Raw genomic sequence first — 55,549 nt, 5'->3', positions numbered from 1 at the left:
GAAGGAAAGTATGCCATTATAGTTGGAAGATTCAATGAATTTATCGGAGGAAAATTACTAGATGGAGCAATAGATGCATTAAAGAGACATGGTGTAGATGAAAATGATATTTCATTGATTTGGGTGCCTGGAGCATTTGAAATACCACTTGCAGCTAAGAGATTGGCTGTAAGTGGTAATTACGATGCGATAATCTGTTTAGGTGCGGTAATTAGAGGAGCGACACCTCATTTTGATTATGTTGCAAATGAGGTATCTAAGGGAATTGCAAATATTTCGATAGAAACTGGAGTACCTATTAGCTTTGGGGTTCTCACTACAGATACTATAGAACAAGCTATAGAACGAGCTGGAACGAAAGCTGGAAATAAAGGCTTTGATGCTGCTAATACAGCTATAGAAATGGTTAATTTATTCAAAGTTATCTAGTTAAATTTGCTATATAAAGCTATTAAATAAAATGACTAAATAAAGCAGCTAGAAAAAATTTATTAATCAAGAATTTTCTTAAATCTAAATATTGCTAAAGCTAAAAGTATTACACCTAGAAGTCCTAATATCAAAACATCTGAATATAGGTAATGAAGGCTTACTCCTTTTAATATAATGCCCCTTAAAATATTTATAAAATATGTTAGGGGTATTATATTACCCACTTGATTTATAGGAAAAGGCATTGCATCTCTAGGAAATATAAAACCAGACAATAGGACACTTGGAAGCAGTAATAGCAAGCTCATTTGCATAGCTTGAAGCTGATTACTTGCTATACTAGATACTAACATTCCCATTGCAAGAGCACATATTACAAAACCAAAACCAAGTATGATGAGAAGCAGTACATTTCCTTGTATAGGAACACCAAACCAAAAAGTTCCAAAAAACAAAGCTATTAGAAAATCTACAGAACCAATTAATATATATGGAATCATTTTGCCAAGTATTAGTTCACTAGAACGAATTGGAGTTACTTGAAGCTGTTCAAGGGTTCCTCGCTCCTTTTCTCTTACTAATGTGAAGGCTGTAAGTAAAATAGTTATATTTTGCATTATAAGTCCGATAAGAGCTGGAATTGTGAATCTAGTACTTTCAAGAGCAGGATTGAACCATACCTTTGTTCGAAAATCTATTATGGGATTATAATTTGTGCCCTGATATTTAAGAGAATATGCTTTTGATAGCAATATACTGCTTTGGAGAGCAGTTCTTGCTATAGTTGGATCAGAACCATCTATTATAAATTGAGCGGAAGAAGACACGCCTCTTTTGATGTTCTTTGAGAAACCTGATGGAAGTATCAGTGCAGCTTTTATTTTATCTTCCTTTATTAAATTATCAATGTCTTTTAAATTGTCTGTGTAATTAGAGACATTAAAGTAATTAGAAGCAGAAAACTTACCTATAAAATCTCTACTGATTTCAGTTTTATCGTAATCGAATACTGCTAATTTTATATTTTCCACATCGGTATTTACAGCGTATCCGAAAATTAATATAAAGAGAATGGGCATTATTAGAGCCATTATAAGGCTAGCTTTATCCCGTTTTATATGTATAAATTCTTTTCTTACTATTGAAAACAATCTTTGTATACTCATGAGGGCCTCCATTTTAATCATCAGATTTTAAGAAAGATTTTGAAACTACTATTCCAGATTGCATTTCAACGTATTTTATAAATACATCTTCTAGACTAGTGCAATTATGTTCCTTTATGAGCTCAGAAGGAGTACTTTTAACCAATAATTTACCATCAAAAATAAAGCCGACTTCATCGCAGCTCTCAGCTTCATCCATATAGTGGGTTGTTATTAATATGCTAATTCCATCTTTAGCTAATTGCCTTATGGTTTCCCAAAATATTCTGCGGGAGACGGGATCTACACCAGCAGTAGGCTCATCTAAGATAAGTAGTTTAGGATTATGAAGAAGAGCACAGCTAAGAGCTAGACGTTGCTTCCAGCCTCCTGATAAATGTTCTGCTAAAAAATTCTGTCTATCTTCAAGACCAGTTAATTTCAGTAATTCGCTTATTCTATTTTTCTTATCATCTGATTTTAAAGAATAAATATCAGCGTAAAAGCGAAGATTTTCAATCACAGTTAAATCGGTATATAGACTAAATTTTTGAGACATATATCCTATATTTTGTTTTATTGAATCGCTTTGAGTTAAATCGAAGCCTAAAACAGTTCCAAAGCCAGAACTAGGAGAAATTACTCCGCAAAGCATTCTTATTGTTGTTGATTTACCAGCACCGTTAGGGCCCAATAATCCAAATATTTTTCCTGATGGAATTTTTAGAGAAACATCGTTTACGGCTATGTGATCGCCAAAAGATTTTTTTAAATTATTAATTTCTATAATCCAATCCATTTTTACTCCTCCTGAAAAATTACATCTACTAGCATACCAGGTTTTAAATCTCCATTTGAATTATCTATATCTAAATTCACTTCAAACACTGTTTCAGCTCTGTTTTCTTTTGACTCAATATTTTGAGGAGTAAATTCAGCTTTATTAGATATGAAGTTTACTACGCCAGTACCTTTGAGGTTTCCATCAGAACCGTAAAGATTTGCTGTAGAGTCAATTTTGATATTTGATAAGTTTAAATCAGAAATATAGATTTTTACCCAAAGATTGTCAGCATCTATTATACTGATAAGAGATTTTTGAGGAAGTATAAATTCACCCTTGTGAAAGTTAATTGATTGTATCAAACCTCCAATAGGAGCATATAAATTAGATTTGGAAATAAGGAGTTCAAGTCTTTCAATTTCAAGATCTATCCCATCAATTTTTAGCTGACTTTTCCTTATATCAGAATCTCTAGCACCATTTAAAAGTTTAGATAACTCAGCATTGTAAGAATCATATTGCTTTTGTAAGCTATTTTTTCTAGAGGCACTTTGATCTAATTCTGTTTTCTTTAAATCGAGAGTTTGATTAGTTATTGCACCTGATTCAAAGAGAGATTTAGAATCATCGTATACCTTTAGGGCATAGTTGTAAGCTGATACAGCTCCAGATAACTGGGCAGAAATATTTTTAAGATTAGCACGAGCCCTTGCTAATTCTTCATTTCTAGAGCCTTCTAGGAGCTGTGTCATTTCTAAAGAGGCTATTGCTTTTTTATTTTCGAGTTGTTTTAGCTCAAGATCCAAATCTTCATGATTAATAGATAAAAGAAGAGTGTTTGCTTTTACAAAATCTCCTTCATTTATGATTATATTTTCAATAGTGCCACTTACTTCGCTATTTATAATTATTTCATCAGCTTCTACACTACCAGTATATGTCATTGCTGACTCAGATGAAGTAGAAGAACAAGCTGTTAGTAAAAACAAAAATGAAATATATAATGCAAATATTTTATTAAATTTCAATGTAAACTACCTCCAAATATTTATTGGTAAAGCATGTAAAGTATAACACAAAAATGCCCAAATATTACTCGTTCTAATCAAAAAGCACTGGAAAATAATTAAAATAAATTTTGTTTAGGAAAAGTTTGTACAAAAATATTTCTTTTTGTCCCACAATAGTATAATATGTATAGGAGTGATTAAAATTAGAAAATAAGATATAGAAAGGTAGTTGTTATGATAGGAGTTAATGGAGTCTCACTTAGATTTGGAGACAAAAAATTATTTGAAAATGTAAATTTGAAATTTACAAAGGGAAATTGTTATGGTGTAATTGGTGCAAATGGAGCGGGAAAATCTACTTTCCTTAAAGTTTTGTCGGGAGAAGTAGAACCTAATAAAGGAGATATAAATATTACACCAGGAGAGCGCTTGGCAGTATTAAAGCAGGATCACTTTGCATATGATGATGAAAAAGTATTAGAAACTGTAATGCTGGGGCATGAGCGCTTGATGGAAGTTATGAAAGAAAAAGATGCACTTTATGCTAAAGCTGATTTTTCAGAAGAAGATGGAATGAAAGCGGCTGAATTAGAGAGTGAATTTGCAGAAATGGATGGATGGGATGCAGAGACAAATGCAGAGAAGCTACTTATAGGTCTTGGGATAATGAAAGACCAACATGATAAGTATATGAGAGAACTGAAGGGTAGCGAAAAGGTAAAGGTACTTTTAGCACAGGCATTATTTGGTTCGCCAGATATATTACTATTAGATGAGCCTACAAACCATTTAGATTTTGAATCTATTAGCTGGCTTGAAGAATTTTTGATTAATTATCAAAATACAGTAATAGTTGTGTCCCATGACCGTCACTTTTTAAATATGGTTTGTACACATATGGTTGATATTGATTTTGGAAAAATTAAAATGTTTGTTGGAAATTATGATTTCTGGTATGAATCTAGTCAATTAGCGCTTCAGTTGATGAGAGAGCAAAATAAGAAAAAAGAAGAGAAAGTAAAGGAATTGGAGAAGTTTATTGCTAGATTTAGTTCTAATGCATCTAAAGCAAAGCAAGCGACTTCTAGAAAAAAATTACTTGATAAAATTACAATAGATGATATAGAACCATCTACAAGACGTTATCCATTTGTTGGATTTACTCCTGAGAGAGAAGCTGGAAAGGATATATTGTTTGTTGAGAATTTAAGCAAGACTATAGATGGAGTTAAGATTCTTGATAATATATCATTTACAATCAACAAGGGAGATAAAATAGTATTTTTAAGTAGAAACGAACAAGCAATTACAGTTTTATTTAAAATATTAATGGAAGAATTAGAGCCAGATGAAGGATCATTTAAATGGGGTGTAACTACTTCACAGGGCTATTTGCCAAAAGATAATGGAAATTATTTCAATAATAAAGAACTTAATTTAATAGATTGGCTTAGACAATATTCTACTGAAAAGGATGAAACATTTATCAGAGGTTTCTTGGGAAAAATGCTTTTTGCTGGTGAAGAAGCTAAGAAGCAGTCTAATGTATTATCTGGTGGAGAAAAAGTTAGATGTATGTTTTCAAGACTTATGCTATCAGGAGCTAATGTAATGTTGTTAGATGATCCTACAAACCATTTAGATCTAGAATCTATTCAAGCGGTAAATAATGGATTACAATCATTCAAAGGCACATTATTATTTACTTCACATGACCATAAATTTGTTAAAACTATTGCAACTAGAGTTATTGAATTAACGCCAAATGGTGTGTTTGACAAAGAAATAGATTTTGATGAGTTTTTAGAAGATGAGCAGATAAAGAAGCAAATAAACACTATGTATGAAAAATAAAATGGAAGTAACCGTCTAGTTTTAGCTAGATGGTTATTTTTTTATATAGAAAAAACAAAACTAGTTTACAAATGGTTTACAAATTGTGAATAGAAAATGACAATTAATTGAAACAACTGTACATGATGTTTAAAAAGGTTTAAACTAATTTTGATAGAAGCAGATTTTGATATAAAAATAAGGAGGCGTATTCAGTTGAAAAAAATAGCAATATTTTTGGCAATAGTTATAGGAATTACAATAACTGGATGTGGAAACAATACAAATACGAACAGTGAGAAAAAAGAAGTTGAAAATCAAAAGAATACTGAAGTAGTTGCAGTAAAAAAAGATGAAGGAGAAAATGAAAATTTAAGCAAGACACAAAATACACTTTCATGGAATTTAGAAGATGAGCAAGTTAGAATACATATACCGTATGAAATACCAAAGTATAGTCCACAAAAACAGAGCTACAAGTTTGATTTAGATTCTGTAGAAAATAAAATTGAGGGATTTACAGAAAACCAAAAAGAGATGCTAGAGAAGAATGGCTTTGTAGTGATAAAGGGAGAGCATCCGTACTATAAAATGAATTATCCATATGAGTGGTTTGATTATTTAAAAGATCCATACTTTATAACATCAGATGAACTTTTGTACATGTATCATATATTTTACTCAGAAACAATGAAATACATGGAATTGACAGATTGGGGCGATAAATTAGAGCAACTTGTAGGCAGTGTATCAGATAAGAGCTTGAGAGCGTATGAAAGAGCAGAAACTGATATAAAAGAAGATTTAAAATACGTTTGTGCATATATAAATGTAGCTGATAGGCTTATGGGGAAAGAACGAACACTTCCAAAAGATATAGAAGCAATGGTAGCAAAAGAAATTGAAAATATAGAAAATGCACAAGGAGTTAAAAAATCTGATATATTTGGAATAGATGTAGATTATACTCAGTATACAGTTAGAGGACACTACACTAGAGCTGAGGAGCTAAAAAAATATTTTAAGACTATGATGTGGCTTGGTCAATCTGGTTTTCAGATGACTACTATAAATAGTGATAAAGAAACATTTAAACTAGATGAAAGTGTTAGAAGTTTGATGTTTACGACTATATTATTATCCGAGAATAAAGATGATTATCAAAACTATCTAAAACTATACAATATGACATCACTCTTTAGCGGACAATCGGATGATATAGGCGTGGTACAATTAGTAAAACTTATAAAGGACGTGTATGGAACTGCACCTGATTTGGAAGTATTTAGAGATGATAAATATGAATCAAAACTAAAAGAAGCTGTACTAAACCTTGAAAAACCAAAAATAGAGACAAAGATAGCTTCAGAGTTTAGCGAAGTAAATATTCCGAAGGGAAGACAGTTTAGACTTATGGGACAGAGATATACTTTGGATTCAGATATAATATCTCAATTGACAGTTCCAGGATCAAGACCACTGCCAAGTTCTTTAGACGTATTAAGTGTATTTGGACATAAAAGGGCAGAAAAAATTAATAGGGAATACAATGTAACAGATCAAATTTGGTCGGGTTACAATGAAAAGCTTAAATTACTGCAAGAAAAAATTGCATCTCGAAGTGTTGAGGATTGGCAGAAAGATTTGTATACAGGCTGGCTATGGTCTATAGATGCAGCTGCACAGAGTTTTGAAGATGATGAAAACATGCCTCCATTTATGCAAACAGAAGCTTGGAGTGACAAAGCAATTGCAAGCGCATTGGGAAGTTATGCAGAGTTAAAACATGATAATGTACTCTATTCAAAGCAACCAGTAGCAGAATGTGGTGGTGGAGTAGATTATAAAGAATATCACTATGTCGAACCAAATGTAGAGTTGTACACAAGACTTCTATGGCTTAGCAAATATACGAAGGCAAATTTGGAAAATTGCACAGAGTTGGATGAAGGTGTAACTAATATATTAAATTCTATGATTGATATGATAGGACTCATGCAGTCAGCATCTATAAAAGAACTTGAAGGCAAGGAAATAACTCAAAAAGAGTATGCTACAATGGGTGGAATTGGAGGCTTGATTGACTATATATCAGAGGATTATAAATTCAAGATAGCAGATGCTACTAATACGCCAAATGGAATAGATGAAAAAACATCAGCTATTATATCGGATATAGCTACTATATTGCCAAATGAATTTAGCGAGGGCGGTTATCTAGAACTTGGGACAGGACTACCACATCAAATCTATGTTATATGTCCAATAGATGGAAGACTTTACCTAACTAGAGGAGCTGTGTATAGTCCATATGAATTTGTATCAGATGAGCGATTGACGGATGAAAAATGGCACAATATGATAGGGCTTAGAAAACCAGACGACAATTATGGTGATTACACATATGGAGAACCAGAAATAGAATTATTAGACGTAATGCCATGGATGAAATCATATGTTTCTGATGAAAATTCTAATATAGATATAGAAGAACCAGAAATAGAGTGGGAACCATATGAAGAGTAGAATAAAAAAAATAACTGCAATTGCAATAATTTTAATTGTGATTAGTACAATTATGGTGATATTAGAGTCAAACAATGAAAAATTTGTTTTAGAAGAGTACAAATTGTATGAGAAAGATTATTTGGGGAGAAAGACCATTCTCATAGAGAATGTATTGGATTTTAAATATGCTGATTTGAAGGGAATAGGAGAAACATTGCTAGTAATAGAGACTGATAGACCTAATCAAATTTATGAGGGCTTGGAAGTTGGAAACTGGATTAGATTTTACGAATACAAAGAAGGTAAGGTCAAACTGGTGTATGAAAATGATTTTACAAGGGTTAGACCTTGGATGATAGATGTTGGTCATATAGATGATGATGACAGAGATGACGTATTTGTTGGGGTTTATAAAAATACTAAAGTGTATCCACTAGCTAAAAGACCATTTTTTTTCAATTGGGATGGCAAAAAATTGACTAGGAAATGGACAGGTTCGTACTTTAATATCAATGAGTTGATGAATGTTGAATTTGAAGATGAGGATAAAGATGGCATAGATGAAGTGAAGGCAAGAGAACGTTTAAAGAATGGACGAGAAGTAACAAATTTTTACAAATGGGCCCATTTTAATTTCGTTATAAAAGAATAACTTTGAAAGAACGCTGTTTCTAGAGTTTAAGGAGCAGCGTTTTTATCAATATAATAAAAATATATTTCTAAAGCAGAAATTCGAGTTATAATAGATATAAGATAAAAATAAGGGGTGCATAAAGTGAAAAAAGAGCATTTAAAAATAAAACAAATTATGGAAAGAGAATTGTCTTGTTCTGCACACAATATAGACCATGTAATGAGAGTATATGATTTATGCAAGACAATAGCTACTGATGAATTAAATGTTGATATGGATGTGTTAATACCAGCAGTATTATTACATGATATAGCTAGAGTGAAAGAAAGCGAAGATAAAAGTGGGAGTACAGATCATGCACTCTTGGGAAGTGAAATGGCAGAGCAGATATTACAAGATCTTGATTTTGATTCAAACAATATAGAAAAGATAAAGCATTGTATACTGGCACATAGATATAGAACTGGGCATACTCCAGAATCTATTGAGGCAAAAATACTATTTGATGCAGATAAGCTAGATGCCATTGGAGCTATTGGAATAGCTCGATGTTTCATGATATCAGGTAAATCAGGACAGGCTCTAAGAGCTATAGATGATATAGAGGCTTATGGCAGAGAGAATCTTTCGGAGAATGGAAGAATCAAGGATTTATCAAAGCATACTCCATTTATGGAATATGAATTTAAGTTAAAGAAAATACCTCAAAAATTGTACACTGAAAGTGCAAAGCAAATTGGACAAAAGAGAGTTGAGTATATGAATGAATTTTTCACTAGATTAGAAACGGAAATGAATGGCGAAATCTAATGAGGGGGATTTGAAATTATGGAAAAACAATTGGAAATAGAGATACTAGAATCTATTAGAGGCATAGAACAAGAACTCAATAATCTTAAAATTATTGGTATTGACGAATTGGAAATAGATAAAACGGCTATTATAGTAGTTGATGTGGTGAATGGTTTTATAAACGAAGGTAGTTTAGCAGATAAATCTATTTCTAGGATTATACCGAATATAAAAATGTTACTAGATAACCTTGTAGGTGCGAAAAAGTTGTTTTTTTTAGATGAGCATACACCAGAATCAGAAGAATTGAAAACTTACCCAGAGCATTGTATGATTGGAAGTCGTGAGAGTGAGATAGTATCAGAACTTAAGCCATATACTGCTAAAAATGCTTCTGTGATAACCAAAAATTCTACGAATGGATATCATGCAGAAGCTTTTCAAGTCTGGTTAGATGAGAATTTAGATGATTTAGAGAGTATAGTAATAGTAGGAGATTGCACTGATATATGTATTAGTCAATTTGCTCTAACTCTTAAAACGGTATTTAATGAATGGAATATGCCAATTAGAATAATAGTTCCTAAAAATTGTGTTGATACTTACGATGCAAAAGCAATATATCACCATGCAGTTCTCAAAAATTACATGGCACTTTATGACATGAAATCTAATGGTATTGAAGTAGTAGAAGCCATAGCTGACAAATAAAAAAAGATGCCGAATGGCATCTCTTTTTATTATCTATTTTTATAAGCTTTTACTCTGTCTTTTTCATTCAAGATTCTCTTTCTAATTCTTAAAGAATCAGGAGTGATTTCTACAAGTTCATCCCACTCTATGAATTCAAGAGCTTCCTCTAAAGTGAATTCTTTAGCACCATTTAATTTGATAGCATCATCAGATCCAGAAGCACGAACATTTGTAAGTTTCTTATTTTTACAAACATTAACAACCATATCTTCTTTACGACTATTTATACCGACTATCATTCCTTCGTAAACATCTACAGCAGGATTTATAAGCATAGTAGCACGTTCACTTAAGTTATAAAGAGAATAAGCCATTGAAGCACCTGCTTGTTGAGAAATCAATACTCCTCTCAATCTACCTGGTAAATCTCCACAATGTGGTTTGAATGAATCGAATGAACGAACAAGAGTACCTTCACCTCTAGTTTCATTTATAAATTCACTTCTATATCCCAATAATCCACGTGTTGGAACTAAGTAAGTTACTTTAGTATAACCAACATCTGAGCTCAAACCTTCCATTATACCTTTTCTCTGATTAAGTGCAGCTATTATTCCACCTGAATATTCATCTGGCATAGTTGCTATAACTTTTTCATAAGGCTCATGTAGTTTGCCATCAACTTTTTTCATCAATACCTCTGGTTTTGAAACACTGATTTCATAACCTTCACGTCTCATATTTTCAAGCAATATAGATAAATGAAGTTCACCACGACCAGAAACTTTGAAACCTTCATTTCCTGGAAGAATTTCAACTTTTAGACCAACATTTGTTTCAAGCTCACGATCTAAACGATCTAAAATATGTCTAGATGTCAAGAACTTACCACTTTGTCCACAGAATGGTGAATCATTAACGTAGAAGTTCATAGCAAGAGTTGGCTCTTCTATTTCAATCATCTCAAGGGCTTCAACATTTGAAGGATCACAAAGTGTTTCACCAATAGAAATATCGCTAATCCCTGCAATTGTTACAATTTCACCACTTTGAGCTTCATCAACTTCAATTCTATTTAAGCCTTCGTTAACGAATATCTTAAGTATTCTACCAGAAGCAGTGCTACCGTCACGTTTACAAATAGTAACTGTTTGATTTTTCTTCAATACACCACGATTTACACGACCAATTCCCAAACGTCCGATGTAGTCGTCATAACCAAGAGCAGATATCTGTAACTGAGCAGGTTCTGCGTCTCTATTTGGATAAGTTTCAACGTGATCTTTTATTATATCAAATAATGGAGATAAATCTGTACTATCATCGTCCAAACTAACTTTTGCTATACCTTCTTTTGCTATACCATAAACAATAGGGAATTCTAATTGTTCATCTGTAGCATTTAAGTCAACAAATAAATCAAAAACCATATCAACAACTTCTTCAGCTCTTTGATCTTTTTTATCTATCTTATTAATAAATAAAATTGGTTTTAATCCTTTTTCAAGTGATTTCTCCAAAACAAATCTAGTTTGAGGCATTGGTCCTTCACTTGAGTCAACTAACAAAATAGCAGTATCAACAGTTTTCATAATACGCTCAACTTCTGATGAGAAGTCGGCATGTCCTGGAGTATCAACTATATTGATTTTCATACCGTTGTGCTCAATTGCACAGTTTTTTGAGTAAATTGTAATTCCTCTTTCACGCTCTAAATCATTGCTATCCATAATACAATCTACAACAGCTTCATTTTCTCTAAATACTCCACTCTGAGATAGTAAAGCATCTACAAGTGTTGATTTACCGGCATCGACATGGGCGATTACGGCTAAATTAATAATATCTTTACGGTTCATAAACTACCTTCTTTCTAATTATTCACGCTCATCTACATAAAAATCATAACCTCGTTATTATACACATTTTTTGAAAATAAAGCAACGAAAAAATATTAAAGATGGAAAAAAAATAAATTTTTATGTTTGCAATAGAAAATTGTACAAAACTTATTTACAATAGTAATAGGCTAATATTAAGGAGATTTTAAGAATTGCAATATAAAATTAAAGTCTGAAATAAAGTTTAGAGAGGTTGGGTAAATTTATGAAAACGAGACTTGTCATAGATTCATGTAGTGATTTGTCCCAAAAATATTATAAAGAACATCGAAAGCATTTAGAATTAATTGGGATGCCTGTTGAAATTAAATCAATAGAATTTTTAGATGAATTTGGAAAGAACTATTCAAATGATACTTTTTTTGATGATTTAAGAAATGGAGAGTTTCCAAATACAGCTCAAATAAACACTTATAGATTTGAAAAAAAATTTGAAGAATTATTAGAAGATGGAGAAAACGTTATTTATCTAGGATTCTCGTCAGGACTTAGTGGAACATGTCAAAATGCTTTTATGGCCAAGCAAAATATTATGGAGAAAAATCCGAATGCAAAAATAGAAATAGTAGATACAAAAGCGGCGTCAATAGGAGAAGGACTATTAGTACGTGAAGCAGTTAGATTAATTGAATGTGGAGCTTCATTTGAAGAAATAATTGAATGGATGAATAAAAATAAAATGTGCGCACAGCACTGGTTTGCAGTCGATGACCTAATGTATTTGAAAAAAGGTGGAAGAATTTCAGGAACGAAAGCAGCTGTTGGAACTATGTTAAATGTGAAGCCTATACTTACAGTTGATTCTGAGGGAAAGCTCGGAGCTCATTCAAATGTCAGAGGCCGAAAAAAATCAATTATGTTTTTGGCTCAGAAAGCAGGAGAACAATGGATATTGAATGATAGCAGTGAGATTATTGTAGGACATGGTCAGTGTTTAGAAGAGGCTGAAAAATTAAAGGCACATATAGAAAAATTGTGTCCGGATGCAAATATATGGATAACAGAATTATCTGCTACAATAGCGTCTCATGTGGGTCCAAATATGCTAGCAGTAGCTTTTTTGGGAGAAAGACGATAATTAGAAATAGGGACTTTAAATGTCCCTATTTTTAATTTTTTGAAATATTTATTGCTTAGTGTTGACAAAACTGATTATATAAGTGATTCTATAGTTAGAGAAAAGGTTTTCCTGGGAAATTATAGATTTTATAAAGTGAGGGATGAATATGATATTTAGGAACATAGTAGAAAAAGATGTGCCAAAACTTTATGAGGGCTGGACTGAAAAAGACAATTATTCTATTGAAGAGCTGGAAACGTATATAAAGAATCATGGTGAAACAAGTTTCTTGGTTGAAGATGGTGAAAAGACAATAGCTGGAATATTGGCTGGACATGATGGATTAAACGGATACATTCATCACATACAGGTTGAAGAATCTTATAGAAAAAATGGTGTAGGTGAAAAATTACTGGATTGTGCAGTTAAAAGCTTGATGCAAAAAGGTATAAAAAATTGTCACGTATTAATAGATGGTAGTGATACATTAAATAGGCGATATTGGGTGAGAAAAGGTTTTGAGAGGCAAGACAGTGTTTACATGTATTCCAAAAATCTAGATTGATTTTAACCTTAAATTTTGAAAATTTCTTTGTTTACAACTCGAATATGGTATAATAGGGAAGGTATATTGATGAAAAATATTTGTTAAAATATTTTTTCTAGATTGACAGATGAGGGTGATTATTAATGAAGAAGGAATTTATACTGTATCTCGAGGAAATGCAACCGACTCAGCCTTATGTAGATTCAGAATTGATTCATCACCGCGATAAAGAGAACATAGAGAATCAAAGTTCTATTGAGGTAAAAATTATTGATGGTGAACTTGTGCTGATTAAAGGGCATGAAAAGGTTTATTTAGCCATGCTTAAAAATCAAAAGCAAATTGAAGTTTGTTGGTCGCAAGATATTGATGATGTTTCATATTATAAGCATTGTGTTGAATATTGCCAGAGTAAAGGAATTCATACTGTTTTAGACTTAAACAAACATTGCTATGAGAGTGATGTCTGTAAGGAGTTACAATTAGATATGAATGAAAAATATGAGATGAAAAGGTAAATAAAAAACTCCTCTTGACCTATACGGCTTAAGAGGAGTTTTTATTTTTGCTAATTAATCAGATTTTGAATGAGTTTCAATGCTAACTAAACTCATTGTGAAATCTAACAAATTGATACAAATAAAAAAATTTAGTAAACCGAGCGGGAATCCTCGGTAATTCACTGCCGAGGAGTTTACTAAATGTGCTAGAGGTAATGCTCTAGCGTATCTATTAGAAAATCTATATTTTTTGTGCTTAGAGAAATTTTTTCATTATTTTTTAAAGTCAAAGTAACTAAATCGTTTCCATCTACTATAAATAACTTGCTACTTCTTTTTTGACTAAGGTGTATAAAACGAGTTGAAGCTGTAGCACAATTATAAGATTCGATTTCATCGTAACCTATTGTTTGACATTTTGTATTTAAGATTTTGTAATCATAATGTAGTCCAGACTCGTCCAATTTAATCCTAAAGTAGAATTGCTTAGATAAGTAATGCAACAGAAAAGATATTATAGTGAGTCCCAAACAGAAAAGCAAAATAGAATTATTATATATCGAAAATGGATGAAGTAAAAGAGTTACTCCATCAATAAGCAAAAATAGTAAGAATAAGAAGAAGAAAAGAGCACTATATGTTGATTTTAGTCTTTGCTCGTCTATAAAACAAATCATATTACATCACCTCCAATAAAAGTTATATATAATAGTATTTTAAACCTATAGAGAAGTCAATAGCAGATTGTAAGTGTGAATTAAACTTAAAAAAGATTATAGAATACTATTAAAATTTTATACGTAAAACTTATATAATCTAGATTATATGAGTTTTGTGTAAATAAAAATTAATAGATGAGTCACCTTTTGTATAAAAGGTTGACTAATTGGAGATAGTTCTATATAGTATATATAAGATTAATTGATGGGGGTGGAAAATATATGAAATTTGAGTTAAAGTCAATGGTTAGAATGTCTTTATTAGCGGCGCTTATTTGTGTATCAAGTTATATTAGCTTTTCTATTGGAACGGTTCCGATTTCGGCTCAGACTTTAGTTATAATGATTGTGGGATTAATGTTAAATCCCAAAGAAGCTGGAGTAACAGTTGGTATATATATATTGCTCGGTGCTATAGGATTACCTGTTTACTCGAATGGTAGTAGTGGATTAGGGATATTATTTGGACCTACTGGTGGCTACATATGGGGATTTTTAATAGGTGCTGTCGCTATAAGTCACATTAAGAACTTAAATAAGAGTATACTAAATTATGCTATAGCGTGTTTTATAGGTGGAATACTAATAATATATGCTATGGGTGCTGCTGGGCTTATGATTGTTGCTAAGATGTCTCTAGATAAGGCTTTGTTAGTTGGAGTATATCCATTTTTAATTGGTGATATTGCTAAAATAGTTGTGGCAATAATCATAGTAAATAGAATAGAAAAACAGATTGGCTCTATTTAGGAGTCAATCTGTTTTTTTAAACTATCAGAAAATAAGTTCCAAGGAGTAGCTAATGTATCTGGTATAGTCTTGGCACTTATAAAGTCTTTTTTGAATGGATGGTATACAGACAGCGCATGTGAAAAAAGACAAATAGTATTTTGGGTTTTTAAAATAGAATTATATTTATTATCGCCTAAAATTGGAAGATTCACGCTAGATAGCTGAACTCTAATTTGATGATGGCGACCAGTTTTTAAATGGATTTTTAGAAGTGACAATGTGCCATAGGAGCTAGTTGAAATAGTTTCAATAACTTCATAATCTAACATAGCAAGTTTACCTTGTGTGTCTGATTCAGTGGTGATTGTACTCTTATTTTTAGTATTTAATTTTTTAAGGTATTGTTTTATACTGCCCTTAGATTCATCTGGGCACCCACAAACTATACAAAGATAATATTTCCGAATGCTGTGATTTTGTATTTGTTTTGCGATACTCTTATTGACTTCTTTCGTTTTTGTAAATAAAACACAACCGCCAACAGGACGATCAAGTCTATGATGCAGCCCTATGTATTGATTTTTAGAATATTGTTTTTTTAGTGCAGAGAATAAGTCAACATCCCCACTAGGATCAGATTGTGTGGGCATATTTATGGGTTTATTGACGATAACAATATGTTTATCTTCGTAAATAATTGGTATTTGCATTAAAGTGCTCCTTTTCATATAATTAATAACTATTTTGAACTACTTAACACTTAAATTTCTTATGTATTTTAAATTGTAGTGTTATAATATTTCCTAGCTATATTATAACACTTTTTATCCGAATTGTTTTGAAAAACTATCTCTTTATACAATGGTTAGATGATGAATGTTTCTAGGTTTTGATTATTAAAACTAATAAGAATTTGATTCGAAACACGATTAAATAAATTTGAAAAGGGTATATAACCGAGAGGGTTTCAAATCAAATTCTATATTATATTAGACGAAAAGAAATATTTAAAGTTCCAGAAAGAGGTGGTAAAAGTGGATAAATACAAGTGTACTGTGTGTGGATATATCTACAGACCAGAACGAGGAGATAGAATAGGAGATATTCCAGAGGGGACATCGTTTGAAGATTTACCAGATGATTGGAAATGTCCGACTTGCAATCAGCCTAAAATGGCGTTTGTAGAAATGGTTAAAAAGTAGAGTTACAATAATGTAAGTTATAAAGATAGAATTGTTATGTGAAAAGATGGCAGTTAAATAGTTAATTTTATAAAATCTAAGTAGAAAGTGAGGCGAAAGTCATGCGATACAAACTACTTAGATTTTTTATTGTGAGCATACTTGTAGCAATCGTAGCTTGTCCTGATTATTTATTGAATGAGAAAGATGTTTACGATATAAATCAGAATTTAAAATATCAAATAAAAGAAGAAGTAAAAGAATATGCTAGCTATGAAGAACTTCCTGAAAGGTTTGTACAAGCAATCACATCTGCTGAGGATAAGAGATTTTGGTATCATCCAGGATTTGATCCTATAGCTATAGGAAATGCAATTTATGTAGATATAAAAAAGAAGAAATTTGTGCTAGGAGGAAGTACCATCACTCAACAGCTTTCTAAAAATCTATTTTTGAATCCGCAAAAGAAAATAGAAAGAAAATTGAAAGAGGTTCTTATATCAGTGAGGTTAGAACTAAACTATACAAAAGAAGACATATTAGAAATGTATAGTAATGTTATATATTACGGAAATGGAGCGACGGGGATAAAAAATGCAGCAATTAAATACTTCGGAAAAAATCTAAGTGAATTAAATATATCAGAATGTGCAATTTTGGCCGGACTACCTAAAAGTCCTAATAGATATAATCCAATTAAAAATTATAAATTAGCTATCAAAAGAAGGAACAAGGTATTAGAGCTCATGGCGAAAAATGGACATATTACAAATATAGAATTAGACAAACTAAAAAAAGAACCTATAGCAATCAAAACAACTTCATATTGTGAAGTTGTTTTTTTCTTGCAAACATTTGTTCGATATGATAATATAAAAATAAAGAACAAACGTTCGGGGGTGACTATGGATATTTTTGATAAATTAAAAATTTTGGCAAATGCGGCAAAATACGATGTTTCTTGCTCTTCTAGTGGATCAAATAGGAAAAATGATGGAGGTTTGGGAAATGCGGTTTCACATGGCATTTGCCATTCTTTTGCTGCAGATGGTAGATGCATTTCTCTTTTGAAGATTCTTCTCAGTAATAAATGCATATACGATTGCAAGTATTGTGTAAATAGAGCGTCGAATGAAACTGCTAGAGCTAGTTTTGAAGTTGATGAAATAGTTAAATTGACTATGAATTTTTACAAAAGAAACTATATAGAGGGTTTATTTCTGAGTTCTGGTGTGGAGGTATCACCAGATTATACAATGGAGAGAATGGTTTCTGTGGTTGAAAGACTTAGAAAAATTGAAAATTTCAATGGATATATACATATAAAAGCTATACCAGGAGCAAAAGTAGAGTTAATTAGGAGAGCTGGTTTTTTAGCAGATAGAATGAGCTCAAATATAGAATTACCTTCGCAAGAGAGTTTGAATTTGCTGGCACCTCAAAAGGAAATGCGAGAATTAATACAACCTATGCAGTGGATTGGAAAGGCATTGGTTCAAAATGGAATTGAAAGAAAAAAATATAAGTCGACACCTAGGTTTGTACCTGGAGGACAAAGTACACAGATGATAGTAGGAGCAAGTTTAGAATCGGATAGACATATAGTTTCGCTTTCAGAGAATCTTTATAAAACGGAAAATCTCAAAAGAGTGTATTATTCTGCTTATATGCCGATTAATAAAGATCCATTGCTACCAGCTTTAGGAGGCCCACCACTTTTAAGGGAGCATAGATTGTATCAAGCGGATTGGTTACTTAGATTTTATGGATTTAAGGCAAATGAAATATTGACAGAATCCAGTCCAAATTTGGATTTAGAGATTGATCCAAAAGCAAATTGGGCTCTCAATCACTTGGATAAATTTCCTATTGAAATAAATCAAGCATCTTATGAAATTCTTTTAAAGATACCGGGAATAGGTCCGAAATCAGCTCTGAAAATTATAAAATCGAGACGAGTTCATTACTTAGATTATGATGATTTAAAGCGAATGCATGTGGTTTTGAAAAGAGCTAAGTATTTTATAACTTGTAAGGGGAAATTTTTGGGGGATTATAAAATGCAAAGAGAATGGATTCGAATGAACCTTGTGGATAAGCAAACTTATATGAAATTTCAACAATTGAATTTTTTTGATCAAATAGATAGGAGGAGCTAAATGTTATGAAAAGGTATATTTATGATGGAAGTTTTGAAGGTTTGATGACTATTTTATATCAATCATATTATAGAGGAATTCCTGAATGGGTTTGTAAAGAAAATCAGGCTACTCAGGGATTAATATTTGAAGATGAAATTATAAATACAGATTTTGAAATATATGAAAAAGTTTGCATGAAAATTGGTCAGAAGAGTTCTAAACATATATTACAACAAGCATATAGAGCTTATTTGTCGGAAGTAGAAGGTGTAGATCTGTCCATAATAAATTATTTAAGAGAGGCTCTAAAAAGAGGGTATCAGATAGAACATGACCTTAAAAACAAACATATACTAAAAGTGAATCAAGCAGCTAGACGTGTAGCGTTTGAATCAATGAGATTTAAAGGATTTGTAAGATTTAAAGATATAGAGGGATATTTGGTGTCTAAAATAGAGCCCGATTACGATATATTGATATTGATAGCAGAACACTTTAAAGAGAGATTACCAAATGAAAAATGGGTTATAGTTGATTCAAAGCGAAAAAAAGCGTTGGTAGGTTATAAAAAAGAAGTAAAAATAGTTGATGGATTAGATGAAAATTATTTTAAGTATGATGAACAGGATAACGGAACATATGAAAAACTTTGGAAAATGTATTTTAAAGAAATAGCAATAGAGAATAGAAAAAATGAAAAGTGTCAGCAAGGATATATGCCAAAGAAATATTGGAAAAATCTTGTCGAGATGAGATAGTAATGATTATTCTTTGCAATTAGCGTACCGTATGATATACTAAGAACGTCAGAAAATAGAAGGGGGCACTGACGTTGCGAAAAGAATATAGTGTAGCATTATTGGGGAACCCAAATTGCGGAAAGACAACATTATTTAATGAATTAACAGGTTCAAGACACACGGTTGGAAATTGGCCAGGAGTAACAGTTGAAAGAAAAGAGGGTATGGCTAACTATGATAAAAAAGATATAAAAATCATAGATTTGCCTGGAACATATAGTATGGTACCCTATTCACTTGAAGAGACAATAACGAGTAATTTTATAATAGACCACAAAGCAGATATTGTAATCAATATATTGGATGTGTCAAACTTAGAGCGAAGTTTGAATTTAACATTGCAATTGATTGAAATGAATGTGAAAGTTATTTGTGTACTAAACATGATGGATATTGCTGAAAAGAGAGGCCTTAAAGTTGACATTGAAAAAATGAAAACCATTTTGGGTATCGAAGTAATCCCAATATCTGCAAGTAAAGGGCATGGAATTTCAGATGTTTTTGATGAAGTATCGAAAGCACTTGAAACTGAATCAAAGCCAAATATTATTAAATATTCAGATGAAATTGAAAGTATAATACTAGAGTCAGAGAGTTTATTTGAAAAAGAAACTAACAAGAAATATAAACGATGGCTTAGCATAAAGGCATTAGAATCAGATGACGGGACATTAAATCACTTAGGTTATTATAATGTAAAAGTAGAGAAAAATCCTTCGCTTATAAAAAGTGCTAGATTTCAAAAAATAGAAGAACTGAAACAAGACATAGTAATAGAAGCTGGTCTAGAAAGTGATTCTATAGCAGATACAGTAGACAAATATGTAACACATCCGAAAATTGGTCTTTTTATATTTGGGGTAATGATGTATCTGGTTTTTGCCCTTACATTTACATTAGGAGATTGGTTAAAGGGTCCACTTGAGTTAGGGATTGAACAGTTTGGAGATTGGGTTCGAGTTGCTTTAGAAGCTATGCCACCTTGGTTTGTATCGCTAATTGTAGATGGTGTAATAAATGGAGTTGGAGGTATACTTACGTTCTTACCCAACATAATGATTTTATTTTTGGCATTGTCACTATTAGAGGAAAGTGGATATATGACTAGGGCAGCATTTTTAATGGATTATTATATGCAGAAAATAGGTCTTAGTGGTAAGGCGTTTATTCCACTTATAATGGGATTTGGATGTAGTGTGCCGGCAATTATGGCGACTAGGATAATGGAAGATGATGCAGATAGAAAAACAGCTATATTTATAATTCCATTTATGTCTTGTGGAGCAAGAATGCCAATATACGTACTATTTTCATCTATATTTTTTGAAGGATACGAGACATTAGTTACGTTTTCACTGTATATATTTGGAATATTGGTAGCAATTTTGATGGGAATGATACTAAAATTAAGCTTGTTTAAAGGTGACGACATGCCTTATATAATGGAACTACCTGATTACAGAATGCCTACGTTCAAAGGAACGGGTGTTTCGGTGCTAGAAAGAATTAAGGAATACGTAACAAAGGCAGGAACGGTTATTTTTGCAGCATCGGTCATAGTATGGTTTATACTTAATTTCAATATTTCAGGAATGTCTGAAATTACAGAGAGTATCGGATATCACTTAGGAGTGTTTATATCGCCATTTTTTAAGCCACTTGGATTTGGTAATTGGCAGGCTTCACTATCTCTGATTACAGGTCTTGTAGCAAAGGAGATAGTTGTTTCTAACATGAATATTTTTTATGGTGCAGGAGAATCCTTAAGTGCAGCTGCTACGGCTATAGGTGGTGCATTTACACCAGCTAGTGGATACTCATTTATGATATTTGCGCTTTTATACACTCCATGTATCGCCACATTAGGAGTTATAAAAAAAGAGATGAATTCGTGGAAGTGGACTGCAATAATCATGGTATATCAAATTGCTGTTGCTTGGTTTTTTAGTTTTGTAGTTTACAATTTAGCAAATATGTTTGGCATCATGATTTCATATCTGGCTGTTAGTTTTTTAATAATATTGATAGTTTTGATATTGTACTATAGTAAAAAGAAGATACAAAAATATTAAATAAAAAAACTGGCTTAATTTTTAAGCCAGTTTTTTCTAATTAATCTATAATTCAAAATAATCTTCTCTAATCTTGTCTAGATAATCTTCATAATGTTTCTGTTCTACTTCACTTAATTGTAAGGCATATAGATTAACCATAAGATCATGGGCTATGTAGTCTTCACTTATTGCTACAAAGCCAGGATCTTTAGTCCATGTAACTTGGCTATTTTCGCCCCTAGAGACTATTCCAGAAACAACATGAATATCATCTATTATTATAGTCATATAACGTTCGTTTTTTTCTAAAAAGTACCTATCAAGTCGCCTATGAGTTATTACTTCATCATAGGGATTATTTTTACCAAAATAAATACCGCGAAGAACAACTCCTCTAGATTTAGCATCATCAAGAGCTGGGCAAAGTGCTAGAACTTCTTCTTCCCACATTGAGATAGCTATTCGTTTTTTAGAATTCAAAATTAAAGTAGTCAAAAATTCTATTATAGGGGAGCGTCCCTTTATAACAACCAATTTATTATCAGTGACTGTTTTATCATAAACTTTTTGAGTATAAGAATCAACTTGGTTTAATATGGTGTTGAAATCCTGCTTCAATCTATTCACTAATAATTTTGGATCAAGAGGATAATACATTTTGGATTTTTCACCAAGTTCTTCAAATACTATTTGTTTGGTTTTCAAAGATTCCAAAATCTCATAAATCCTAGACCTTGGAATGCCAGATTTCTTACTTAGAGAATATCCATTGACAGGATAGTTTTCTAAAAGATTTAGATAAGCTTTTGCTTCATATTCGCTTAAACCTAGCTGTTTCATATTTTCAATAATTAAATGGGTATTTGGCATGATATCCTCCTTAAAACAAAGTATATCAATTATTATACCATTATCTGATGACCAAAGATAACTAAAAAGCAAACAACTATTGAACCGAGTACAGTTAAAATCAAATTATCTTTTTTCCAGCTACAGAAAATAGCGAAACCTAAACCACAGATTGCGGCAGGTGGAAAGCTAGGTGTAGCAGAAAACACTCCAGGAAAAATTAAAGCACCAAGAGCTGTGTAGGGGATATAATTTAAAAAAGTTTCTAATCTATCAGATAACTTTTGATTTCTTATTATAAAGAAAGGTAAGAGTCTAGGGATATAAGTAACGGCAGTCATACCCAATATTAGAAAAAATAAATTATCATGACTCATATTTTACTACACCTCCTTTAGTAGACCAATAAGTACCAAATAATGATGCTATTAGAACCGATAAAATAATGCTCCAACCTTGTGGTAGATGAAAAGCATATGTACAAACAATATTTATTAGTCCAGATAAAATTGCTAAAACAAATGCTTTAGATGAGCGTTTTACTTCAGGAATCAATATGGCAACGAACATTGCATAAAGAGCTATTCCCATACTATCTTGTAATACTGCGGGAAGAACACTTCCCAAAACAAATCCCAAAAATGTACCAAAAACCCATGCTAAATAACCAACTCCTTCGAGAGTAATCATGTATGCTGCTGATAGTTGTTTCTTTCTAAATGAAGCTACAGAAAAAATTTCATCTGTTATTCCAAATGCAATTAAAGGGCTCCATTTTTTAGTTTGATTTGGTAATTGAGGAGCAAGTGAAGCACTCATTAGAAAGTGACGAAAATTCACAAGCAAAGTTGTTAAAATTATTTCACTAAAACCAGCGTCTAGTAGTAGTAGATTTAGTGCTATGAATTGGCTAGCTCCAGCATATACAAACATTGAAAAACCAAGACAAGTCCATATACTAAAATCAGCATTTTTTGCAAGAATTCCAAAAGTCATAGCGACTGGTATGAATCCGAGAATTAAAGGGACACTACTAATCCAACCATCTTTAATCTCGTTACAAGTATATTTTGACATAATAACCTCCTAGTGACCACATTAGTAACTACTATATAATAGTTATTATAGTAGTCACTAATTAAATGGTCAATACTTTTGGGATTACAAATTCGTAAGAGTTTTATAAGTGATTGAAAGATTATACGATTGATTTCATGTGAAATTCTTATTAAAATGCTATAGAGGCTAGAGTTTTGATTGAAAACTGATATAATGTAATATGGGTTTTTGAATAATAAATTTAGATATGGAGGACATCATGGAGTGGATTGAATTAATTAAGGTAATAATATTGGGGATTGTAGAAGGAATAACAGAGTGGTTACCAATTAGTAGTACTGGTCATATGATTTTAGTAAATGAATTTATGCACATGAATATAACGGATGAGTTTAGAGAGATGTTTTTTGTAGTTATACAATTGGGAGCAATATTAGCAGTTGTAGTGTTGTATTTTGGAAAACTTTTTCCATTTTCATTTAAAAAAGAAGAACAATTTATAAAAAAAGAAACCATGAATTTATGGTTCAAAATAGTTGTGGCATGTTTACCAGCAGCAGTTATAGGTTTAGCCTTTGATGACATTCTTGATGAGCTTTTTTACAACTATCAAACTGTAAGTATTATGCTGATATTTTATGGAATTGTATTCATATGGCTTGAGAAGAGAAATAAAGATATTACTCCTAGAGTCGATAACTTAAATGAGATAAGTTATAAATTAGCTTTAGCAATAGGTGTATTTCAGCTTTTAGCATTGATACCTGGGACATCACGTTCGGGAGCAACTATTATTGGTGCGATGTTACTTGGCTCTAGTAGAGTTATTGCAGCTGAATTTACTTTCTTTTTGGCAATACCAGTTATGTTTGGTGCAAGTTTAGTTAAATTAATTAAATTTGGTTTGATCTTTACAACAAATGAGATAATAATATTGGTATTGGGTATGATAGTAGCATTTATAGTATCTATATTAGCTATTAAGTTTTTAATGGGATATATTAAAAAACATGATTTTAAGGTGTTTGGCTGGTACAGAATTGTATTGGGTGTAATTGTACTTGGATATTTCTTATTAAATTAGGAGGAGAATTTATTGAAAGGACGGAAAATATTTATTGTATTTTTGATAATAGCTACTCTTATTCAAGTTGGATGCAGAAATGATAAAAAAAATTCATGGGACTCATCAGCAACGCTTTATGAAGTGAATTTAAGACAGTATACAGAAGAAGGTACTATAGCTGCATTTTTAGAAAAACTACCAAGAATAAAAGAATTGGGAATCAAAACACTTTGGTTTATGCCAGTGCACCCTGTTTCAGAAACAAAGCGTAAGGGAGAATTAGGTTCGGTGTATGCGGTAAGCAACTATAGGGAGATAAATTCTGAATTTGGAACAATAGATGAGTTTATAAATTTGGTTAATATATGCCACGAAAATGGATTCGATGTAATATTAGATTGGGTGGCTGGTCACACTGGTTGGGATCATCCTTGGATAGAACTACATCCAGATTGGTATTTATCAAAAAATGGTAAGATAATAAGTCCAGAGGGCACAGATTGGACAGATGTAGCGGATTTGGATTTTAGAAATGATGATATGAAAAAAGCTATGATAGAAGATATGAAATATTGGATAGATGAAGTTGGTATTGATGGATTTAGATGCGATGCCGCTTGGAGCGTACCAACTAGCTTTTGGGAAGAATTGAGTGTGGAGATTGAAAATAATGACAGAGATATATTTTTGTTAGCGGAAGATGGTTCAAAACAAGAGTTGTTGGATAAGGCATTTGATTCAAATTATAATTGGGCATTATTAAATGATATGCAAAAAGCTGCTAAAAACACTATAAATTCAAGTCAGATGAGGATGTCTCTTAAAAATAGTGAGTCAAGATATAAAAATGGAGATTTCCCTCTCAATTTTGTTACAAATCATGATGAAAATACTTGGCATGGAAGTGTAGATGAGAGGTTTGGGGATTCGAAGAAGCTTATGATTGCATACACATTTACCATACCGGGGATGCCACTTGTATACTCAGGACAAGAAATAGGTCTAGATAAGAGATTGAAGTTTTTTGAGAAAGATAATATTGAATGGGACTATTCAAATGATATGTTTGAATTTCACAAAAAATTAATTCATTTGAAAAATGATAATAAAGCGTTGTGGCATGGTAAAGGTGGCGGTAAACTAAAATTATTGAAAGCAAGTTCTAGACCGATAATAGCTTTTGAAAGGTATAGTGGAGATGACAGAGTTATTTTTATTGGAAACTTTAGTGCTACAACAAAAATATTTGAACTAGAAAAAATTGATGTAGACTATGATGTTAAAGATGTTTTTAGCGATGAGCACAAAACTTTTGGCAAAAACAATGAAATGGAATTAGGTCCATGGGAATTTAAAATATATGAAAATTAGTAATTGCCTCAAAGTAGATTAGCAAATCTATTTTGGGGCAATTTTTTTATTTAATATAGAAAGTAGTATTGAATGATGAATTGTAAATAAAATAGAAATATTAAAAATTGATGGGTATAAAGTGATTGTGTAAATAAAAATAGATTGGAGTGAGTTGGTATGAACAATAAAAATTATGAAAAATGGCTTGAATATGACGAACTTGAGTGTGAGCTAAAAGAAGAGCTAAATAATATGGATGAAAAACAAATTGAAGATGCGTTCTATAGAGAAATAAGTTTTGGAACTGGTGGCATGAGAGGAATAATGGGAGCTGGTACGAATAGAATAAATACATACACGATAAGAAAAGCAACCAAAGGAGTTAGTAAATGGATTGAATCGCAAGGAGAGGCTGCAATGGATAGAGGTGTTGCAATAGCATATGATTGTAGATTGAATTCCAAAAAATTTGCTCAAATAGCAGGTGCTGTTCTAGCAACACGAGGTATAAATGTTTACTTGTTTGAAGAACTTAGGCCAACTCCAGAATTATCTTTTGCAGTTAGGGAGCTAAATGCATTTATGGGAATAGTAATTACGGCAAGCCACAATCCTCCAAAGTACAATGGATATAAGTTATATGATTCAAAAGGTTGTCAACTAGTGCCAAGTCAAATAAAACCAATCATAGACAACATAATTTCAATAGAGGATTCTTTTTCAATTGAATGTTTGCCAATTGAAGAATTGGTAAAACTGGGCAGAGTAAAACTAATAGGGAATGAAATAGATAGGAAGTACATAGAAAGAATCGAGGCATTGACTACAGAAAATAGAAATAATCTAGAAAAAATAAAAATAGTATATACTCCTCTTCACGGAGCTGGTTATGAACCCATGAGAAGGTCATTTGAAACATTTGATTATAAAGATGTTTATTTTGAGCCAAATCAGATAATACCAGATGGAAATTTTAGCACAGTGGATTTACCAAATCCAGAAAATAAAGAGGCATTTAATTTAGCTTTAAAATTAGCGACAAAAGTTAAGGCTGACTTGGTAATAGCTACTGATCCAGATGCAGATAGGATGGGAATAGCAGTGCTGAACAAATTAGGAGATTACAAATTACTAACAGGAAACCAAGTTGGAGCATTATTGATAGATTATATAATAGCGGAGAGGGATAAAGAAAATAAATTAGATTCTGATTTTAGAATAATAAATACAATAGTGACATCTGATTTTGGAGCTGCAATTGGAAGAAGTCATGGTATTGAGACAGATTCTACACTTACAGGATTTAAATATATTGGAGAAAAAATTGCAGAGTATGAATCTAATGGAAATCGAAAGTTTTTATTTGGATATGAAGAAAGTTATGGCTATTTAATAGGAGATTTTGTTAGAGATAAAGATGCGATTCAATCGGCTATACTATTTTCAGAAATGGCAAGCAATTATAAGAAGATGGGGTATACTCCATATGAAAAACTACAAAGTTTATATGAACATTATGGATATTACAAAGAGGAACTAATTTCATTTAAGTTAGAGGGAAAAGAAGGGTCTGAAAAGATAAAATTTATACTAGATGAAATTAGAAATAAACCAGAAAAAATAGTCAAATGGAAAGATATAAATTATATTGAAGACTATGAAATTGGTAAAAAATTATATGAGAAAGGAAATGTAGAATATTTGAATTTACCTAAATCGAATGTGTTGAAATTTAATTTAAAGGATAATTCATGGTTTGCACTTAGACCTTCAGGTACAGAGCCAAAACTAAAAATATATATAGGTGTTTGTGAAAACGATGAAATTGCAAGTGAGAAGAAATTAGAAGCATTGAAGACTAAGTGCAATGCTTTTATAAATTCCGTTTTAGGATAAATTTGTTTGAGTTTGATTTTAAATATAGATACACATTGGAGGGATAGGACTTGAAGATATTGATTGTTCATGGCTACTTGTTAAGTGGAACGGGTAGTAATCTTTATGTTCAAAATTTAGCAAGAGCTTTTTGTGATTTAGGCAATGATGTTTTACTATGCTGTCAAGACCATAGCGCTAGTGATTATGATTTTGTAAATCAAGTAGTGACATTTAGTAATGATGGAGACGTCATGGAGAGTGTATGGAAGCAGACAAAATATAATGGAAGTTGTAAAGTATATCTACCTAAAATAGGGAAATATTTGCCTGTATATGTTGAGGATTATTATGAAAAATTTGAAGCCAAAGATGTTGTTAAATGGGGGAAAAATAATATAGAAGATTACATCGGGAAAAATGTTAGTGCGATAAGATATATTTTAAATGAGGATAAACCTGATGTTGTAATCAGCAATCATTTAATATTACAACCGACTTGTGTATCTAGAGCGGTTCAGGGTAGCATAAAACATTTTATAATAGTCCATGGAAGTGCATTTAATTTCTCTGTAAGGAAAAGTGATTATTTGAAAAAATTAGCGATAGAATCAATAAAGGCTTCTAATGGAATAATTTTTTTAACAACGAGTTCGGAAAAAGATTTTTTGAGATATTTTAGAGAGTTCAAAGGTGAAATCAATACAGAGATAATCTCTGGTGGGGTTGATTTAAATTTATTTAAGCCTCTAAAAGAAGAAAATGAAAAAATGTATTTTATAGAAAATTATATTCAAAATGGCGACGGAAAAAATGCATTGGATAGTTTGAAAAATAAAATAGATTGGAAAAATGATAATACAATTATGTATTATGGTAAATATTTATGGACTAAAGGAATGCAGTATTTGATACTCACACAACCTATAGTTAACAAATTTCATCCCGATGCTAAATTGATACTTGTCGGTTTTGGAAGTGCAAAGAATTATATGGAAAAACTCATTGATGCTATGAATCAAGGGGATGAAAAATACTTAATTGAGTTAATAGATAATCCACAAAAATATCAAGATAATGTGGAAGAGACTACACTATATACTTTGAAGGGATTTAGAAAATTAATATCAAATGACGAGTGGAGAAAATCATATATTGGATTGTGCAAGGGAAATATAAAGAATCAAATTTTGTTGCTAGATTTTTTACCGCATGAAAAATTGGCGCCAATTTTATCGTGCGCAGATATTGCTATTGCACCATCAATATATCCCGAAGCTTTTGGTTTGGTGGGTATAGAAGCTTTAGCTAGTGGAATATTGCCAATTCAAGCTGATCATTCAGGTTTTAGCAGTGTTATAGATGTGTATCAATCAGCTTATGAAAGTAGAACTGAATTGAAAGCTGTAAAGAGACTTAAATTAAGTGAAGATTTTGTCATGGATTTGTTAGATAAAATTTTGATTGTGTTGGATGCATATGAGCAGTCTGATGAAAAGTGGCGATTTGAATTAAAAAGTGAATTGCGAACAATTTGTGAAGAAAACTTCTCATGGAGTCAGACTGCTCAAAATATAATTAGTTTATATCAGAGATTAAACTAGATGTTCCTTACCATCTTTCTTTAATATATCAACTATTTCTTTAACTCTTTGAGCTGACTTGTTAGAGCATAGAAGTATGGCATCATTAGTTTCGACCAATATTAAATCATTGACATCAATGGCTGCTACAACTTTTTTGGAACTCATAATTAGGTTATTTTTGCTATCAATAGAAATTGTATTTTTATCTGAAACATTTCCTAAATTATCACGAGAATTAAGATCATATATGGCATCCCAAGAACCTACATCGCTCCAAGAAGCTTCTAATGGAACCATATCTATTGGAAAATCTTTTTCTAATATTGCATAGTCAATTGATATTTTTTGGAAATTAGAGTAAGTTTCTTTTAATGAATCATAATCAAATGGAAATGAATTAAAAAGTTTATTAGTCGCTGAATAGATGAGTGGAGTTTCTCTTTCAGCGGCTTTTAATATTGTATCAATAGACCATATGAAAATACCGCTATTCCAAAAATAATTTGGAGAGTCAAAATATATTTTTGCAGTTTCAGAATCTGGTTTTTCGACAAATTTATTTACAGAGTATATGGGTTTGTTTTCTGAAACGTTAGCATCCATATATCCATATCCAGTGGCAGGGAAACTAGGTGTTATGCCAAGTGTTACGAAGTGATTGCTTTGTTCAGCTTGGCATATCCCCTTTATCAAAGTCTGAGAAAAACTTTGATTGTCCATTATATGGTGATCAGCTGGAAATACACACATTATCGCATTTTCATATATTTTTCTTAAATGAAATGCTGAATAAATTATACATGGTGCTGTATTTCTTGAAAGAGGTTCGTATATTATGTTTTCTAATCTAAAATCGGAAGGTAACGTCTCTTTAAGTAAGTCTTTATGATTTATATTTGCAACTATATATAAATCATCCCAATCTATTATTTTATTTACTCTATATAGAGTTTCGTTTAAAAGTGTGTCTCCGTGAGTTAGCTTTAAAAATTGTTTTGGAAAAGTCTGTCTACTAGAAGGCCAGAAGCGGGTACCATTTCCACCAGCCATTATAAGGCCTATTCTTTTTAAATTTTTCATATATAATACCTCCTTTTTTGATATTCTAATTTATTTTGGTAAAGGAATTAATGGTGAATGTAAAGACAGTGTAAAGATTGTTGAACAATGACATATTAAAACTGTTGAAATAATGTCAAATATGGGTATAGTGTTCTTGAGGAGGAAGGGTGATGGAAAATTTAAAAAAATTTATTTTAAAAAGACAGGCATTGTTGTTTCCGTTTTTAGATGTTTCTCTAAATGTAATCAATTATTTGATACATATATTTCTAAGCTGGTATTTATTTAGTGAAGACTATGGTGTGCTTAGTGCATTATTAGCATTTTTGGCAATACTGATGGTTTTTGGAATATCTTTTCAGATTTATGTTGCAGATAAAGTTGCTACTAAAAATTATGAAAGTGAAAAATTACAATCAACTATAAAACTTGGTGAGAAAATATCGTTGCTAGCATTAATTACATTAGTTATTGCAGGGATTTGGATAAAAAACTTGCTTAGAAGTGATTATATTGCAATTATTATAGTTGGATTAATATTTGCATTCAATTTAATGACGAGTATAGAACGTGGGGTTATGCAAGGGAAAAAGAAATTCTTACATCTCAACATGAGTTTTTACATAGAAGTGACAATTAGGTTAATGCTTACATATATAGGGATGAAAGTTTATAGACATTATAATATGGCATTGATTGCTATATTGTGTGGCATGATATTTAGCTTTTTGTATGGCAGGCGGTTTTTAAAAGAAGGAAGTATAAAAAAAGATTATTATAGGAGAAATTTGTATAAGGATGAAATCGGAAAAATAGCAAAAATTTTTATAGCAAATTTTTATCTTTATTACTTTACTTCACTGGGAATGATAATAGTTAACTATTATTTAGTTAGTTTGTCAGGGATTTACGGGATAACAACAAAAATCAGTCAGCTGTCAATTAAAATAGGATTTAGTCTAATTACTGTAATATTGCCATTTATATCTAGAGAAAAAGATAATACAGAGATTTTTAGAAGAATTGTTAAAAAATTTATATTAATGTTTTTAATACTATCTGTAATTGGATTAATTTTAGTGTATTATTTCACACCTTGGTTTGTAGTTGTTGTATTTAGCAATGAGTATAGTAGTGCAGTTGATTATGTATTCAAAGATGCAATTGCGAATGTGATTTTAATGAATGCTTATTTCTTATTAGTGGTGGAGATGGTTTTAGATCACAAGAAATATTTAAACGATTTGTTAATTACAGGTCTAATTTTAACCTTAGGAATGTTAATTAAGCATGAAAATATTAATGAAATAATAGTTGTACAAGGCGTAGCATATTTGTATTTGTTCATAGCACTTATAATTAAGTTTTTGAAAAAGGAGGATGTTATGGGAAATAGTAAAGAGAGAATTGTATTGTTTTTATCTTGGAGGGATATAAAAGCACCTAAAAAAGGAGGGGCAGAGGTATTTACTCATGAAATGCTTAAAAGAACAAGTATAGATGGAGTCAAATTTGTACATTTTTCACCTTTATTTGAAGGGGCAAAGCCTAAAGAAGAAATAGACAATGTACTCTATATTAGAAAAGGTGGTCCATTTAGTGTTATCTATCATGCGCACAAGTATTATAAAAAAAATAGAGAAAACATAGAGTTTGTAGTCGATCAAGCCAATACTCATAGATTTTTTACACCGTTTTGGGTGAATAGAGAAAAGAGAATATTTTTCATACATCAATTTACTAGAGAAATTTGGTTTAGACATATGAAGTTTCCCATGAGCTATATTGGATATTACTTAGAAAATTGGATGACAAAAATATATAGAAAAAATTATACTATGACGGTTTCAGAGTCTACTAAAGATGATTTGCTTAGACTGGGATTTAAAAACAATCTGATAAAAATACTTCCAGAAGGAATTGATTTCAAGCCGTGGGCGAAAGAAGAATTCAAAGAAAAAGAAAAGAATCCAACATTTATATATGTAGGCAGATTTGCTGCTTATAAGGGGATTAACGATGCTATAGAAGCATTTGGAAAGCTTAAGGCAACAAGAAAAGATATGAAATTTTGGGTAGTTGGTAAGAAAAAAGAAAAATATGTATCAGAGGAATTAAAGCCGATAATGAACAAGTATCAATTGACATTTGGAGATGAAGAAGAGGGTGCAGACGTTATATTTTGGGGATTTGTCACAGATGAGAAAAAATTAGAGCTTATGAGTAGAGCTCATGCTTTAGTTTTTCCATCACTAAGAGAGGGGTGGGGGCTTACTGTAACGGAAGCTGCTGCAGTTGGAACACCAAGTATTGTTTATGATTCACCAGGACTTAGAGATGCTGTGAATAGAGGAAAGGCAGGTTATATAACTAGTATAAATACATCTGAAGAAATAAAGAGAATAATGGAATTTTCTATTGAGAATAGAGAAACATATGTCAAAAGAAGGTCGGAATCATACGATTTTGCTAGTAAATTCAATTGGGATAATACAGCGCGTGAATTTGAAAATATGATTCGATTTGTGAGGGAGGAAGGAGACCGTGAGACAAACAAAATCAGCAGTCGTAATAATGAGCATGTACAATGATGCTAGTCATGCAAAGCTTGCTATAAATTCGTGTCTGAATCAAAAAAACATAGTAGGCATAGATATAAGAATTGTGGTAGTTGACGATGGTTCTGACAATGGGAGTTTTGAAGAAATTGAATCGACATATAGAGAGGAAAAATCTGTTGAGCTTCATAGAATAGAGCATGGGGAACGAGGTATAGCTAGAGCATATGCGTTTAAGAAAGCCTATGAAGGGAAATTTGATTATTTAGTTATTATTGATTCAGATATGAAATTAAAAGAAGACCTGATCTCTACTGCTATAAGGCGATCTGTAGAAAACAAGATCGAGTCTTTTGTAGTACCTGAAATACCTTATTCAAACTCCAATAATTTTTATACAAAAGTAAAAATATTTGAGAGACAAGTTTTGAATGATGCTGGTGAAACTTTAGATGAGAGTTCAATAGAAGCGGCAAGATTTTGGAGTAGAGCTGCGTATGATATTTCAGGTGGAATTGATCCAAATCAAATTGCATTTGAGGAAATACAGCCAACTATAAGGTACAGAGAAAAAGGTGGAAAAGTAATGAGACTTATAGGCACTGGACTGTTTCATGACGAAAAACACGTCACACTTCATTCAATTTTGAAGAAGAAATATTATTATTTTAAACAGATGAATAAGACATTGAAGGCCGAAGAAAGTGGCGACAAAAAGGCATTTAAGAGATGGTATTTTTTTAGACCAGTTTTGTACAGAAAGGACAATCTAAAAAAATATTTAAGACATCCACTTTTATTTTTAGGAATGATTTGGATGTATATTTTGTTGACAATTACTGCGGTTATAGCGCTTTTAAAGACAAGAGCGTTAAATACTAGCAATGAAAAGAAAAAGACGGCATAAGAAATAGGAGAGGACTATGCGCAAAAATATACTTGTTGTATCAAATTCAAATAGACGAATAAACTATGATGAAGTACTCAATCTTTATAGATTTTCAAAGCATGCTGATATTTTGAAAATTGAGAATGAAATAGAAAGATTTGATTCTATAGTTGTTGATATTCAGGATGCAAAAGAAAGATTAGAATGTATTAGGTATGTAAGAAAGACCAGTCCGGAGATGCCAATATTACTAGTACTGAGCCAGAGAGAATATGATTTTACTCAAAAGATTGTTTCTGAATTCGGAGGGTATGGACGATGTGAAATTGTATATTATCACAAAAAAACTCAAAGACTAATACAGCGTAAATTGCATTCGTTGTTATATCCAGAGATGCCATCTGAAAGAGAGGAAATAGCTATAGTAATGCCGCTATACAATGAGGAGTTGAGACTAGAGCTGGTTAAAGTTTTTTTTAAAGAACTTAGGAAAATGCAAATGAATGGATATTGTAATTTATCAATTTATTTGTTGAATGATGGTAGCAAAGATAATACTTCAAAGCTGGTAGAAAATTTTTTGGAAGAGGAATTAGATAGTGAAGAATGGATCATGTACAAGGAAATGTTTAAATTTAGGCAATTGAGCGTAAATACTAAAAAGGCGGGGACTTATATAGATGCATTTACTACTATAGATTCTGATATCTTAGTATATGTTGATGCAGATAACTCTTTTAGCATAGAGGATATTGGAAAAATGATAAATATATTGAATCAAGGCTACTATGACATGGTTATAGGGACTAAAGACAAGTCTGATCCAAATAGACCGCTGATAAGAAAAATAATGAGTTTTGCGAAAAGAGTATTGATAAAACCATTTGTTCCGCATGGTATAACGGATTCACAAACAGGTTTAAAAGCTATGAAATTGACAGTAGTAGATGCCATATTGTCAGATTTGAGTATTGATTATGGACTAGCTATCGATTTGAAAATAATGAATATAGTTAAAAAGAAAAAGTTTAGAGTTCTTCAAATTCCAGTTAAATTTGAAGAACAGGAAGGCTCTCATGTTGAAATAATTAGAGATTCTGTAAATTTTATAAAGTCGATTATAAAAATATCGTTGGGGGGATAAATGTGAATAAGGTGAAAATTGATATTGATTTTGAAGAACTTATACCAACATTTCTCGAAAATCGAAGAAAAGATTGTGTGTATTTAAGAAAATTATTAGAGAAAAGAGACTATGAAGAAATGAGAAAACTTGGACATAGCATAAAGGGCGTAGGTTATAATTACGGTTTCGATGTAATTGGTGATTTAGGAAAGAAGCTAGAAGAAGTTGTTAGTGTAAAAAATGATTTGAAAATCAAGGAAATAGCTAGTGATATTGAAAATTATATAGAAAATATCGATATAGAATTTATTGAGAACTAGGAGGACATATGGGCAAAATTTTATTTGTTGATGATCAAAACGAAATACTTGAATTGCTTAGAAAAAAAATGCAGAAAACTTCTTTTGAAGTTGAATTTGCTTCATCAGGAAGTGAAGCTCTTGAAAAATTGATGAAATCAGATATAGATGTATTGGTAACAGATATAATGATGCACGGCATGAATGGTTTGGATTTAATAGATGAAACTCAAAAAATGTACCCGGAATTGGTGAAAATTGTATTATCGGGCAATGCTCAAGTGAGTTCTATAATTGATGCAATTAATGAGGGACATGTATATAGATATATAATAAAACCTTGGAAAATAGATGAAGATGCAATAGAAATACTATCGAAAGCTGTTGAAGAGGCTGGAATTAGAAAGATTAAAAACAATTTAAAGAATGAAATATATATAAATATAAAGGAATTGAATAATTTGAGAAAATACTCTGAATGGGAATTGATTGATTACGATGGAAGGTCGATTTTGAAAGACACAGGCTTGGGAGTAGAAGATTATCAGGAAAGAAAAATTGACAGCATTGGTGGAGATATTAGAATTAGGTATAAAGAGGAGAGCTAAATGAAAAGAAAATTTGAGCTTCAGATTTTAACAATGCTTATTGCTTTTTTGATGATACCAATATTTAGTTTAACTTATTTAGCATATTCGGATATAAGAGCTAAGGTGTTTTTAAGCGCAGAAAAAGAGATAGAGTTTGAGTTTAGAGATAAACAAAAAATTATAGTTTCTCATTTAGATAGATTATTTTTTGAAGTTGAACGGTTGGATATTGAGAATAGTGGTTTGAGTCAATATATTGATTCAAGCATATCAAATATAGCTGGAGTAGAGGATGTAGTAGTTATAAAAAGTAATGGTGAGGAGTATATAAACACAGGCGATATAGGGCATATGCGAGAGATAAAAAATTTGATTGAATCAAAATTATTGGTTTTGCCCGTACAGCTTTTTAGAATAGATGTAGAGCAATCTGAATATCCAAGGTATATATTGATAAAGAGAAAGTATGATGAAAAATCATTTATTGGTTACATAGCAGTTGAGATTAATATGAACGAATTTCTTGACTACAAACTTAAACTAGAACTTAAAGATATACAGATTTTTGATGAAAATTATCAGAGAGTATATAGCAATAAGGGATTGAATGTATTGGAAAGTGAAGTTAACGAAATAACAAAAAAAATGATAGACGGAGAAACTGGTATTGGTGAAGCCGATGGAAATTTGACTTCGTACGGTCATATTGATTATTTAGATACAAATTTGTATATATTAATTAGTGATTCTATGGAAGGTGTTAGCGATGGAGCAAAACAGACCTTGTACAAATTTGGAGCGGTGGCAGTATTTTTGATCATGCTTACTATGCTTTTTGCTTGGCGTGTATTGAGATTTATTGATAAAAAAATGGTTGAGCTTCTATTAAAAGATGCCTATAAAAATCATGAGTTTCTACATTTGTCATCTAAATTAAATGAAGCAATAGAATGGATAGACGATGTTGTATTACATTATGATGAGCTAAATAGATTAAAAGATGAGTTAATAGAGATAAATAACGAATTACCAAAGGAAGAGGATGTTCATGATAAAAAATTTATTATCTCGAAATATTTCAAAAAAAATAGAAAAAAGTAGATTAGAGAAGTTTGGAAATTTTATGTATATTTATCGATACGATTTCTTTGCATTTGGAGTAATGATTATATTTATATTATATTATCTTAGGACATTACTCCAAAGTGGTCATATCGTATTTAGTGATATAGATTTTCCATTTAACTCTAAGAGATATTTAGAAGAGATATTTGGCCTTTGGAATGAAAGGTGGAGTACGCCTACTACTTTAAATTTACCTAGGTTGATTTATGTGCTACCGTCATATTTTCTAAGTCTAGCATTTGGGGGTAGTGGAGAGGTTTTTTTTAAGTTTTTTTTGTTTCAAATAGTAATCACTTCGGCACTTAGTTTATATATATTTGCTAAAAGATTAGTAAGCGTTTATATGGGAGCGCATTTTAACTTTATAAAAGTATTTAGTCTTATAACTGGTAGCTTATTATATGCTATAAATCCATGGGTAATATTTAGGATACAGCATATATATTTGTTGTGTGGTTATAGTGTTTTTCCACTTATTTTGTTGTTTTATTTCAAAGTATTTGATATTAAATTCCAAAGGCAAATAATTGCGGCATACTCACCTTATGAGAAAAAATTATATAAACAAAATATACTAGATATATTTTTATTGGCGTATATAGTCACAATAGGCTCAGCAGCTATTCATTATTTTTTTTATACTGTTGGATTTTTTGTAATACTCAGTATTCTCTTACTTTTGAAGTATACACTGAAATATAGGAAATATGGAATTGCTAGGCTTAAGAAAATCTACTATATATTCATGAAAAAAGCTGTGGTTTTTTCAATATTTTTTATTGGTCTTAGTGCTTACTGGCTAATCATGTATGTTTTAAGCATAGTTTTTGGAATTCAAGCTAGCCAGCATAATATAAATGCTTTAGACACTTTTGTCCAATTTAGTAGGCATAGTGATATAAAATCTATATTATTTTTGATTAGCTATTGGTGGCCAATGTTTGATTTTTCTAAATTCGGGAGTTCGTTTTATATTGGAGGCAGTATACTACTTGCTTTTGTAGGGCTAGGACTAATTTCACAAGGTGTAAAGAAACACATACTTACATTTTTTAGCTTGCTATTGTTCTTAACTATATTAATATCTACTGGGGTCAATATTCCGCAGATAACTCCTTATTTTTTGATATTAAATAAATTACCTATAATAGGAAATATGTTTAGAGATCCAAATAAGTTAATTGGAATCGTTACACTACTTTATTCTATTTTTATTATTTTTGGATTTGAGTGGGTGAATACAAACCTTGGAAATTCAAGATATCATAAAATCATAAAAGGTGGGATGATAGTTTTTATGCTTATTGGGTTGACACTTTATTTAGAACCCATGAAAACATTGTATGTAGATAAGTTTTTAAATCCAATAAAGATTCCAAACGCATATACAGATTTATTGGACTATCAGGAAAAAAATCCTAGAAGGAGCTTGTATTTTCCTATTGCAGATCAAATGCTTCATAGAGAAGGAAAAGTATCTACACCGTTTTGGAACTTAGAAGACCAAAGCGGCATGAATTACAAGGCAACTGGTGATATTCAAATCTACAGTTCGATGAATGATACGATATTTCATCATGAAGGGAGCGATCCGAATATAGGCTACTACATTAATTTTATTCAGTTTTTATTAGATGAAGGAAGGTCAATGAATATAGGGAATTTGATATCGTGTTTTGGAGTGGATAGACTAATATATCATTCTGATTACTTGACACAAGAACATAGACAAAAGCTCAATAGAGATATATTGGATTTGCAGAATAATTTGATTAAAGAACATGAGATTGATTATATATATATTTACGAATTAGAGAAAAAGGCTAAAAAAGCTGAAATAGTAAGACATAAAATTTTTAGCACTAGTGGGTTAGAAACAATGGATCAGTTAATATCATTTAGAGCGAATGTGTTAGACAATTATCCAGTGATTTTTATAAATAATGGCTTTGGAGTGTTAGAGGAGCATTTAAAAAAAGATGATTATATTGAAGTCGATGACAAAACAGAATTGCTTATGTCAATGTTAGATAAAAGTGAAATGCTCTTTCCGTTTGATTGGATAGATGAAGTAAATCCATTTGTTAAATGGTCCAAGACATATCTTAGTTTAGGTGATTGGAAATGGTATATGAAGACGATGAACTTAGATATATCTCAATATGATTTTGATTTAAATAAGGGAGTAGCAGTGACGTTTGCATCAGCGGCATTAGATGTATTGCCACAAAATAAGAAATATATAGAAGGAAAATTGGTGGCAGATTTTGACACTATGCTTAGACTAGATAAGTTTTTTGTACCAGATAATCCAACACTTTTTTCGGTAGTTGCAAATCCTTATTCTGATTATAATGATTTACCAACACTTAGAGGAGTTATACAAAAAGGTGAACCAAAGAACATTTGGCAGGTTGCTAAATCAGGTTATCTTAAAGCAAAGGAAAATACACCGTATCAATTCAATTTGGTAGTTTCTGGGAGAGGGACGAACCAATTGCATGTAAAGGCAAGATTTTTTGATAAAAATCAACAAGAGATAGGAGTGGCTTATGTAGTAGCTCCAGAAGAAACAAGTGATTTTAAAGGGATAAATTTTATTGGAGAATATGTTACACCTCCTGAAACTGAGTTTATGAGACTTGATTTGCTTACATTTCAAAGACCAGATCAAAAAATATATTGGTGGATTCATGACATTTCATTATTTGATTTGACTAAATATAAAAATGATAATGTCATAAAAGGTATTTATAACACTGATATTGATGGGAAATACAAGGTTTTTGCTAGAGTATTTAAATCTAAAAAAGGTGGAAGTATAGAGTTAGATATTAATGATGAGAAACATGAGATACTTACAAAGAACAATCAAATATCTAGATTTGAATGGGTAAATTTAGGTGAAATATATCTTGAAAAAGGAGCTCATGAAATAAAATTAGATAATAAAAAAGGTTTTAATGCAGTAAATTCTATATCAATAATTAGTTTGCAAAAATTAAATGAGTACAATGAAAGACTCAAATATTTGATTAAAAGAGCAAAATTATTTAATATAGTAGAATTCGAACAAGATTTTAACTACACTGATACATTGCAGACAAAGCGAAATTACCTAGGCTTAAGTTTAGGTAGAGGGATCTCAATAAACAAAGGAAATTTAAATTATGATATAGATATATTAAAAACAGGAGATTATGTTTTTAATACAAAATTAAAATATGGATCTCATTTAGGAAAAGTGCAAATGCAAATTTATAATGATAAAGGTGAATTAGAGTATAAGTTTAATTTAGATGACAAAGGAAAGAGTGAAAAATTTCTACCTAAAGTTATTGAATTTGATGAGTTCAACAGAGAGTATCCAAGACAGCTAGAACAGGCAAATTACTTGAGGTTAGATTATAGAAGTATTGAAACACCGTCGGTATTTTTAAAAGAGGGAAGTTATAGAGTCGTGTTTGAAGTAGATAGTGAATTAGATACATTAGTTGATTTGTCAGAGTTTGGTAAGAATGCACTTAATAAGCTTGAGTTTCCAGAGCATAATAGTCCGTACATTGAAGAATTGGAATTCGGATGTGGAGAAATAAATGAAGACATGATGAAGAGATTTAAAATTGCTGGAGGATATAGGTATGAATTTGAACCTACAGAATCTATTGATTGGTATACGTATGCATCCCCACTACTTAATGTGAATGAGGGTGAAGAACTTGTTGTAAAGTTCAAGGCGCGATCAGAGATAGTTAAAAAAAGACATGAAGAAATAATATTTGTTGATAGAAATAATAAGTGGATAAAAACCACATATATAAATGAAGTTGAAGAAAGAAAAAAAAGTGATATGAATGAATATGAGCAAATTGTAAAGGTTCCAAAAAATGCAGTTAAAGCTGGTATTCAGATAAAAGCTAGAGGTGGTAGTAAAAAAGGATTTATAGAAGTAAGAGATTTTGAAATATATGAATACGATAGGATGATAATTTTTGATCAATTCGCATATGGAGAAGACAATATAGCGAATTGGTTTGTTGATTACGACATAGACGATCCAGTTGTGAAAAGAATAGATGAAATGAAATATAATTTAAAATTATCTAAAACTAGTGAGAATTCATATATAAATTTTTATAGATCTTTTAGTCCAGCATGGAGAATTACACCATCAATAGAGGCGGATATTTCATTTAATGCAGTTACAAGTGGATATGCACTTGGTTTAAATAGTGAATTTAGCGTAGAGATGAAGCTTAGAAAAATATACTATATTTGTTTAGCGATGCATATGATAACTATAATAGGAGTATTTTTTGTTTACAAAAGGGGAGGTTCAAGATGACAAAAAGAAAAATACTAGTTGTAGACGACAATGTTGAAGTTCTTGAAGATATAAAAAAAGCTTTAAAATCTTACAATTATGAGGTTAAAACTGCAGCATCTATTGAAAACGCAAAAAAATGTCTAAATAGAAGCGATATAGATGGAATAATATTAGATGGTTTTATAGAGAATAGCGGAGGAATAGATTTTTTAAAAGAGATACGTATGGCACATAGCACTATGAAAATCCCAGTATTATTGCTGTCAGAGAAAAGAGAAGAGATTGATTTGATATTAGGGTTAGAAATGGGTGCTGATGATTATATGTATAAACCCTATAGTAAGAGAGAATTGAATTCTCGCCTTGGAGCTATTTTTCGTAGAATGAACTATTCTAGTAGTATTTATGCAGCTAAAAATTTTGAGATAAATATTGAAAATCATATTATATTGAAGCGTGGAGAAATTTTAGATTTAACCCCTACAGAATTTGAACTTTTAGCTGTACTAAGTAAATATCCTCAAAAAGTATTTACTAGATCAGAATTACTAGATATTCTCTGGTCTGATGAGGTTGCATACACTACGCGTACAATAGATGTTCACATAAGCAATTTGAGGAATAAACTTGAAGACGACCCGGCAAAGCCCAAGTACATTAAGACTATTAGAGGATATGGATATAGATTTAACAACATGGAGGGACTATTGTGAAATTAAAATTTTTGGTAATTATAGTAGCTGTAAGCTCAATAATGTCAGGGTGTGCTAGAACGCAAAAAGGGCCAATAAAAATAGGGGTGAATGATTGGCCACCATGTGAAGTGTGGACTATAGCTCAGCAAAATGGTTATTTTAGTGGCATTGATGTTGAAATTGTGAGATTTACAAATTGGTCTGATAATATGAATTCAATGTATTTTGGTACTACTGATATAACTTATGCAACGTACTTTAATTCTATATATTTGTCAGATAAAGGCGAAAGGGCTAAATTACTCATGCCAATTGATACAATAGTAGGAGGAGATGGATTAGTCGTATCAGGTGATATAGATGATATATCTGAGCTGAAGGGAAAGAAGATTGCAGTGGAAATAGGAACAGATGAACATTTCTTATTATCAAAAAGTTTAGAAAGTGCAAATTTAACGCTTGAAGATGTTGAGCTAATATCTAGCACATCGAAAGAATCAATAGAATTACTAAATGGTGGAGAAGTTAGTGGTGCATTTACTTATGAACCTTACTTGAGTAAAGGAGCAAATGAATACGGTGGTAATATACTTTTTACAACAAAAGAGCTTCCAAATCATAGGGTTAACGTGCTCGTGGCAAGAGAAAGTTCATTAAATGATAGAAAGGATGATTATAAAATAATCGTTGAAGCCTGGTATAAAGCACTAGAGTATATAGAAAAAAATCCTAAGGAGAGCTTTGAGATAATGGCAAAAAATGAAAATATGGATCCAGAAGTGTTTGGAAAATTTTATAGTGAATTTAAATTTTATAGTAAAGAAGAGGCTAATAAGCAACTTGAATCAAGTGAGCTAGAAAAGCTATTGAATTCAATGAATGAATTTTGTGAAAAATATCATTTGATAAATGAAAAAGTAGATGTTAAAGAACTATTAGATGTCAAAGTTTTAGAGGGAATAAGATATGAAGACTAAAAATAGAAAGCAAAGTTTAATAGCAAAAATCGCAATGAATTTATTAGTTTTAACTATAGTGATAAATATATTTTCTATATTCCTTATAAACAAAGATATACAGGATTATGTAGAACGATATATTGAGGAAGAGGTCACTCTTGTATTAAAAAGTTTAGATTGGGCAGTTGCTCCTCTATTAGAGCAAAATAATGTGCAAAATGTTCAGAGAATAGTAGAACAAATTGGAAGTAATTCTATAATAGAACACGTTAGCATATATGATGAGTCATACAAAATTATATTCACTAATGACAGGGAAAAACTTGGTGAGATAGATGCAAATGATTGTGTTGTTGCAGTATTGAGGGATAGAAAACTGAAAGAGATATATAAAGATAGAAGAGATGTTAGTTTCAAAATGGCAATTCCAGTGAGAAGTACATCATTTGATACGATTAAGGGAACTGACATAAAGTATGTATTGTTTGTTTCGGTTGACACTGGGTACATTGGCAATTTACAGCAAAATTTAAAATACAAATTTCAAGCTATATTCTTGTTTGTAAATATAGTATTTATAGTAACAATCCTAGCCGTTATATTTAGATATGTAGGTATACCAATAAAAAAAATAAGCGATGGAATTCATTCTGTATACAATAGAGACTACGATGTGTCTATAGATATTAGCAATAGCAAAGAGTTTCAACTTATGTCATCTTTTTTTAATGATATGGTATCTGATATAAAGAAATATACAAGCGATTTGAAGATGGAGAAAGAAAAGGCAGAAATAGCAGGTAAAGAGAGACTAAAATTTTTAGCTAGGATGAGCCATGAAATAAGAACACCTCTGAATACAGTTATCGGTTTTACTGAAATACTAGAAGAAGATGAGAAAAATTTAGAGAAAAAAGAACAACTAAGAATAGTTAAAAGATCAGGTAAACATTTACTTTCAGTGATAAATGACATATTAGATTTTTCAAAAATAGAAAATGAAAGCATAGTATTAGAAGAGATTAAATTCGACATTAGAGAAGAAGTATATTTAATATATGAGATGTTTGATCCAAAAGCAAAAGAGAAAAAATTGAAGTTTAATATTTTGATAGAAGAGGATTTGCCGAGGTATTTTGTTGGGGATGTATTTAGAATACGTCAAATTATGATAAATATATTAAGTAATGCTTTCAAATTTACCCAAAGTGGTTTTGTCAAAATGGAATTAGAATTGAATAATGGAAAGCTATTTATAATAATAGAGGATTCAGGGATTGGAATTCCAAAAGAAAATTTTGGGATAATATTTGATGCATTCAAACAATCGGATGAATCCACAACAAGAAAATTTGGAGGTACGGGATTGGGATTGTCCATATCGAAACAACTTATAGAATTAATGAAGGGGCACATAATAGTTGAAAGTATTGTAAGTGAAGGAACAAGGTTTTCTGTTGAATTACCTTTGCCATACGACAATAAATCTAATATAGACGTTATATTACAAGCGAGCAAAAGAAAAGAGCAATTTGAAGTTGAAGAAGTATATAGAATACTTGTTGCAGAAGATTTAGAAGATAATCAGACATTGTTGAAGGCAATGCTAAAGAGAGAGAAAAATATTGAATTGAATTTTGTAGACAATGGTCACGAGGCACTTGTTGCTTTGAGAAATAGTAAGTATGATTTATTATTATTAGATATGCAGATGCCAGTATTAGATGGAGAAGGAGTACTTAGTGAACTAGAAGAGAATCCTATAAGCGGGCTTAAGGTTATAGCACTAACCGCAAATGCATCGAATGAATATCGAGAAAAATATATAGAGCTAGGTTGTGACGATTTTATGTCAAAACCAATAAGTAAAAATAAATTAAAACAGATGATAAAGGAAATGAGATTATCAAAATATAAAAAAAATCACGAAAATTAGTTCTGAGTATTGTGTAAAATTTAAAAAAGCGATAGTATAGTCATGACAAGAATAGGGTTTAGAGTACTTTGAAATGGGGTATTATGGAAATAATATAAGTGCTTAAGGGTTAGACAGGAGAGAAGTGTATGGAAATAATATTGGTGATTTTATTATTTGGAATTCTAGTAGGCGTAATTATTTGGCAAAAAAAACTGACAAGTAAAATAGATGATTCTTATTTTGAGAACGCCTATGGAGAAGCAACGCAAATGATTGCTATAGTAAATATCGACGGAGAAATAATAAGCGCAAATAAATCGTTGTGTGAATTTGCGGGGTTTGAAGAGAAGGAAATTCTTGGAGATGAGTACTGGAATTTACCTTGGTTTAAAGGTTCGGAAATTATGCAAAATAAGCTTATTTTTTCTATGGAGAAAGCGTACAGAGGAGAACTTGTAAGATTTGAAGTGGGATATAATAGACCTGATGGCGAATTGTACGAAATAGATTTTCAGGTTAGACCTATAAAAAATGAAGAAGATGACATAAAGTATTTTATAATGATGGGATATAATATTACTGATTTGGCTCGAACAAAGAATGCTCTTACGAAAAAAGAGCAACAGTTAAATTCGCTATTTAATTATGCAAAAGACGGTTATTTCTTTTATTTACTGGATGAAGGAGTTCCTTTTGACAAATTTGGAAGAGATGATGCGGAAGAATTATTGAAATACCACAAATTAGTTCGCTGGAATAATATGCTTTTAAAGCAATTGCAGTGCCGAGAATATGATTTTGAAAAGAAAAGTTTAGAAGAACTTTTTTCGGTGAAAAAAGAAAAGATAGTAGAAATATTTGCTATAGTTATAGAAAAAGGTTTTGTTGATGTAATGTTTCACTTCAATCCAGAAGACGATAGAGAGGAACGTTATTTAGATGTTTCGATAATTGCTATGCATGGGACTAATGATGACTATCTTGGTTGTTTTTCTGTAGTACATGATATTACAAAATCGAAAATTTATGAAAAAGAATTAGAAAGATATGCAAATAAAGATCCTCTTACAAATTTAAATAACAGACGAAGTTTTTTTAGATATTCTAAAATACAAGATGAAAAATCTAGAAATGGAGTTCTAATAATGCTTGATATCGATCATTTTAAAAAAGTTAATGATAGGTATGGACATGATGGAGGAGATTTAGTTTTAAAGAAGGTTGCAAATCAGCTTGAAAAGCATTTTGGAGAACTTGGTATGGTGTGTAGATATGGAGGAGAAGAGTTTGCGGTGGCGTTATGGGACGTTGGTATTTCTAAAGCGGAGGAGATTTGTGAAAACTTTAGAAAAACTATTGCTTCATCTTCTTATGACCATGAAGATAATAAGATCAAGATTACAATAAGTTTAGGCTTGTCTGAAATAGATACTAGTGTGGGTGTTGAAAAGACAATACCTAGAGCAGATAGTGCACTTTACAAATCAAAGGAAACCGGAAGGAATAAACTTACAATTTTTAGAGATTAGCTTGAAATAAGAATAGTTGAAGCGTATAATTGAGTTGTATGGGGGCTGTTTGAAACGGCTGAGATAGAAGATGTATTATCTTTTGACCATTAGACCTGATCTAGGTAATGCTAGCGTAGGAATACACCATGAACTCAACGTATATGTTAAGATGATGTATTTATTGAGCATGCCAATTTAGGCGTGCTTTTTTTATTTGAGTTTTTTTACATTACAAAATGAGTTTAGTGAGTGCTTCACGCTTATTGCATACTAGATTTAGATATTTAAAGGAGGAAATTTATGTTAGCACAAATGAGTAGTATGGTTTTATTTTTGGTGGTGAGTACAATAAGTGTGAATTTTGTAAAAAGAGAAAAATTTGATATGAAAAAAATATCAAGAATAAGTATATTTGCAGCGCTTACGATGGTTTTATATTTTATAAAATTGGTGCCATTTCCACAGGGCGGAGGTTGTAGTTTGTTGTCTGTTTTGCCAATAATGATTTTGGCAGTTGTTGGGGGTACTGGAGAAGGTGTGATTTGCGCTATTATAGTAGCTAGTCTCAAACTAGTATTAGCTCCGCCATATTATCCACTTCAAATTCCTCTTGACTATTATGGAGCGATGCTAGTGATTGCATTTACACCATTATTTGGAGTAGATGATAAGTTTAAGCTATTTCTAGGGGGAATAAGTGCTGGATTTGTTTCTATGATATTTAGTGTGTTATCAGGAGTGTTGTTTTTTAGTCAGTTTGCACCAGAAGGAATGAATCCTTGGTTATATTCATTTATATACAACGTATCAGGATATGGAGTAGAAGTAATAGCTAGTGTCATAGTGCTTGTATTTATGCCACTAAATAGCATAAGAAAGCAATTTAAATATGCATAGAGGAGGATTTTTTTACTATGGGATTTTCAGAAATATTGAAGCAAGATAAAAGGGTACAAAAATATCATGAATCATATATGAGACATCCATTTGTAAGAGGTTTAGCTAATGGAAACTTAGACAAAAATAAATTTAGAAAATATCTTATACAAGATACTCTTTATTTAAAGGATTATGCTAAGGTGTACGCATATGCATTTCTTCTTGGTGAATCAATAGAAGATTTGCAATTCTTGCATACTTGCATAGGTGTGGTTATGTCAGAAGAGACAAATATGCACATAAAATATTTGAATGACTTTGGTTTGAATGTATATGAGATTGACAATATGGAAATTGAAAAGGCCAATAGAGACTATTTGGATTACATGCTAGGATTTTCAAAGGAAAATGATATGAAATCAATATTTGTAGCTGCCCTTGCGTGCACATTAACTTATGAGTATATTGGAAAGCAGTTGAAGTACGAGAGATTAAATGATGACAAGAGACATTATTATGATCCTTGGATAGATGAATATGCAGGCAAATCATTTGAAAGTTTCAGCATTAAGTCATGTGAGTTAATAGATAGATATTGCGCTGATATTTCTTTAGAAGAGCAAGAGAGGTTAATTGACATATATATAAAAGCATGTGAATATGAAATGGGATTTTGGGATATGAGTTTTGAAATAAAATAAGAGAGTAGGCGGTATATATGCTAAAGAAGATATTGATGAATTTAGAATCAAAAACACCATTAGTCCACAATATAACAAATTATGTTACAGTAAATGATTGTGCTAATATAGTACTTGCAAGTGGAGGAGCTCCTCTTATGGCCGATGAGTTAGAAGAGGTAGAGGATATAGTAAGTATAAGTAGTGCTCTATACATTAACGTAGGAACACTTAATAAACGAACTATAAAATCAATGATATTAGCAGGTCAAAAAGCCAATAAACTTGAAATTCCAGTTGTATTAGATCCTGTTGGAATGGGAGCTTCAAAGCTTAGAAGTGAAACTGTAAAGACACTCGTAGAGAATATTAAATTTGACATCATAAAGGGGAATTTTTCGGAAGTAAAATCTCTTTATGAGGATTGTAAAAATGAAGGTGGAGTTGATGCTACATCTGCTGATATATTAAAAGCTAAAGATTTAAGCTATATAGCAGATTTTGCAAAAAAGGCATCTGTGCAATTTGAATCTATTATTGCTATAACTGGTGAAGTTGATTGTGTAAGCGATGGACAAAGAGTGGCGTATATAGAAAATGGGCACTCAATGATGACTAAAATCACAGGAACTGGTTGCATGACGGGAAGCATGATGGGGGTATACGCAGCTGTTTCAGAAAAAAATTATTTTGAATCTGCAATGTTGGGTCTTGTTACTATGGGTTGTGCAGGTGAAATTGCAAATGAGAAAATAGAGAAAAACGATGAAGGAACAGCTAGCTTTAAGAGATATTTGATAGATGAAGTTAGTAAATTTGATGTAGCTATGTTGGAAAAGAGAGGTCGTTATGATGTTAGATAGAAAGAGTTTAAATTTGTATTTGGTAACAGATAGACGCTGGCATGAAGAAAATGCATTTTTAGAGAAAATAGAAGAGAGCCTAAAAGCGGGTGTTACATTTCTACAGATCAGAGAAAAAAACATAGAATATGATTTGTTTTTGAAGAGAGCTATCGAAATGAAGCAATTAGCTGAAAAGTATGATATACCGTTTGTAGTTAATGATAATCTTGAAATAGCAATTGAGTCAAATGCTGATGGAATTCATATAGGACAAGGTGATTTACCTGCATCTGAAGTTAGAAAAAGGATAGGAAATGACAAAATATTAGGAGTTTCAGTTGGAACAGCGAAAGAAGCTATAAAAGCAGAGCAAGATGGAGCGGATTATCTTGGTGTAGGTGCAGTATTTAGTACTGGAAGTAAGAGCGATGCTATACTAGTAGACCAAAGTGAAGTAAAGAAAATATGCGAAGCTGTGGATATACCGGTTATAGCAATTGGTGGTATAAACGAAGAAAATATTCTCGAATTACAAGGTTTAGGACTTGTTGGTGTGGCAGTCATATCAGCAATACTAGCAAAAGAGAATATAGTAAAAGCAACACAGGATTTAAAAATAAGAACTAAGCAGATATTACAAGATAATGTGCCTAAGACACTTACTATAGCGGGTTCAGATTGCAGTGGCGGTGCAGGAATACAAGCCGATTTAAAGGCAATGTCAGCTTGTGGATGCTATGCTATGAGCGTTATCACGGCACTTACAGCTCAAAATACTACTGGGGTATATGGAATAGAGGATTGTTCTGCGGAATTTGTTTCTAATCAGATGAAATGTATTTTTGAAGATATTATGCCAGATGCAGTCAAAATTGGTATGGTTTCGTCAGTTGATATTATAGAAACTATAGCGAAAGGGCTTGAAATCTATAATCCAAAGTATATTGTATTAGATCCAGTTATGGTTGCAACAAGTGGTTCTAAACTATTAAGGGATGAAGCTGTGGAAGCGCTCAAAAAGTATCTCATTCCTATGGCATCTATAATTACTCCGAACCTATCAGAGGCGGAAATATTAAGTGGTAGAAGCATATTGAGTGAAGATGATATGATAGAAGCGGCTAAAGCTATTTCTAACTATTATAGTGGATATGTATTGATAAAAGGTGGCCATTTAGAAAAGAATGCTAATGATTTATTGTATAAAGATGGAAGTATAGACTGGATTGAAGGAAGGCGTATAAAGAACAATAATACGCATGGTACTGGATGTACACTATCATCAGCTATAGCTAGTGGTTTAGCTAAAGGATTGACTGTAAAAGAAAGTGTTGTAGAAGCAAAGTCGTATTTAACAAGAGCGCTTGAAGATCAAATGAATTTAGGCTGTGGGAGTGGACCGCTTAATCACTTTAGCAGATAAAATAGACACTATAATTTATAACTTAAAGGCGTAAAATACCTATGATTTTCGCCTAGTAGTCGTTTAAAAGTATTGAGAGTATAAAAATATGATTATAAATTAGTAGAGAATATCAATATTTATTTTTGATATAATATTTTGTACTAATAAAGAGAGTTGCTACAAAACAAATGTACTTGTAGTAACTCTCTTGTTGTTTGAATATACTAAATATTATAATGCAAACTATGCAGTCTCATTTTTGTCATGAGTATGTTGTAAAGTGTCATATTCGTTAACAGCTTTTACAACTAAGTTGGCAAGACCTATCAAACCTATAAGGTTAGGAATAACCATTATAGCATTGAAGAAGTCGGCACAACTCCAAACCAAATTTACATCTGTGAATAATGGGCCAGCAACTATACAAGCTAGAACGACTATATGGTAATATTTTACTTTATCAGAACCGAATAAGTATGTTATATTTTGAGCTCCGAAGAAACACCAACTGATTATAGTTGAGAATGCAAAGAAGAATAGGCAAATTGCTATTACCCAAGAACCGGCAGTTGGGCTTATAGAGCTAAGACCTTGCGCAAAACCTGCTTGAGTCAATTCAGCAGCTGTAAAACCTGAACCTAGCTGTCCAGTAGTAAGTATTACTAGAGCAGTTAATGTACAAACAATACCGGTATCAACTATAACACCTAGTATAGCCAAAAGACCTTGGTCAACAGGATGTTTTACTTTAGCGATAGCGTGTGCATGAGGAGAAGAACCCATACCAGCTTCATTTGAGAAAATACCTCTAGCGATACCATATCTAAAAGCTTCTTTAAATGTAGCACCAATGAGACCACCAGTAGCTGCTCTAGGGTTGAAAGCTCCCACAAAAATCATTTTGAAAGCAGGACCAATCATATCTGCATTTAGAACGCAAACCACAAGAGCTCCTATAATATAAACTATAGCCATAACAGGGACAACTTTTTCTGTAAATGAACCAATTCTAGATACACCACCGAATAAAATCAATGCGGCTAGTAAAGCTAGCGTGAGACCTACTATAAAAGGTGGTATTGAAGGAGCTACAGTAGAAATCGCTTTCCCTATTGAGTTAGATTGTACTATATTTCCCATAAAACCTAGTGCAAATATTATTGAAATCGAAAAGAAACCGGCTAAGAATTTATTGTTCAAACCTTTGCTAATGTAGTAAGCTGGTCCACCGACCATTTTTCCATCTTTAGACTCTCTAAATAATTGACCAAGAATTGCTTCTGCACATATAGTACCCATTCCAAAGAATCCACTAATCCACATCCAAAATACGGCTCCCGGACCTCCAGATACCAATGCAGTGGCAACACCAGCTAAGTTACCAGTACCAACTTGAGCTGCTATTGCAGTGGTAAGAGATTGAAATGGACTTAAACCCTCACCTTCATGTTCATCACCACTATCATGACTTTTCTTAAAAATATTTTTAAAAGCTAATTTTAATTTAGTAATTTGAATAAATCGTAATCTGAGTGTAAACATAATTCCTGTACCGAGTAAAAGAACCAACATTACAGGTCCCCATAAAAAACCATTTGCTACATCTAAAAATTGTTTGAATGACTCCATGATAATCCCCCTTTAAATGACTAGAAATATAAATTTTGTAAAATTGCTTGTAAATTGATGGCCATCAATTCTAGAAAAATAACCCCAATATTAAAAATAACCACGAGTGTTATATTCTTAACAATTATAGTATACTCTCTAAAAAATGAAAAAACAAGTAAAATGTTGAAAAAGACAGAAAAATTGAAAAATATCAAATCTATTTATTTGTGTTATAAAAAATAGATTTTGAGTCAAATAATTTATCGATATATGCATTTGGAAAAATCATGATTTTAGATTATAATTAGTGTAGATTACAAAAGCTAAGAGGGATGGTGAAATATTGAGAATATTTATTGGCTTAGAAATTACAAATGATATAAGATATAGCATTGGAAATACAGTAGCGAAATTGAGTATTGAAGGCAAAGTATATCCTAGGGAAAACTATCATATAACATTGAATTTTTTAGGGAATATAGACGATGATAAGTTGGAAAAAGTATTTGAAGTTTGCCAAAGCGTGGCAAAACAAAAATCTGAATTTGAAATAAATGTTGGCAAATTAGGATACTTTGAAAAGAAAAACAAAAAGATACTTTGGATTAAGGTTTTAGATGAAATGAATAAATTACAAGAATTATATGCTGATTTAGCAAATGAGTTAAACGTTTTAAAATTTGAATACCCATTAGAATATACACCTCATATGACTATTGCTCGAAATGTAAAAATGAAAAGTGAAGATATAGAAGTTATGGCCGAGCAGTTTGAACTATTGAAAATGCCTTTAGATGTAAGAAATCTAGTAGTGTTTGAAAGTAAAAGATTAGAGGGAGAACTAAGATATATTCCAATTAGAAAGATAAAATTTTGTCAAAAATAGCTAATTAATTAGCTTTAGTATATAATAATCATTGAAGTATGCTAAATTGTATATATAATTACAAAAAAATTTAAGGCTTACAAAAAAGTTGAAAGTTGTGTACAATAGTTATAGAGGTTTAATACAAAAATTTGAGAGGGAGTGGAATTATGTTTTCAGAAAAAATTATGGAAAGTTTAAGTCATTCATCATGGATTAGAGCTATGTTTGAGCAAGGTGCTAAATTAGCAGAAAAATACGGTGCTGAGAATGTTTACGACTATAGTTTAGGAAATCCATATGCAGAGCCACCAAAAGAAGTACAGGATGCACTCAAAAAATATGTAGATGGAGAATATAGAGGTTTACATAGATATATGAACAATGCAGGATATCCAGAAGTTAGAAAACAAATGGCAGATGATATAAATAAGACTTCGAAGGTTAAGTTAGGATCAGAAAACGTAATTATGACAGTTGGTGCTGCAGGAGGACTAAATGTTACAATGAAAGCATTGCTGAATCCTGATGAAGAAGTGATTATATTTGCACCATATTTTGTTGAATATAACTTCTATGCTTCAAATCATGGTGGAAAAGCAGTTGTTATGCCAGCTAATACTGAAACATTTGGACCAAATTTAGAAGCTTTTGAGGCAGGAATTAATTCAAAAACTAAAGCAGTTATAGTTAATATACCAAATAACCCTACAGGAGTTATATATAGTGATTCAGATCTTAAGAAAATGGCAGAAATTATTGAGAGAAAAGAGAAGGAACTTGGAATAACTATATTTGTTATTTCAGACCAGCCATATTCTGCTATACTTTATGATAATGCAGAAATGCCAAATCTTATGAATTATTTTGAAAATGCTATCATAATCAATTCATTTAGTAAGTCATTGGGACTTGCAGGAGAGCGTATAGGTTATATTGCAGCTAGTCCACAAATTAAAGATGTAGATAAATTTATGCTTGCACTTAGCTTTTGCAATAGAACACTTGGTTTTGTTAATGCACCAGGATTGTTCCAAAAAGTTGTAGGAGATGCAGTAGATGCTAAAGTAGATGTAGAAGCGTATAAGAAGAGAAGAGATTATTTATATGATAATTTGACAAAAATGGGATTTGAAATAGTAAAACCAGAAGGAGCATTTTACTTATTCCCTAAGGCATTAGAAGATGATGATGTAGCATTTATAAAAAAAGCAGTAGAACATAATTTACTATTAGTTCCTGGTAGTGGATTTGGATGCCCTGGATACTTTAGAATGTCTTATTGTGTGGAAATGGATATGATTGAAAGATCTATGAAGGCGTTTGAAGAATTAGCAAAAGACTATAATTTATAGAAAAAAATGCTAGACATTTTGTCTAATATAAGTTGTAGAGTTGATTTATAAAACATTATTAAAAAGCTGATGCATATAAAAGTAAATATTGATATGAAAAGCTATCAAAATATTTTATTATTTTGATAGCTTTTTTTATTTTACTTCGATGTATTCGGGATAATTGGGTAAATAAACTGTATAAGGAGGGAGCAATATGTCACTTAAAATACCTGAGAAGAATATAATAAATCCTGTTGATTCGAAAATGGGAAATGAATTAAAACGTGCAGGAAATAAGATTTCAAAGAAAACTGATAAGGACAATGACGACAAAGTTATTTACGACAAAGTCACTATTGAGAAGTTAAAAGAGAAGAGTGATAGGGCTTATCAAAATTTGCGAAACATTGTTGAGGAGTTACTTAGAAAGCAAGGTCTTAGTTTTAAGCGACTAGAGCAGGAAAAAGAATTAGAAATAAAAATAGATGATGAAACTAGGGCGAAGGCAAAAGAAGCGATAGAAGAAGGAGGAGAATATAGCGCAGAGGCTGTGAGTGATAGAATCGTTGATTTTGCAAAAGCTATTAGCGGAGGAGACAAAGAAAAGTTTGATTTGTTAAAAGATGCTATTGAGGAAGGATTTGAGCAGGCGAGAGATGCTTTTGGCGGAGAATTACCTGAACTATCGAATAGAACTTATGATTTGGTCATGGAAAAATTAGAAAATTGGAAAATGGATGAGCAAGAGAAAATAGATACTAATATGGATTCTAATACAGGTGAGTAATAGCATTAATTAAGAACAGACGTTGTTAATCTTTGAAAGATAGGCATTGTCTGTTCTTTTATCTTTTTTGAAATTAAATATAGTTATGTTTGTCAATAAAAAAACGTGCACAAATGTGCAAAAATATAAAATACTATGGTAAAATGTTCACTTGGGTGTTATAATCTCATTAACAACTCAAATGAGTCGATTCTGAAATATTTTTATGAACGAAATGGAGTTTTGCATCTGGGAAAACTGTCTTTAGGCAATTTAATAAAGACAGTTTTTGCAAAATTAAATTTTTTAGAGAGTGGGAAACCCGTTTCATAGCGCTATTATAATGACAAATTTGGGGGAAAACGTTAAGGAGGAGTTATTTTGAATTTATTTATGAACTTTTTTATGGAATTTGTTAATAAGTTCCTAGGACAGGCACCATTGTTACTTGGTACAGTTGTATTAATCGGTTACCTATTGATGGGGAAGAAGCTTTACGAGGCACTTGCAGGATTTATTAAAGCATTTGTTGGATTCAAAATTTTACAGGTTGGTACAGGTGGATTGGTTAAGACGTTTGCGCCAATCATCAATGCATTGACAGAAAAGTTTGGAATTAAAGCATTTGTAATAGACCCTTACTTTGGACAGACATCTGGTGTAGAAGTGTTGGATGCAGTTAATTCACTTCAATATGTAGGATATGTAATGCTTATAGCATTTGCGTGGAACATTTTATTAGTTGCATTTAGAAAGTACACTAAGGTTCGTCCATTATTTATTACTGGACACATTATGTATCAGCAATCAGCAGTACTTCTTTGGGCATTATACACAGTAATAGAAGG

The 55,549-nt window shown here is 31.4% G+C and carries 48 protein-coding genes, 1 pseudogene and 1 riboswitch; of the genes and pseudogenes, 38 read left to right on the top strand and 11 right to left on the bottom strand.

All coding sequences use genetic code 11. The features are described from left to right. Window positions 1-15 precede the first annotated feature (15 nt). Window positions 16-429: a 6,7-dimethyl-8-ribityllumazine synthase gene (gene ribE / locus N4A40_08315; protein ID MCT4661848.1), complete on the top strand. Its 414-nt coding sequence runs from the start codon at window positions 16-18 to the stop codon at window positions 427-429. A gap of 62 nt (window positions 430-491) precedes the next feature. Here the strand turns inward: ribE and N4A40_08310 are convergent, their stop codons facing one another. Genes N4A40_08310 through N4A40_08300 form a run of 3 tightly spaced genes read right to left on the bottom strand, consistent with a single transcriptional unit; the run spans window position 492 to window position 3,389 of the window. Continuing rightward, a complete protein-coding gene (locus N4A40_08310; GenBank protein MCT4661847.1) occupies window positions 492-1,598 on the bottom strand; it encodes an ABC transporter permease in 1,107 nt (368 codons plus the stop codon). 13 nt (window positions 1,599-1,611) lie between these two features. Next, window positions 1,612-2,376 (bottom strand): ABC transporter ATP-binding protein, encoded by a 765-nt coding sequence (locus tag N4A40_08305; protein ID MCT4661846.1) that lies wholly within the window; start codon window positions 2,374-2,376, stop codon window positions 1,612-1,614. 2 nt (window positions 2,377-2,378) lie between these two features. Then, window positions 2,379-3,389: an HlyD family efflux transporter periplasmic adaptor subunit gene (locus N4A40_08300; protein MCT4661845.1), complete on the bottom strand. Its 1,011-nt coding sequence runs from the start codon at window positions 3,387-3,389 to the stop codon at window positions 2,379-2,381. 216 nt (window positions 3,390-3,605) lie between these two features. Between N4A40_08300 and N4A40_08295 the strand changes: the two genes are divergently transcribed. From N4A40_08295 to N4A40_08275, 5 genes are all read left to right on the top strand, one after another. Beyond that, on the top strand, window positions 3,606-5,225 hold the full coding sequence (locus N4A40_08295; protein ID MCT4661844.1) for an ATP-binding cassette domain-containing protein: 1,620 nt from the start codon (window positions 3,606-3,608) through the stop codon (window positions 5,223-5,225). A 195-nt stretch (window positions 5,226-5,420) separates the two neighbouring features. After that, window positions 5,421-7,730, top strand: coding sequence for a DUF3160 domain-containing protein (locus N4A40_08290; protein MCT4661843.1), 2,310 nt, complete (start codon window positions 5,421-5,423; stop codon window positions 7,728-7,730). After that, window positions 7,720-8,364 (top strand): hypothetical protein, encoded by a 645-nt coding sequence (locus N4A40_08285; GenBank protein MCT4661842.1) that lies wholly within the window; start codon window positions 7,720-7,722, stop codon window positions 8,362-8,364. The genes N4A40_08290 and N4A40_08285 overlap by 11 nt, the downstream gene beginning before the upstream one ends. 123 nt (window positions 8,365-8,487) lie before the next feature. Continuing rightward, entirely contained in the window at window positions 8,488-9,156 is a 669-nt protein-coding gene (locus N4A40_08280; GenBank protein ID MCT4661841.1) for an HD domain-containing protein, read from the top strand. Window positions 9,157-9,174: 18 nt separating this feature from the next. Further along, window positions 9,175-9,849, top strand: coding sequence for a cysteine hydrolase (locus N4A40_08275; protein ID MCT4661840.1), 675 nt, complete (start codon window positions 9,175-9,177; stop codon window positions 9,847-9,849). A 29-nt stretch (window positions 9,850-9,878) separates the two neighbouring features. On the opposite strand, the gene typA is transcribed toward N4A40_08275, so the two are convergent. Next, entirely contained in the window at window positions 9,879-11,690 is a 1,812-nt protein-coding gene (gene typA, locus N4A40_08270; GenBank protein MCT4661839.1) for a translational GTPase TypA, read from the bottom strand. Window positions 11,691-11,937: 247 nt separating this feature from the next. On the opposite strand from typA, the gene N4A40_08265 reads away from it, so the two are divergent. From N4A40_08265 to N4A40_08255, 3 genes are all read left to right on the top strand, one after another. Next, entirely contained in the window at window positions 11,938-12,810 is an 873-nt protein-coding gene (locus tag N4A40_08265; GenBank protein MCT4661838.1) for a DegV family protein, read from the top strand. A 148-nt stretch (window positions 12,811-12,958) separates the two neighbouring features. Continuing rightward, complete coding sequence (locus N4A40_08260) at window positions 12,959-13,357, top strand: GNAT family N-acetyltransferase (GenBank protein MCT4661837.1); 399 nt, start codon at window positions 12,959-12,961, stop codon at window positions 13,355-13,357. A gap of 125 nt (window positions 13,358-13,482) precedes the next feature. Beyond that, on the top strand, window positions 13,483-13,857 hold the full coding sequence (locus N4A40_08255) for a hypothetical protein (protein MCT4661836.1): 375 nt from the start codon (window positions 13,483-13,485) through the stop codon (window positions 13,855-13,857). 188 nt (window positions 13,858-14,045) lie between these two features. Here N4A40_08255 and N4A40_08250 read toward each other — a convergent pair whose 3' ends face one another. After that, window positions 14,046-14,516, bottom strand: coding sequence for a hypothetical protein (locus tag N4A40_08250; protein MCT4661835.1), 471 nt, complete (start codon window positions 14,514-14,516; stop codon window positions 14,046-14,048). A 264-nt stretch (window positions 14,517-14,780) separates the two neighbouring features. On the opposite strand from N4A40_08250, the gene N4A40_08245 reads away from it, so the two are divergent. Then, on the top strand, window positions 14,781-15,308 hold the full coding sequence (locus N4A40_08245; protein MCT4661834.1) for a biotin transporter BioY: 528 nt from the start codon (window positions 14,781-14,783) through the stop codon (window positions 15,306-15,308). Here N4A40_08245 and N4A40_08240 read toward each other — a convergent pair. Then, a complete protein-coding gene (locus tag N4A40_08240; protein MCT4661833.1) occupies window positions 15,305-16,000 on the bottom strand; it encodes an RNA pseudouridine synthase in 696 nt (231 codons plus the stop codon). The two genes, N4A40_08245 and N4A40_08240, sit on opposite strands and share 4 nt — an antisense overlap. A 324-nt stretch (window positions 16,001-16,324) precedes the next feature. On the opposite strand from N4A40_08240, the gene N4A40_08235 reads away from it, so the two are divergent. The 4 genes from N4A40_08235 (at window position 16,325) to feoB (ending at window position 21,484) form a co-directional block, all read left to right on the top strand. Next, entirely contained in the window at window positions 16,325-16,492 is a 168-nt protein-coding gene (locus tag N4A40_08235) for a rubredoxin (GenBank protein ID MCT4661832.1), read from the top strand. Window positions 16,493-16,593: 101 nt separating this feature from the next. Next, on the top strand, window positions 16,594-18,630 hold the full coding sequence (locus N4A40_08230; GenBank protein ID MCT4661831.1) for a putative DNA modification/repair radical SAM protein: 2,037 nt from the start codon (window positions 16,594-16,596) through the stop codon (window positions 18,628-18,630). A 5-nt stretch (window positions 18,631-18,635) separates the two neighbouring features. Further along, window positions 18,636-19,370: a TIGR03915 family putative DNA repair protein gene (locus tag N4A40_08225; GenBank protein MCT4661830.1), complete on the top strand. Its 735-nt coding sequence runs from the start codon at window positions 18,636-18,638 to the stop codon at window positions 19,368-19,370. 74 nt (window positions 19,371-19,444) lie between these two features. Then, the gene (gene feoB / locus N4A40_08220; GenBank protein ID MCT4661829.1) at window positions 19,445-21,484 is read left to right on the top strand and encodes a ferrous iron transport protein B; all 2,040 of its coding nucleotides are present in this window, start codon (window positions 19,445-19,447) and stop codon (window positions 21,482-21,484) included. Between the two features lie 45 nt (window positions 21,485-21,529). Here the strand turns inward: feoB and N4A40_08215 are convergent, their stop codons facing one another. From N4A40_08215 to N4A40_08205, 3 genes are read right to left on the bottom strand one after another with little or no spacing between them, the layout of a single operon-like run. Beyond that, a complete protein-coding gene (locus tag N4A40_08215) occupies window positions 21,530-22,336 on the bottom strand; it encodes a hypothetical protein (GenBank protein ID MCT4661828.1) in 807 nt (268 codons plus the stop codon). A gap of 32 nt (window positions 22,337-22,368) precedes the next feature. Beyond that, on the bottom strand, window positions 22,369-22,692 hold the full coding sequence (locus tag N4A40_08210; GenBank protein MCT4661827.1) for an AzlD domain-containing protein: 324 nt from the start codon (window positions 22,690-22,692) through the stop codon (window positions 22,369-22,371). Further along, entirely contained in the window at window positions 22,682-23,392 is a 711-nt protein-coding gene (locus tag N4A40_08205) for an AzlC family ABC transporter permease (GenBank protein MCT4661826.1), read from the bottom strand. The genes N4A40_08210 and N4A40_08205 overlap by 11 nt, the downstream gene beginning before the upstream one ends. A gap of 241 nt (window positions 23,393-23,633) precedes the next feature. Here N4A40_08205 and N4A40_08200 point away from each other — a divergent pair, with 241 nt between their 5' ends. The 4 genes from N4A40_08200 (at window position 23,634) to N4A40_08185 (ending at window position 29,272) form a co-directional block, all read left to right on the top strand. Continuing rightward, window positions 23,634-24,458 (top strand): undecaprenyl-diphosphate phosphatase, encoded by an 825-nt coding sequence (locus N4A40_08200; protein MCT4661825.1) that lies wholly within the window; start codon window positions 23,634-23,636, stop codon window positions 24,456-24,458. Window positions 24,459-24,470: 12 nt separating this feature from the next. Further along, entirely contained in the window at window positions 24,471-25,811 is a 1,341-nt protein-coding gene (locus tag N4A40_08195) for an alpha-amylase family glycosyl hydrolase (GenBank protein ID MCT4661824.1), read from the top strand. A gap of 159 nt (window positions 25,812-25,970) precedes the next feature. Continuing rightward, window positions 25,971-27,689 carry a phospho-sugar mutase gene (locus N4A40_08190; GenBank protein MCT4661823.1) on the top strand — a complete coding sequence of 573 codons (1,719 nt, stop codon included), beginning with the start codon at window positions 25,971-25,973 and terminating at the stop codon, window positions 27,687-27,689. Between the two features lie 50 nt (window positions 27,690-27,739). Continuing rightward, window positions 27,740-29,272: a glycosyltransferase family 4 protein gene (locus N4A40_08185; protein ID MCT4661822.1), complete on the top strand. Its 1,533-nt coding sequence runs from the start codon at window positions 27,740-27,742 to the stop codon at window positions 29,270-29,272. Here N4A40_08185 and N4A40_08180 read toward each other — a convergent pair. After that, window positions 29,264-30,334, bottom strand: coding sequence for a sugar phosphate nucleotidyltransferase (locus N4A40_08180; GenBank protein MCT4661821.1), 1,071 nt, complete (start codon window positions 30,332-30,334; stop codon window positions 29,264-29,266). The two genes, N4A40_08185 and N4A40_08180, sit on opposite strands and share 9 nt — an antisense overlap. Before the next feature lie 152 nt (window positions 30,335-30,486). Here N4A40_08180 and N4A40_08175 point away from each other — a divergent pair, with 152 nt between their 5' ends. The 16 genes and pseudogenes from N4A40_08175 to thiD all read left to right on the top strand — a co-directional run bounded on the left by N4A40_08175 (window position 30,487) and on the right by thiD (window position 50,140). Next, window positions 30,487-32,907, top strand: coding sequence for a glycosyltransferase (locus tag N4A40_08175; GenBank protein MCT4661820.1), 2,421 nt, complete (start codon window positions 30,487-30,489; stop codon window positions 32,905-32,907). Next, complete coding sequence (locus tag N4A40_08170) at window positions 32,861-33,781, top strand: glycosyltransferase (protein MCT4661819.1); 921 nt, start codon at window positions 32,861-32,863, stop codon at window positions 33,779-33,781. The genes N4A40_08175 and N4A40_08170 overlap by 47 nt, the downstream gene beginning before the upstream one ends. Window positions 33,782-33,797: 16 nt before the next feature. Beyond that, complete coding sequence (locus tag N4A40_08165) at window positions 33,798-34,907, top strand: glycosyltransferase family 2 protein (GenBank protein MCT4661818.1); 1,110 nt, start codon at window positions 33,798-33,800, stop codon at window positions 34,905-34,907. Window positions 34,908-34,909: 2 nt separating this feature from the next. Then, a complete protein-coding gene (locus tag N4A40_08160) occupies window positions 34,910-35,209 on the top strand; it encodes an Hpt domain-containing protein (GenBank protein MCT4661817.1) in 300 nt (99 codons plus the stop codon). Between the two features lie 8 nt (window positions 35,210-35,217). After that, window positions 35,218-35,796, top strand: coding sequence for a response regulator (locus N4A40_08155; GenBank protein MCT4661816.1), 579 nt, complete (start codon window positions 35,218-35,220; stop codon window positions 35,794-35,796). Then, window positions 35,797-36,879 carry a hypothetical protein gene (locus tag N4A40_08150; protein MCT4661815.1) on the top strand — a complete coding sequence of 361 codons (1,083 nt, stop codon included), beginning with the start codon at window positions 35,797-35,799 and terminating at the stop codon, window positions 36,877-36,879. Next, window positions 36,827-41,248 carry a hypothetical protein gene (locus N4A40_08145; GenBank protein MCT4661814.1) on the top strand — a complete coding sequence of 1,474 codons (4,422 nt, stop codon included), beginning with the start codon at window positions 36,827-36,829 and terminating at the stop codon, window positions 41,246-41,248. The genes N4A40_08150 and N4A40_08145 overlap by 53 nt, the downstream gene beginning before the upstream one ends. Beyond that, on the top strand, window positions 41,245-41,943 hold the full coding sequence (locus N4A40_08140; GenBank protein ID MCT4661813.1) for a response regulator transcription factor: 699 nt from the start codon (window positions 41,245-41,247) through the stop codon (window positions 41,941-41,943). Before N4A40_08145 ends, N4A40_08140 begins: the two co-directional genes overlap by 4 nt. Beyond that, window positions 41,940-42,902 (top strand): ABC transporter substrate-binding protein, encoded by a 963-nt coding sequence (locus N4A40_08135; protein MCT4661812.1) that lies wholly within the window; start codon window positions 41,940-41,942, stop codon window positions 42,900-42,902. The genes N4A40_08140 and N4A40_08135 overlap by 4 nt, the downstream gene beginning before the upstream one ends. Beyond that, entirely contained in the window at window positions 42,892-44,820 is a 1,929-nt protein-coding gene (locus N4A40_08130) for an ATP-binding protein (GenBank protein MCT4661811.1), read from the top strand. The genes N4A40_08135 and N4A40_08130 overlap by 11 nt, the downstream gene beginning before the upstream one ends. A gap of 128 nt (window positions 44,821-44,948) precedes the next feature. Continuing rightward, window positions 44,949-46,331 carry a sensor domain-containing diguanylate cyclase gene (locus N4A40_08125; GenBank protein ID MCT4661810.1) on the top strand — a complete coding sequence of 461 codons (1,383 nt, stop codon included), beginning with the start codon at window positions 44,949-44,951 and terminating at the stop codon, window positions 46,329-46,331. Between the two features lie 28 nt (window positions 46,332-46,359). Next, window positions 46,360-46,471: riboswitch (TPP riboswitch) on the top strand. 142 nt (window positions 46,472-46,613) lie between these two features. Continuing rightward, window positions 46,614-47,210 carry an energy-coupled thiamine transporter ThiT gene (locus N4A40_08120; GenBank protein ID MCT4661809.1) on the top strand — a complete coding sequence of 199 codons (597 nt, stop codon included), beginning with the start codon at window positions 46,614-46,616 and terminating at the stop codon, window positions 47,208-47,210. A gap of 17 nt (window positions 47,211-47,227) precedes the next feature. Continuing rightward, window positions 47,228-47,893 (top strand): thiaminase II, encoded by a 666-nt coding sequence (gene tenA / locus N4A40_08115; GenBank protein MCT4661808.1) that lies wholly within the window; start codon window positions 47,228-47,230, stop codon window positions 47,891-47,893. A gap of 17 nt (window positions 47,894-47,910) precedes the next feature. Continuing rightward, window positions 47,911-48,735, top strand: coding sequence for a hydroxyethylthiazole kinase (gene thiM, locus N4A40_08110; GenBank protein ID MCT4661807.1), 825 nt, complete (start codon window positions 47,911-47,913; stop codon window positions 48,733-48,735). Next, a pseudogene (gene thiE, locus N4A40_08105) lies at window positions 48,725-49,336 on the top strand (thiamine phosphate synthase). The gene thiM and the pseudogene thiE overlap by 11 nt, the downstream one beginning before the upstream one ends. Before the next feature lie 27 nt (window positions 49,337-49,363). Next, window positions 49,364-50,140 (top strand): bifunctional hydroxymethylpyrimidine kinase/phosphomethylpyrimidine kinase, encoded by a 777-nt coding sequence (gene thiD, locus N4A40_08100; protein ID MCT4661806.1) that lies wholly within the window; start codon window positions 49,364-49,366, stop codon window positions 50,138-50,140. Between the two features lie 225 nt (window positions 50,141-50,365). Here the strand turns inward: thiD and N4A40_08095 are convergent, their stop codons facing one another. After that, window positions 50,366-51,751, bottom strand: coding sequence for a sodium:alanine symporter family protein (locus N4A40_08095; protein MCT4661805.1), 1,386 nt, complete (start codon window positions 51,749-51,751; stop codon window positions 50,366-50,368). A 325-nt stretch (window positions 51,752-52,076) separates the two neighbouring features. Here N4A40_08095 and thpR point away from each other — a divergent pair, with 325 nt between their 5' ends. The 4 genes from thpR to N4A40_08075 all read left to right on the top strand — a co-directional run. After that, window positions 52,077-52,619: an RNA 2',3'-cyclic phosphodiesterase gene (gene thpR, locus N4A40_08090; GenBank protein ID MCT4661804.1), complete on the top strand. Its 543-nt coding sequence runs from the start codon at window positions 52,077-52,079 to the stop codon at window positions 52,617-52,619. A gap of 149 nt (window positions 52,620-52,768) precedes the next feature. Next, a complete protein-coding gene (locus N4A40_08085; GenBank protein MCT4661803.1) occupies window positions 52,769-53,953 on the top strand; it encodes a pyridoxal phosphate-dependent aminotransferase in 1,185 nt (394 codons plus the stop codon). 196 nt (window positions 53,954-54,149) lie between these two features. Then, window positions 54,150-54,722: a hypothetical protein gene (locus tag N4A40_08080; protein ID MCT4661802.1), complete on the top strand. Its 573-nt coding sequence runs from the start codon at window positions 54,150-54,152 to the stop codon at window positions 54,720-54,722. A gap of 360 nt (window positions 54,723-55,082) precedes the next feature. After that, on the top strand, window positions 55,083-55,549 hold a 467-nt coding region (locus N4A40_08075), incomplete at its 3' end, for a PTS ascorbate transporter subunit IIC (GenBank protein ID MCT4661801.1).

The sequence above is a fragment of the Tissierellales bacterium genome (assembly GCA_025210965.1).
Classification (GTDB): Bacteria; Bacillota; Clostridia; order Tissierellales; family JAOAQY01; genus JAOAQY01.
The sequence above is the reverse complement of the archived record's forward strand: the minus strand, read 5'-3'. Positions and strand labels throughout refer to the sequence as shown.

Excerpts from the sequence above, each read along its gene's own strand:
- N4A40_08165 (MCT4661818.1), top strand. The coding sequence starts at position 33,798 with ATGCGCAAAAATATACTTGTTGTATCAAATTCAAATAGACGAATAAAC.
- N4A40_08285 (MCT4661842.1), top strand. The coding sequence starts at position 7,720 with ATGAAGAGTAGAATAAAAAAAATAACTGCAATTGCAATAATTTTAATT.
- N4A40_08140 (MCT4661813.1), top strand. The coding sequence starts at position 41,245 with ATGACAAAAAGAAAAATACTAGTTGTAGACGACAATGTTGAAGTTCTT.
- N4A40_08180 (MCT4661821.1), bottom strand. The coding sequence starts at position 30,334 with ATGAAAAATTTAAAAAGAATAGGCCTTATAATGGCTGGTGGAAATGGT.
- N4A40_08095 (MCT4661805.1), bottom strand. The coding sequence starts at position 51,751 with ATGGAGTCATTCAAACAATTTTTAGATGTAGCAAATGGTTTTTTATGG.
- N4A40_08125 (MCT4661810.1), top strand. The coding sequence starts at position 44,949 with ATGGAAATAATATTGGTGATTTTATTATTTGGAATTCTAGTAGGCGTA.
- N4A40_08240 (MCT4661833.1), bottom strand. The coding sequence starts at position 16,000 with ATGCAAATACCAATTATTTACGAAGATAAACATATTGTTATCGTCAAT.
- N4A40_08260 (MCT4661837.1), top strand. The coding sequence starts at position 12,959 with ATGATATTTAGGAACATAGTAGAAAAAGATGTGCCAAAACTTTATGAG.
- N4A40_08120 (MCT4661809.1), top strand. The coding sequence starts at position 46,614 with ATGTTAGCACAAATGAGTAGTATGGTTTTATTTTTGGTGGTGAGTACA.
- typA (MCT4661839.1), bottom strand. The coding sequence starts at position 11,690 with ATGAACCGTAAAGATATTATTAATTTAGCCGTAATCGCCCATGTCGAT.
- thiM (MCT4661807.1), top strand. The coding sequence starts at position 47,911 with ATGCTAAAGAAGATATTGATGAATTTAGAATCAAAAACACCATTAGTC.
- N4A40_08150 (MCT4661815.1), top strand. The coding sequence starts at position 35,797 with ATGAAAAGAAAATTTGAGCTTCAGATTTTAACAATGCTTATTGCTTTT.
- N4A40_08190 (MCT4661823.1), top strand. The coding sequence starts at position 25,971 with ATGAACAATAAAAATTATGAAAAATGGCTTGAATATGACGAACTTGAG.
- N4A40_08250 (MCT4661835.1), bottom strand. The coding sequence starts at position 14,516 with ATGATTTGTTTTATAGACGAGCAAAGACTAAAATCAACATATAGTGCT.
- N4A40_08200 (MCT4661825.1), top strand. The coding sequence starts at position 23,634 with ATGGAGTGGATTGAATTAATTAAGGTAATAATATTGGGGATTGTAGAA.
- N4A40_08080 (MCT4661802.1), top strand. The coding sequence starts at position 54,150 with ATGTCACTTAAAATACCTGAGAAGAATATAATAAATCCTGTTGATTCG.
- N4A40_08245 (MCT4661834.1), top strand. The coding sequence starts at position 14,781 with ATGAAATTTGAGTTAAAGTCAATGGTTAGAATGTCTTTATTAGCGGCG.
- N4A40_08130 (MCT4661811.1), top strand. The coding sequence starts at position 42,892 with ATGAAGACTAAAAATAGAAAGCAAAGTTTAATAGCAAAAATCGCAATG.
- N4A40_08305 (MCT4661846.1), bottom strand. The coding sequence starts at position 2,376 with ATGGATTGGATTATAGAAATTAATAATTTAAAAAAATCTTTTGGCGAT.
- N4A40_08145 (MCT4661814.1), top strand. The coding sequence starts at position 36,827 with ATGATAAAAAATTTATTATCTCGAAATATTTCAAAAAAAATAGAAAAA.
- N4A40_08085 (MCT4661803.1), top strand. The coding sequence starts at position 52,769 with ATGTTTTCAGAAAAAATTATGGAAAGTTTAAGTCATTCATCATGGATT.
- N4A40_08310 (MCT4661847.1), bottom strand. The coding sequence starts at position 1,598 with ATGAGTATACAAAGATTGTTTTCAATAGTAAGAAAAGAATTTATACAT.
- N4A40_08175 (MCT4661820.1), top strand. The coding sequence starts at position 30,487 with ATGGAAAATTTAAAAAAATTTATTTTAAAAAGACAGGCATTGTTGTTT.
- N4A40_08155 (MCT4661816.1), top strand. The coding sequence starts at position 35,218 with ATGGGCAAAATTTTATTTGTTGATGATCAAAACGAAATACTTGAATTG.
- tenA (MCT4661808.1), top strand. The coding sequence starts at position 47,228 with ATGGGATTTTCAGAAATATTGAAGCAAGATAAAAGGGTACAAAAATAT.
- N4A40_08255 (MCT4661836.1), top strand. The coding sequence starts at position 13,483 with ATGAAGAAGGAATTTATACTGTATCTCGAGGAAATGCAACCGACTCAG.
- N4A40_08265 (MCT4661838.1), top strand. The coding sequence starts at position 11,938 with ATGAAAACGAGACTTGTCATAGATTCATGTAGTGATTTGTCCCAAAAA.
- N4A40_08210 (MCT4661827.1), bottom strand. The coding sequence starts at position 22,692 with ATGAGTCATGATAATTTATTTTTTCTAATATTGGGTATGACTGCCGTT.
- N4A40_08230 (MCT4661831.1), top strand. The coding sequence starts at position 16,594 with ATGCGATACAAACTACTTAGATTTTTTATTGTGAGCATACTTGTAGCA.
- N4A40_08225 (MCT4661830.1), top strand. The coding sequence starts at position 18,636 with ATGAAAAGGTATATTTATGATGGAAGTTTTGAAGGTTTGATGACTATT.
- N4A40_08275 (MCT4661840.1), top strand. The coding sequence starts at position 9,175 with ATGGAAAAACAATTGGAAATAGAGATACTAGAATCTATTAGAGGCATA.
- N4A40_08205 (MCT4661826.1), bottom strand. The coding sequence starts at position 23,392 with ATGTCAAAATATACTTGTAACGAGATTAAAGATGGTTGGATTAGTAGT.
- N4A40_08295 (MCT4661844.1), top strand. The coding sequence starts at position 3,606 with ATGATAGGAGTTAATGGAGTCTCACTTAGATTTGGAGACAAAAAATTA.
- N4A40_08215 (MCT4661828.1), bottom strand. The coding sequence starts at position 22,336 with ATGCCAAATACCCATTTAATTATTGAAAATATGAAACAGCTAGGTTTA.